40 protein-coding genes, 1 pseudogene and 1 riboswitch are annotated in these 41,661 nt (G+C 73.0%); of the genes and pseudogenes, 17 read left to right on the plus strand and 24 right to left on the minus strand.

Features of this window, described 5'->3' with window-relative positions:
- From AB0637_RS21125 to AB0637_RS21150, 6 genes and pseudogenes are all read left to right on the plus strand, one after another.
- Positions 1-330, plus strand: a pseudogene (locus AB0637_RS21125) (sugar phosphate isomerase/epimerase); the annotation flags it as partial.
- A complete protein-coding gene (locus AB0637_RS21130; protein WP_366174662.1) occupies positions 327-1,445 on the plus strand; it encodes a Gfo/Idh/MocA family oxidoreductase in 1,119 nt (372 codons plus the stop codon). The pseudogene AB0637_RS21125 and the gene AB0637_RS21130, both read left to right, overlap by 4 nt.
- A 208-nt stretch (positions 1,446-1,653) precedes the next feature.
- Positions 1,654-2,394: a DedA family protein gene (locus tag AB0637_RS21135; protein ID WP_366174663.1), complete on the plus strand. Its 741-nt coding sequence runs from the start codon at positions 1,654-1,656 to the stop codon at positions 2,392-2,394.
- Between the two features lie 23 nt (positions 2,395-2,417).
- Positions 2,418-2,843, plus strand: a complete 426-nt coding sequence (locus tag AB0637_RS21140) for a thioesterase family protein (protein ID WP_366174664.1) — start codon at positions 2,418-2,420, stop codon at positions 2,841-2,843.
- A gap of 30 nt (positions 2,844-2,873) precedes the next feature.
- Positions 2,874-3,497, plus strand: coding sequence for a DedA family protein (locus tag AB0637_RS21145; RefSeq protein ID WP_366174665.1), 624 nt, complete (start codon positions 2,874-2,876; stop codon positions 3,495-3,497).
- Positions 3,494-4,153, plus strand: a complete 660-nt coding sequence (locus AB0637_RS21150; RefSeq protein ID WP_366174666.1) for a YigZ family protein — start codon at positions 3,494-3,496, stop codon at positions 4,151-4,153. The genes AB0637_RS21145 and AB0637_RS21150 overlap by 4 nt, the downstream gene beginning before the upstream one ends.
- On the opposite strand, the gene AB0637_RS21155 is transcribed toward AB0637_RS21150, so the two are convergent.
- Genes AB0637_RS21155 through pyrE form a run of 3 tightly spaced genes read right to left on the minus strand, consistent with a single transcriptional unit; the run spans position 4,077 to position 5,919 of the window.
- Positions 4,077-4,961, minus strand: a complete 885-nt coding sequence (locus AB0637_RS21155) for a putative RNA methyltransferase (protein WP_366174667.1) — start codon at positions 4,959-4,961, stop codon at positions 4,077-4,079. The genes AB0637_RS21150 and AB0637_RS21155 overlap by 77 nt on opposite strands.
- 11 nt (positions 4,962-4,972) lie before the next feature.
- Positions 4,973-5,353, minus strand: a complete 381-nt coding sequence (locus tag AB0637_RS21160; protein WP_366174668.1) for a hypothetical protein — start codon at positions 5,351-5,353, stop codon at positions 4,973-4,975.
- Positions 5,353-5,919 (minus strand): orotate phosphoribosyltransferase, encoded by a 567-nt coding sequence (gene pyrE / locus AB0637_RS21165; protein ID WP_366174669.1) that lies wholly within the window; start codon positions 5,917-5,919, stop codon positions 5,353-5,355. Before pyrE ends, AB0637_RS21160 begins: the two co-directional genes overlap by 1 nt.
- 70 nt (positions 5,920-5,989) lie before the next feature.
- Here pyrE and AB0637_RS21170 point away from each other — a divergent pair, with 70 nt between their 5' ends.
- Both AB0637_RS21170 and AB0637_RS21175 read left to right on the plus strand, forming a co-directional pair.
- Positions 5,990-6,790 carry an exodeoxyribonuclease III gene (locus AB0637_RS21170; protein WP_366174670.1) on the plus strand — a complete coding sequence of 267 codons (801 nt, stop codon included), beginning with the start codon at positions 5,990-5,992 and terminating at the stop codon, positions 6,788-6,790.
- Positions 6,791-6,852: 62 nt separating this feature from the next.
- Positions 6,853-7,404 (plus strand): hypothetical protein, encoded by a 552-nt coding sequence (locus AB0637_RS21175; RefSeq protein ID WP_366174671.1) that lies wholly within the window; start codon positions 6,853-6,855, stop codon positions 7,402-7,404.
- Positions 7,405-7,408: 4 nt separating this feature from the next.
- Here AB0637_RS21175 and AB0637_RS21180 read toward each other — a convergent pair whose 3' ends face one another.
- Genes AB0637_RS21180 through AB0637_RS21190 form a run of 3 tightly spaced genes read right to left on the minus strand, consistent with a single transcriptional unit; the run spans position 7,409 to position 8,795 of the window.
- Positions 7,409-8,002: a DUF1684 domain-containing protein gene (locus tag AB0637_RS21180; protein ID WP_366174672.1), complete on the minus strand. Its 594-nt coding sequence runs from the start codon at positions 8,000-8,002 to the stop codon at positions 7,409-7,411.
- Positions 7,999-8,355 carry an STAS domain-containing protein gene (locus AB0637_RS21185; RefSeq protein ID WP_366174673.1) on the minus strand — a complete coding sequence of 119 codons (357 nt, stop codon included), beginning with the start codon at positions 8,353-8,355 and terminating at the stop codon, positions 7,999-8,001. Before AB0637_RS21185 ends, AB0637_RS21180 begins: the two co-directional genes overlap by 4 nt.
- Before the next feature lie 20 nt (positions 8,356-8,375).
- Positions 8,376-8,795 carry a DUF2000 family protein gene (locus AB0637_RS21190; RefSeq protein ID WP_366174674.1) on the minus strand — a complete coding sequence of 140 codons (420 nt, stop codon included), beginning with the start codon at positions 8,793-8,795 and terminating at the stop codon, positions 8,376-8,378.
- A gap of 49 nt (positions 8,796-8,844) precedes the next feature.
- Between AB0637_RS21190 and AB0637_RS21195 the strand changes: the two genes are divergently transcribed.
- Both AB0637_RS21195 and AB0637_RS21200 read left to right on the plus strand, forming a co-directional pair.
- Complete coding sequence (locus tag AB0637_RS21195) at positions 8,845-9,621, plus strand: AraC family transcriptional regulator (RefSeq protein WP_366174675.1); 777 nt, start codon at positions 8,845-8,847, stop codon at positions 9,619-9,621.
- A 76-nt stretch (positions 9,622-9,697) separates the two neighbouring features.
- The gene (locus AB0637_RS21200; protein ID WP_366174676.1) at positions 9,698-11,917 is read left to right on the plus strand and encodes a TerD family protein; all 2,220 of its coding nucleotides are present in this window, start codon (positions 9,698-9,700) and stop codon (positions 11,915-11,917) included.
- A gap of 10 nt (positions 11,918-11,927) precedes the next feature.
- Here AB0637_RS21200 and AB0637_RS21205 read toward each other — a convergent pair whose 3' ends face one another.
- The 8 genes from AB0637_RS21205 to AB0637_RS21240 form a co-directional block, all read right to left on the minus strand.
- The gene (locus AB0637_RS21205; RefSeq protein WP_366174677.1) at positions 11,928-13,337 is read right to left on the minus strand and encodes an insulinase family protein; all 1,410 of its coding nucleotides are present in this window, start codon (positions 13,335-13,337) and stop codon (positions 11,928-11,930) included.
- A gap of 21 nt (positions 13,338-13,358) precedes the next feature.
- A complete protein-coding gene (locus tag AB0637_RS21210; protein ID WP_366174678.1) occupies positions 13,359-14,975 on the minus strand; it encodes a peptide chain release factor 3 in 1,617 nt (538 codons plus the stop codon).
- A 60-nt stretch (positions 14,976-15,035) separates the two neighbouring features.
- Positions 15,036-15,929, minus strand: a complete 894-nt coding sequence (locus AB0637_RS21215) for a phosphogluconate dehydrogenase C-terminal domain-containing protein (RefSeq protein ID WP_366174679.1) — start codon at positions 15,927-15,929, stop codon at positions 15,036-15,038.
- 24 nt (positions 15,930-15,953) lie between these two features.
- Positions 15,954-17,300, minus strand: coding sequence for an MFS transporter (locus AB0637_RS21220; protein ID WP_366174680.1), 1,347 nt, complete (start codon positions 17,298-17,300; stop codon positions 15,954-15,956).
- 129 nt (positions 17,301-17,429) lie between these two features.
- Positions 17,430-18,242 carry a sugar phosphate isomerase/epimerase family protein gene (locus AB0637_RS21225; protein WP_366174681.1) on the minus strand — a complete coding sequence of 271 codons (813 nt, stop codon included), beginning with the start codon at positions 18,240-18,242 and terminating at the stop codon, positions 17,430-17,432.
- Between the two features lie 79 nt (positions 18,243-18,321).
- A complete protein-coding gene (locus AB0637_RS21230; protein WP_366174682.1) occupies positions 18,322-19,077 on the minus strand; it encodes a FadR/GntR family transcriptional regulator in 756 nt (251 codons plus the stop codon).
- A gap of 33 nt (positions 19,078-19,110) precedes the next feature.
- The gene (locus tag AB0637_RS21235) at positions 19,111-19,962 is read right to left on the minus strand and encodes a phosphotransferase (RefSeq protein WP_366174683.1); all 852 of its coding nucleotides are present in this window, start codon (positions 19,960-19,962) and stop codon (positions 19,111-19,113) included.
- Between the two features lie 51 nt (positions 19,963-20,013).
- Positions 20,014-20,655: a helix-turn-helix domain-containing protein gene (locus AB0637_RS21240; protein ID WP_366174684.1), complete on the minus strand. Its 642-nt coding sequence runs from the start codon at positions 20,653-20,655 to the stop codon at positions 20,014-20,016.
- Between the two features lie 174 nt (positions 20,656-20,829).
- On the opposite strand from AB0637_RS21240, the gene AB0637_RS21245 reads away from it, so the two are divergent.
- The gene (locus tag AB0637_RS21245; protein WP_366174685.1) at positions 20,830-22,167 is read left to right on the plus strand and encodes an MFS transporter; all 1,338 of its coding nucleotides are present in this window, start codon (positions 20,830-20,832) and stop codon (positions 22,165-22,167) included.
- 9 nt (positions 22,168-22,176) lie between these two features.
- Here the strand turns inward: AB0637_RS21245 and AB0637_RS21250 are convergent, their stop codons facing one another.
- The 3 genes from AB0637_RS21250 to clpB all read right to left on the minus strand — a co-directional run bounded on the left by AB0637_RS21250 (position 22,177) and on the right by clpB (position 28,315).
- On the minus strand, positions 22,177-24,213 hold the full coding sequence (locus AB0637_RS21250; protein ID WP_366174686.1) for a beta-galactosidase: 2,037 nt from the start codon (positions 24,211-24,213) through the stop codon (positions 22,177-22,179).
- 147 nt (positions 24,214-24,360) lie between these two features.
- Complete coding sequence (locus AB0637_RS21255; protein WP_366174687.1) at positions 24,361-25,266, minus strand: sulfurtransferase; 906 nt, start codon at positions 25,264-25,266, stop codon at positions 24,361-24,363.
- 189 nt (positions 25,267-25,455) lie between these two features.
- A riboswitch (SAM riboswitch) is annotated at positions 25,456-25,551 on the minus strand.
- A 130-nt stretch (positions 25,552-25,681) separates the two neighbouring features.
- Entirely contained in the window at positions 25,682-28,315 is a 2,634-nt protein-coding gene (gene clpB, locus AB0637_RS21260; protein ID WP_366174688.1) for an ATP-dependent chaperone ClpB, read from the minus strand.
- A 110-nt stretch (positions 28,316-28,425) separates the two neighbouring features.
- Between clpB and AB0637_RS21265 the strand changes: the two genes are divergently transcribed.
- Complete coding sequence (locus AB0637_RS21265; RefSeq protein WP_366174689.1) at positions 28,426-29,970, plus strand: FAD-binding oxidoreductase; 1,545 nt, start codon at positions 28,426-28,428, stop codon at positions 29,968-29,970.
- Between the two features lie 3 nt (positions 29,971-29,973).
- Here AB0637_RS21265 and AB0637_RS21270 read toward each other — a convergent pair whose 3' ends face one another.
- Positions 29,974-30,489, minus strand: coding sequence for a cell wall-binding repeat-containing protein (locus tag AB0637_RS21270; RefSeq protein WP_366174690.1), 516 nt, complete (start codon positions 30,487-30,489; stop codon positions 29,974-29,976).
- A 358-nt stretch (positions 30,490-30,847) separates the two neighbouring features.
- Here AB0637_RS21270 and AB0637_RS21275 point away from each other — a divergent pair, with 358 nt between their 5' ends.
- From AB0637_RS21275 to AB0637_RS21290, 4 genes are all read left to right on the plus strand, one after another.
- On the plus strand, positions 30,848-31,696 hold the full coding sequence (locus AB0637_RS21275; protein WP_366174691.1) for an alpha/beta hydrolase: 849 nt from the start codon (positions 30,848-30,850) through the stop codon (positions 31,694-31,696).
- 32 nt (positions 31,697-31,728) lie between these two features.
- Complete coding sequence (locus tag AB0637_RS21280) at positions 31,729-32,667, plus strand: MBL fold metallo-hydrolase (protein ID WP_366174692.1); 939 nt, start codon at positions 31,729-31,731, stop codon at positions 32,665-32,667.
- Between the two features lie 9 nt (positions 32,668-32,676).
- Positions 32,677-32,814: a hypothetical protein gene (locus AB0637_RS21285; RefSeq protein ID WP_366174693.1), complete on the plus strand. Its 138-nt coding sequence runs from the start codon at positions 32,677-32,679 to the stop codon at positions 32,812-32,814.
- 91 nt (positions 32,815-32,905) lie between these two features.
- Entirely contained in the window at positions 32,906-34,549 is a 1,644-nt protein-coding gene (locus tag AB0637_RS21290; protein WP_366174694.1) for a diguanylate cyclase, read from the plus strand.
- Positions 34,550-34,561: 12 nt separating this feature from the next.
- Here AB0637_RS21290 and AB0637_RS21295 read toward each other — a convergent pair whose 3' ends face one another.
- A complete protein-coding gene (locus tag AB0637_RS21295; protein WP_366174695.1) occupies positions 34,562-35,128 on the minus strand; it encodes a hypothetical protein in 567 nt (188 codons plus the stop codon).
- A 139-nt stretch (positions 35,129-35,267) separates the two neighbouring features.
- On the opposite strand from AB0637_RS21295, the gene AB0637_RS21300 reads away from it, so the two are divergent.
- Positions 35,268-35,912 carry a hypothetical protein gene (locus AB0637_RS21300; RefSeq protein WP_366174696.1) on the plus strand — a complete coding sequence of 215 codons (645 nt, stop codon included), beginning with the start codon at positions 35,268-35,270 and terminating at the stop codon, positions 35,910-35,912.
- 9 nt (positions 35,913-35,921) lie between these two features.
- Here the strand turns inward: AB0637_RS21300 and AB0637_RS21305 are convergent, their stop codons facing one another.
- The 5 genes from AB0637_RS21305 to AB0637_RS21325 all read right to left on the minus strand — a co-directional run bounded on the left by AB0637_RS21305 (position 35,922) and on the right by AB0637_RS21325 (position 41,408).
- On the minus strand, positions 35,922-37,010 hold the full coding sequence (locus AB0637_RS21305; RefSeq protein WP_366174699.1) for an ABC transporter ATP-binding protein: 1,089 nt from the start codon (positions 37,008-37,010) through the stop codon (positions 35,922-35,924).
- A 14-nt stretch (positions 37,011-37,024) separates the two neighbouring features.
- On the minus strand, positions 37,025-38,167 hold the full coding sequence (locus AB0637_RS21310; RefSeq protein ID WP_366174697.1) for an ABC transporter ATP-binding protein: 1,143 nt from the start codon (positions 38,165-38,167) through the stop codon (positions 37,025-37,027).
- A complete protein-coding gene (locus AB0637_RS21315; protein ID WP_366174698.1) occupies positions 38,167-39,051 on the minus strand; it encodes a carbohydrate ABC transporter permease in 885 nt (294 codons plus the stop codon). The genes AB0637_RS21310 and AB0637_RS21315 overlap by 1 nt, the downstream gene beginning before the upstream one ends.
- Position 39,052: 1 nt before the next feature.
- Positions 39,053-39,940, minus strand: coding sequence for a sugar ABC transporter permease (locus AB0637_RS21320; RefSeq protein ID WP_366174700.1), 888 nt, complete (start codon positions 39,938-39,940; stop codon positions 39,053-39,055).
- A 91-nt stretch (positions 39,941-40,031) separates the two neighbouring features.
- On the minus strand, positions 40,032-41,408 hold the full coding sequence (locus tag AB0637_RS21325; RefSeq protein ID WP_366174701.1) for an extracellular solute-binding protein: 1,377 nt from the start codon (positions 41,406-41,408) through the stop codon (positions 40,032-40,034).
- Positions 41,409-41,661: the final 253 nt, after the last annotated feature.

Raw genomic sequence — 41,661 nt, forward strand, 5'->3', positions numbered from 1 at the left:
GTGCTGGCCGATCACCTGCACGACTCCGTCGCGTTGGAGGTCGACACGTACTGGGCCGTCGTCGGCGGGGTGGACGTGCCGGACCTGCTGGGGCGATTGGGGTCGCGGGTCAAGGCCGTGCACCTGAAGGACGGTGACGGATCACGCGACGACAGCAAGCAGGTCGCGTTCGGGACCGGGTCCCTCGACACCGGCGCGATCCTGGCCGCGTGCGGGGGTGTGGACCTGGGCGTCATCGAACTGGACGGCACCACCGGGGACATGTTCACCGCCGTGCACGACAGCTACACCAACCTCGTCTCCGCCCTCGGCCACGGGGTCCCGGCGTGAGCGCCCCGCAGCAGCGGTCGGGTCCGGTGGGGATCGGGATCATCGGTGCGGGGGTGATCTCCGGGACGTACCTGGAGAACCTCACCTCCTTCCCCGACGTGACCGTCCACGCCATCGGGGACCTGTTCCCCGCCGCGGCCAAGGCCCGCGCCGAAGAGCACGGGGTGCCCGCCCACGGCGGCATCGACACCGTCCTGGCCCACGAGGACGTCGAGATCGTCATCAACCTGACCATCCCGGCCGCGCACGTGGAGGTGTCCCTGGCCGCGATCGGGGCGGGCAAGCACGTGTGGTCGGAGAAGCCGGTCGCGTTGGACCGCGAAGGTGGGCGGGCGTTGATCGAGGCCGCGCAGGCGGCGGGGGTGCGGTTGGGGTGTGCGCCGGACACGTTCTTGGGGGCGGGGTTGCAGGCGGCGTTGGCGGTGCTGCGGCGTGGGGACATCGGGACCCCGTTGAGCGCGTTGACGTTGATGCAGTCCCCGGGCCCGGAGTCCTGGCACCCGAACCCGGCGTTCTTGTTCCAGGCCGGGGCCGGTCCGTTGTTCGACATCGGCCCGTACTACCTGACGACGTTGGTGCAGGCGTTCGGGCCGATCACGTCGGTGGCCGCGGTGGCGGGCAAGTCCCGGGCGCAGCGGACCATCGGGTCCGGTCCGAAGGCCGGGGAGGTGTTCGAGGTGACGGTGCCGACCCACGTGAGCGCGTTGACGCAGTTCGCGGGGGGCGCTTCGGGCAGCAGCATCTTCTCCTTCGACTCCCCGTTGCCGCGGCACGGGTTCGTGGAGATCACCGGGACGGAGGCGACGTTGGCGTTGCCGGACCCGAACACCTTCGACGGGGACGTGCGCATCCGCCGTGCTGGGGGTGAGGACTGGGAGACGATCGCGTCCACGACGGCGTTGTCCACCCGGGGGACGGGGGTGCTGGAGATGGCCCGGGCGGTGCGGGCGGGGCGTCCGCACCGGGTGCAGGGGGCCTTGGCCCACCACGTGGTCGATGCGATGGTCTCGATCGCGGAGTCGGCGCAGTCGGGGGCGTTCGTGCCGGTCACCAGCACCGTGACCCCGGCCGAGCTGCTGCCGGCGGACTGGGACCCCACCACCCGCACCGTCTGACGCGCCCGCGCGTCGACGTGCGCGCTGCCTCCTCGGGGACGACCACCGACCTCGGGGAGGCAGCGCGCACCAACCCCACCCGGCCCCCTCACCAGCCGTCCCCCCGTCGTCCGCCGAGCGGGTGGACCTGGCCGCCGCACGTCATCCTCTGGGTTGATCTCCAGGCTGGGTCGCCCGGGCACGGTCTCCCGGCACTTACCCTGGGGTCGTGTCCTTCCTCGCCGAGTTCTCGGCTGCCCTGGGGTCCGCCGCGCCGTCCGCCGTCCCGGCCCTGCTGCCGGACTGGGCGAACCCCGAGAGCTTCCTCGACTCCCTCGGCATGGCCGCGCTGTGGGTCTCGGTGGCCATCGTGTTCGTCGAGTGCGGGCTGTTCATGTTCTTCCTGCCCGGCGACTCCCTGTTGTTCACCGTCGGGCTGTTCACCCACTCGGGCATCCTCAAGGACCCGCTGTGGGTGTCGTGCCTCCTGCTGTCCGCGGCGGCGTTCCTCGGCAACGCGGTCGGGTACGAGATCGGCAAGAAGGCCGGGCCCGCGATCTTCCAGCGGGAGAACTCCAAGCTGCTGACGCCCAAGCGGATCAAGCAGACGCACGACTTCTTCGAGCGCTACGGCGCCCGCGCGATCATCCTCGCCCGCTTCGTCCCGGTGGTCCGCACCTTCATCACCCTCGCCGCCGGCGCGGGAGCGATGCCCCGCCGCGTCTTCCTGACGTTCTCCGCCATCGGCGCGGTGGCCTGGGCGTCGGGGATCACCCTCCTCGGCTACGCGCTCGGCAGCGTCAAGCTGATCCGGGACAACCTCGAGCTGGGGCTGCTGCTCCTCGTCGTCCTCTCCCTCATCCCGGTCGGGATCGAGTACCTGCGCGACCGCCACAAGCAGCGCAAGGCCGGCGCGCTGCCCCGTCAGAGCGGTGCCACCGAGAACCAGACCCCCGAGAACCAGCACTGACCACCACCGGGCAGGATGTCCGGGTGCCGCGCCAGCGCCTGCTCCTGTCCCTGCGGTGGGGCGACATGGACGCCTACCGCCACGTCAACAACGTCGAGCTCCTCCGGTTGCTGGAGGAGGCCCGCGTCCGCGCGTTCGGCATGGCCTCCCCCGACGGGTCGGCGCCGATGCTGGCGACGGGGATGGTCGTCGCGAAGCACACCATCGAGTACAAGGCGCCGCTGGACTACCGGATGGAACCGGTCGCCGTGGACCTGTGGGTCGGCCGCGTCGGCGGTGCCAGCTTCGAGGTCGACTACGAGGTCTGCGAGCCGGACCCGCCCGCCACCGGCACCCCGACGACCTACGTCGTCGCCTCGACCGTGTGCGTGGCCTACGACTTCGCCACCGGCCGCCCGCGGCGCCTCGACGACGACGAGAGGGCCCGGCTCGCGACCCTCGCCGTGTGAGGGTCCCCTTCCCAGTGCGAGGATCGGCGGGTGTCCGACTGGCTCGCCCACCTCGCCGACCCCCCGTTGGAGGACCTGGGCGCCCTCGGCCTGTACCTGCTCGTCTTCGGGATCGTGTTCGCCGAGACGGGCACGCTCGTCGGGTTCTGGCTCCCCGGCAGCAGCGTCCTCTTCACGGCGGGCCTGCTCGCCGCGCGGGAGGACTCCCCGCTGTCGCTGCCGGTCCTCGTCGTCGGGGTGACGCTGGCCGCCATCCTCGGTGACACGGTCGGCTACTGGTCCGGGCGCCGGCTCGGACGGCCCTGGCTGCAGCGCCGGGCGGGGAAGGCCGCACACCACCTGCCGAAGGCGGAGGCCTTCTACGCGAAGTACGGCTGGTTCGCCGTCGTCGCCTGCCGGTTCATCCCGTGGCTGCGCGCCTTCACCCCGATCATCGCGGGCACCGCGGCCATGCCGTACGCGAAGTTCGCCTCGGCCAACGTCGTCGGCGCGCTGTGCTGGGGCGCGCTGCTCGTGCTCGCCGGCTACGCCGCCGACTCCCTGCCCTGGGTGCGCACGCTCGCCTACTCCATCGCCGGGGTCGCGATCCTCGCCTCGATCGTCGCCCCGCTCGTCTCCTGGATCCGCCGCCGGCGGGCCCGCTCCCGCTCGTGAGCGACCCGCTGCCCGTCCCGGCCCGCGCGGTCCGCACCGAGCTCGTCGTGGAGCGCTCCCGCTTCGTGGCGACCCTGCGACCGGTCGGCTCCGTCGCCGAGGCCGAGGACGTCGTGGCCCGGGTGCGCCGCGAGTTCCCCGACGCCCGCCACCACTGCACGGCGTGGGTCGTCGGCGAGGACGGGCAGGAGCAGCGCTCCTCCGACGACGGTGAGCCCGCGGGGACGGCCGGAGCACCGATGCTCGCGGCCCTGCGCGGTGCGGGCGTCAGCGACGTCGCCGTCGTCGTGACGCGCTGGTTCGGCGGGACGCTGCTGGGGACCGGCGGCCTCGTGCGCGCCTACGGCGGCTCGGTCAGCGCGGCCCTCGCCGACTCCGGCACCGTCGCACGCCGTCGCGTCGACCTCGTCCGGGTGTCGGCGGGACTCGGCGACGGCGGGCGGGTGGAGGCCGAACTGCGCCGCACGTTCGCCGTGGAGGACGTCGACTGGGGCGGTGACGGCTGGCACGCCGTCGTCGCCGTCCCCACCGGCGGCACCGACGCCCTCGCGTCGCACCTCGCCGCGGCCTCACTCACGGTCACCGTCGAGGGCCTCGGGCCTGCCGTCCGCCCGGCCGGCGGGGTGGGGGATCGTTGTCCAGCGCTGCGACCGTGAGGCGGACACCGACGGTCACGTCGACGCCACCGGACCGACCGGCGAGGACGGCGTCGAGCCGCGCGTCGAGCGCCGCCGGGTCGACGTGGTGGGCGCTGGGGCCCATGAGCACGAGGGCGCGCAGGCTCTCCCGGTCCAGGGTCCGGGTGAAGCGCAGCTCGTCCTCGGCCACGACCTCGAACGCGTCCCCGTCGGTGAGGTCGGCGTGCAGGCGCTCGGCCTTGCGCTCCTCCACCCCGACCATGCCGAGGGGTTCGCGCACCTGCTCGAGGTGGTCCGCGAGCGGGGTCACGACGGTCCAGCGGCCGCCCGGCCGCAGCACCCGGGCGACCTCGGCCACGCCGCGCGGGGCGAACACGGTCGTCACGAGGTCGACGGACCCCGTCGCGAACGGCAGACCGCGCCAGACGTCCGCCCCGACGGCGGCGACGCGGGGGTGGGCGCGGGCGGCGCGGCGCAGCGCCGCGGTCGACGGTTCGACGACGACCCCCGGCCCACCCACGGCCTCCACGACGGCGGCCAGGTAGTACCCGGTGCCCCCGCCGACGTCGACGACGAGCCCCGGGACGGCCCGGTCGGCGAGCGCCGCGGCGACCGGGGCGTAGTGGCCGGCGCCGAGGAACGCGTCCCGGGCGGCGACCATCCCGGTGCTGTCACCGGTCGCGGCGCGGCCGACGACCAGGTTGACGTACCCCTGCCGGGCCAGGTCGAACCGGTGTCCCGCAGCGCATCCGAGGGTGCGGCCGGACAGCTCGAACTCCCCGGCGCAGTGCGGGCAGCGCAGCGCGGGGAGGACGTCAGCCAGCACGTCGGGCTCGTTCAGCGCTGGTGTTCCGCCGAGGCGCCGAGCGGGTGCAGCCCGGACACGGCCCCCACCCAGGACGCGGGGACGGCGTGCAGGCGGGAGTCGTAGGCGCGCACGGCCGCCGTGTGGAAGGCGACGTCCCCCGCGAGGCGGTGCTCGGCGTCCACGAGCGCCTTGACGGTCTGCGGGTCCGGACCCGCCTCGCTCGCCTCCTGCGACGCGACGTGCGCGGACAGGTCCGCCAGCCGGCTGCGGCGCTGTTCGGCGAGGGCGCCGGCCTCGACGGCCAGGTCGCGCATCCGCACGAGGGCGGCGCGGGTGCTGACGGCCCACAGCGCGACGACGAGCACGAGGAGGACGACGACGACCAGGACGACGGTCCCGGTGGCGCCCATCAGGCGAGCCCGATGTCGGCGAGGCCGAAGGCGAACCGGTAGGGGACGCCCTGCGCCTCGACCTTCTCCTTGGCCCCCGTGGCGCGGTCGACGATGACGACCACGCCGACGACCTCGGCGCCGGCCGCCCGCAGGGCCTCGACGGCGGTGAGCACGGAACTCCCCGTGGTGGAGGTGTCCTCGACGGCCAGCACGCGGCGGCCGGCGACGTCGGGACCCTCGATGCGGCGCTGCAGGCCGTGGGTCTTCTCGGCCTTGCGGACGACGAACGCGTCGAGTGCGGCTCCGCCGTGGGCCTGGGCCCAGCCGCGGGCGTTGGCGGCGTGGACCATGGCGAGCGCGACGGGGTCGGCGCCCAGGGTCAGCCCGCCGACGGCGGCGAAGTCCCAGTCCGAGACCAGGTCCAGCAGCACGGGCCCGACGAGGGCGGACGCCTCGCCGTCGAGGCTGATGCGCCGCAGGTCGACGTAGTGGTCGGCCTCCTTGCCGCTGGACAGCGTGACCTTGCCGTGGACGACGGCCTTGGCCGCGACGAGGTCGGCGAGGCGTTCTCGGTCGGTGCTCACGGACCCGAAGCTTAGGTGCTGCCGACGGCACTGCCCGGCACCCCGGGCCGGGGCGGGTAACGTCCGCCGCGTGCGCCTCGCGACCTGGAACGTGAACTCCGTCCGTGCCCGCCTCGACCGCGTGCTCGCGTGGATCGACCGCAGCGACGTGGACGTCGTGGCGCTGCAGGAGACCAAGTGCAAGGACGAGCAGTTCCCCGAGCAGGCGTTCCGCGACCTCGGCTACGAGGTCGCCCACCACGGGCTGTCGCAGTGGAACGGCGTCGCGCTGGTCTCGCGCGTGGGGTTGGAGGACGTCAGCACGCAGTTCTCCCCCGACGTGCCGCACTTCGGCGAACCGGCGGCCGCCGAGGCGCGCGCGATCGGGGCGACGTGCGGCGGGGTGCGGGTCTGGAGCCTGTACGTGCCGAACGGCCGGACGCTGGAGGACCCGCACTACGTCTACAAGCTCGCGTGGCTGCAGGCGCTGCGCTCGGCCGGCGCGGGCTGGCTGGCCGACGACCCGCAGGCGCAGGTGGCGCTCGTCGGGGACTTCAACATCGCCCCCACCGACGACGACGTGTGGGACGTCGACTTCTTCGCGGGGGCCACGCACGTGTCCGAGCCGGAGCGGGCGGCGTTCCGCTCCCTCGTCGAGACGGGCTTCGCGGACGTCGTCCGCCCGTACGCGCCGGGTCCGGGGACGTACACGTACTGGGACTACACGCAGCTGCGCTTCCCCAAGCGCCAGGGCATGCGGATCGACTTCGTCCTCGGCTCCCCCGCCCTGGCCGGGCGGGTGACGGGGGCCACCATCGACCGCGAGGAGCGCAAGGGCAAGGGTGCGTCCGACCACGCACCGGTGATCGTGGAGCTTGCGCCGAACGCGTGAACCCTGCCCGAACGGGCTCTGCGGGCGCGACGGCGGAGGAGTCGCGTCACTAGGTTCGAACGGTGCGAGCACCTGTGAGCTGCGACGACCTCGAGCGGGTCGAACTGAGCGCGGCCAACGACGCCCGGGGCCAACGGGCCGTCGCCGACCTCCTGCAGGCCTGGGCCCGGCGCGCCGTGCCGGGCGACTCGGTCACCCGGGGACGGTTGCTGGTGGCGGCGAGCGAGCACGCCGCCTTCGCGGGGGACGCGAGACGGTCGCTGCGGCTGGCCCGCGAGGCCCTCGGCACCGGTGACCACGTCGCCCCGGACACCCGGTGCTACGTCGTCTCGGCCCTGCTCGTCTGCGGGCACCTGCGCGAGGCCGTCGTCCTGGCCGACGAGATCCTCGACAGCCGGGGCGCGGACGTCGACGTCTACCTGCAGCTGGGTGAGGAGTTCTCCTGGCACCGGCAGGCCGAGGAGGCCGCCCGCATCTACACCCTGGGCATGTTCCGCTGCGCGGGCGACGACGAGGCCACCGAGCAGCTGCTCGGCGCCTGGCGCAGGGGGCGCGCCCCCCGCGTTGTGGACCTGCGCGATCGCGTTCCGGCGCAAGCGGTCCCGTTCGACTGAGCGGTCAGCCGCCCCAGGGGCCGGCGAGCTCACCGACCGCCACGGGGACGTCGACGACGTTGCCGGGCGGGGGCAGCGGGCACGCCCACTCGGGGTCGTACGCGCAGCTGGGCGGGTAGGCGAAGTTCAGGTCGACGACGAGCCCCCGCGCCGTGCTGCCCAGGTCGGCGCCCTTCACGGTGTCGAGCAGGTAGCGCCCGCCGCCGTAGCCGGGGCCGGGGTCCTTCAAGGGCAGGAACAGCCCGCCGCCGTACTGGTCGAGCCACCAGACGTCGAGCGTGCCCACGTCGGGCAGCGCGACGGTCCCCACCCGTTCGAAGACGACCGTGCCGTCGGTGCCGGTGACGGCCTCGCGCCGCAGCGGTTCGGCGTCCTCGACGGGCACCTCGAAGCGCCACGCGGGGTCGTAGGGCGCGACGGGCAGACCGGTGAAGGCGGCGCGGTCGTCCGGCAGCAACGGACCGGCCGGGTGGTGGCTGAAGAGCTCCTCACGACCGGAGCGCCACCGGGCGTGGCCCTCCGCGGGCGGCAGCGCGCGGACGTCGGCGTACAGGTCGCTCACGCGACGGCGCCAGTCCAGGACGTCGAGCCGGGTCACGCGGTGGCGCCGGGGTGGGTCTGCAGGTCGATCATCACGTCCAGTCGAGCACGGTGGACGAGGTGGCGCACGTGCTCGGGGGCTCCCAGCACCGTGATGTGCCGTTCCCCGCTGCGGGAGGCGAGGCGGGCGAGGAAGCCGAGGCCCGTGGAGTCCATGAAGCTGACGTCGTACGCGTCGACGACGACGGGCCGCCGCTGGGCGAGGGCCTCGTCGATGCACCGCTCGAGGTCGGCGGCCAGGAAGGCGTCCACCTCGCCCGCCAGGGTCACGACCACGACCGGCGTGACCCACTCCTCGAGCCGCACGCCCACCGACACGGGAGGTCCGGAGAGGGTGTTGCTCGAGGTCACCTCTCGAATGTAACCGAGCGTCAGGGATGCGCGTGGGCTCCCTTGAGAACCTTGTCGATCCCGTTCTTGGGGCCGTGCACCGCCACGCCCACGACGTCGAGGGCGTCGGCGGTGACCTCCGCGACCGCGGCCCGGTTCGCGGCGTCGTGGCCGGTCGTGAACATCTCCGCGGTGAACAGGGCCGTCGGCAGTCCGCGGCCCACCGCCCGCTGCCGTGCGGCGCGCAGGGTGGCGGCGTCGCCCTCGAAGACGCGGACGGGCTGTGACAGCAGGGGCAGGTAGGTGTTGCCGTCGGCGTCGGCGTACGGCTCGCCCACGAGGTCGGGGTGGGCCGCGGTGATGCCGCTCAGCAGGAACGCGGTGACGTTGAGGCGCCGCCAGGGCGCGAGGTCGTCGCGGACGACGACGGCGGTGCGGGTGTCGGGACGGGGATCGGTCACGGCACGACGCTCCCCCGGTGCGGGCCGCGCGGTCTTGTACGTTCCTGACGTGGGGCCGGACCGGGTGCACAGCCACCGGCCGGACGTCCCCGGCATCGCCGAGGTGCTGACGGCCCGGTTCGTCGAGCACGCCTACCCCCTGCACACCCACGACACGTGGACGCTGCTGCTCGTCGAGGACGGGGCGGTCCACTACGACCTCGACCGCCGCCCGCACGACACGGGCCGGCTCGTGACGCTGCTGCCCCCGCACGTGCCGCACGACGGGCGTGCTGTCACGTCCGCCGGGTTCCGCAAGCGGGTGCTGTACCTGGAACCCGACGCGCTGCCCCCGGCTGCGACGGGACGGCTCGTGGGCGCCCCGGAACTGCCCGACCCCCGCCTCGCCGCGGCGGTGCGGGCCCTGCACACCCGGCTCACGGCGGGCGCCGACCCGCTGGACGTGCAGGCCCGGGCCGCCGTCCTGCTGGAGGCCGTCGGGGCGCTGGTCCTGCGCACCCCGCCATCGGCGCGACGCGACGCCCCGCTCGCCCGCCGGCTGCGGGAACTGCTGGACGACCACGTCGTCGACGGGGTGCTGCTGGCCGACGCGGCCGCCCGGTTCGGCGTGTCCGACGCGCACCTGGTGCGCACCTTCACCCGCGAGGTCGGGATGCCCCCGCACGCCTACCTCACCGGCCGTCGCGTCGACCTCGCCCGGCGGTTGCTGCTGTCCGGCCACCGGCCCGCCGAGGCCGCCGTGCTCGCGGGGTTCCACGACCAGCCGCACCTGACCCGGCACTTCCGGCGGGTGCTGGGGACGACGCCGGGACGGTTCGTGGGCTGAGGCGCCGGTTGAGCTGGTCGGGCCCTTTCCCCAGAAACAACGGCACCGAGCGCCGGAACTGTGCACACTCGATCGTGTGGACATCGAGTCGCTCGCCCGCGGGGCGAACCGCACCCTGCCCTCCGAGGCCAGGCGCCTCCGCGTGGTCCTCAGCTGGCGCGACGACGGTGACGCCGACGTCGACGGTTCCGCCCTGCTGCTGAGCGAGGCCCGGCGGGTCCGTTCGGACGCCGACTTCGTGTTCTACAACCAGCCCACCTCCCCGGACGGATCCGTCAACCACACCGGGCGGTCCCGCTCCGAGACGTCCGTCGAGGAGCGGCTCTCGATCGACCTGGACGAGGTCGCCGCCGACGTGGCGGTCATCGCCGTCGCGGCCAGCCGCGAGGCCGGGACCTTCGGCGACCTGACGGACCTGCGGCTCAGGGTGCTGGACGCCGCCAACACCGTGCTGGCGGTGTGCGACGTCGAGGACGCCTCCACCGAGACCGCCCTGGTGTTCACGGAGATCTACCGGCGAGGCGAGGACTGGAAGATCCGCTGCGTGGGCCAGGGCTGGGACACCGGGCTGAGCGGTCTGGCACAGGACTTCGGCGTCACCGTCGAGGAGGACCCCGACGCCGCCCTCACGGTGGTGCCGGACGACGAAACCCCCCTCGACGGAACCTCCGTCGAGGAGACCCCCGTCGAGGACCTCGTCGAGGTCGTCGACGCGGAGGACGAGTCGTCGGCCGAGGACCCGTCCGTCGAGACGGCCGGCGACACCCCCGCAAGCGGTGCAGCCTCGACCACCGTCGTCACCACGGTCACCGTCAGCGCGAGCACCGACGATCCCACGACCACCGCTGTCCACGCCGACGTCGCCGACGTCGCCGACCCGACGGTGACGCCGTCCGTCCCCGGGGCCTCGGCACGGTCGGGGGTCCGCACCCGCAAGGTCGCTCCCCCGCAGGCGAAACCGCCCGCCCTCCGACTGGCCGGAGCCGACACCTGGCAAGCCGCCCGCCTGTTCTCGGTCTACGGCGTCGGGAGCGCCGGCGAGCAGGAGAAGCGGGCCACCTCGGCCCTCCTCGCCACGATGATGGCCGTCCGCGGGTTCGCCCGGGGCGTCGTGTCCCACTTCGGGGCACCCGGCGGCGCCGTCGAGGCCTACCTCGAGGTCCCGTTCGAGCTGGCCGAGGCCCGCGTCTACCCCGACGGCGTCCTGCGGGTCGCCCGGGCGGGGAAGACCTGGACGGGTCTGGTCGAGGTCAAGACGGGCGACGGGCAACTGCGCCGCGACCAGGTCGAGAACTACCTCGACGTGGCCCGCGCCCAGGGTTTCGACGCCGTCATCACCATCTCCAACGACATCCCGCCGGCGGCCGGGGAACACCCCGTCGACGTCGACAAGCGCAAGCTGCGGAAGGTCTCCCTCCACCACCTGTCGTGGGCCGAGGTGCTGCACGAGGCACAGATGGCCCTCACCCACCGTGGGGTCGCAGATCCACTGCAGGCCTGGATCCTGCACGAACTGATCCGCTACCTGCAGCACCCTCGGTCGGGCGCCTCCGGGTTCGACGACATGGGGGCGGCGTGGGTGACGGTCCGGGAGGCCGTCTCGGCGGGAACCCTGCGGGTGGGAGACCGCAAGGTGCCCGCCGTCGCCGAGGCCTGGATCCGCCTCGTGCGTCAGCTGCGGTTGCAACTGACGGCGGAACTCGGGGTGACCGTGACCCACGTGCTCCCCCGGAAGGTGGCCGCGGACCCCGTCGCACGGGTCGCGGCGACGACGACCCGCCTCGTGACGTCAGGGGAGTTGGAGGCCACCGTGCGGATCCCCGGGGCGGCGGGCCCCGTGTCCGTCGTCGCCGACCTGCGGACCAGTCAGATCCGCTCCTCCGTCCGGGTGCCCGCACCTCAGGAGGGAACCGCCCACCGGCGCGTGAACTGGTTGCTCAAGCAGCTGAAGGACGCGCCGGACGACGTCCTGGTCGACGTCAGCTTCAGCGGCCGCAGCGGTTCCACCTGCGAACGGCTCGGAGACGTGCGGAACGCTCCGGGAACCCTGATCCCGGAGCGCGACGTCGCCGTCGCCGCCTTCACCCTGTCCCGGACGAACCCGATGGGGACCAAGCGGTCCGGCGTCAAGAACGCCTTCATCCCCTCCGTCACCGACGGTCTCGAGACGTTCTACTCGTCGGTGGTGCAACCCCTCCGCGCGTGGGTGCCGCCGGCGCCGAAGTTCTCCGACGAGCCCGAGGACCAGGTGGACGAGCAGGCTCCCGACGACGCACCGGACACGCTGCCGGCCTGACGGCAGGTCGTCACGTCCTGCGCGGGGGACCGTCGATCCGCACCGACGTCGGCACCCGGTCCCGCAGCTCGGCGAGGAACGGCGCGCCGAACTCCCCCGGCCGCAGGTCGATCCGGACCCCCCGCCGCGACACGAGGGACCAGTCGTCCCCGTCCACGAACGCGGCGACGAGGGAACCCCACGTCACCTGCACGTCGCCGACCTGCAGGCCTCGGGCGGACACCGTGGCGCACAGCCCGTCCGCCCGGGTGAACTCCCGGCCGGGCCAGGGTTCGGGCGTGCTCGGACCCTCGAGCGCGAAACCCGGTGGCGTCGGGACGGGGACGGGCGTCCGCAGCACGGCCGTGTCGAGGACCGTGCGCAGCAGCTCGCGGAGGTCGTCCGTGGTCAGGGCGTCGAGGTCGCGTTCGAGGGTCTGCACGGACGCGGGGACGTCCCGACCGTGCAGGAGCCGCCACGCCTCCTCCGTCAGCCCGGTCGACCCGGCGTCCTCCTCGGCCCCCTCCACGACCCGGCCGACGGCGCGCAGCACGGTCTCCCCGTCGAGGTCGGTGCTGAGGCGTCGCAGTTCGTCGAGCAGGGCGGCGACGAGGTCGGCCTCGCGGCCGGGGACGCAGTCGGAGGTGACGGTGAGCATCGTCGTGTCGAGGGTGATGCGCAGGTGGCCGGCGCCGGCCCCGTAGGCGAGGTGCTCGCGGTGCCGCAGCCGGTTGGCGACGGCGCGGTCGAGGACGGCCGCCAGCACCGGCACGGCCCAGCTCGTCGGCAGGAGCGCGGTGAGGCAGACGGTGCGCTCGGTGGGGTCGACGTGGACGCGGGCACGCCCCGGTGCGGGCACGGGCGGTTCGGGGTGGGACGGCCCGTCGGGCAACCGGACGGCGCAGCGCCCCCGGTCGGCGCCGACGAGGACCTGGACGGCGTTGCCGGCCGTGAACCGGTCCCGCACCCAGCTGCGCAGGTGCTCGGGTGTGAGGTGGTCGAGCTGCTGCTCGAAGACGACGACGCCGTACCGCTGCGCGCCGAAGTGCTGCACGGGGGACGGCACCGCGACGGGGTGGTGCTCCTCCTCGACGGCGATGAGGGCGCGTTCGGAGTCGAGGTGCCGCACCGGCAGGTCGAGCAGGGCCTCCTGGACGCGCCCGAGGAACCCCTCCACCTCCGCCTCCGTGCCCGCGGCCCAGAACGTGGTGCGGGTGAGGCCGACGGAGGCGTTGCAGCGCAGGTCGACGACGTGCGCGTGGCGCATGACGAGGTGCTCGACGAGGTGGGTCGTCCCGCGCGTGGGCACCGTCTCGTCGGCCGTCCCGACGCGGAACGTCAGGGCACCGTAGGCCGCCCCGGAGGACGTCGCCTGCAGGCAGGGGACGAGGCGGCCACCGGTGGCCGGGCCCCGACCGGGCTTGCGGTAGTCGATCGCCACCGGTCCAGTCTGCCGCAGGCCTCAGTCGCTGGTGGCGACGAGCTCCTCGAGCCGCACGTCCGGGTTGTCGCGTTCGAAGCTGCGCACCCGCCACTCGTCGGTGAACAGGGCGAACACCCGGCCCTCGCCGTTCTGGACGACCTCGCACCCGCGGTGCGCGCGCAGCAGCGGGGCGTCCTTCGCCTCGATGATCCGGGCCGTCGTGAACGGCAGCTCGGTGAACAGCACGGGCGAACGGAACTCGTGCGTCATGCGGTACTGCACGACGTCGAACTGCAGCGCACCGACGGCGGACAGCACGGGTTCGCCGTCACCGCGGGAGTCGGACGTGAGGACGCGGACGACGCCCTCGGCGTCGAGTTCGCGCAACCCCTGACGGAACTGCTTGCCCGATCCGAGGTCCTTGGGGCGCACGGTCCGGAAGTGCTCGGGGGCGAACACGGGCAGCGGCGGGTAGGCCGTCCGCCCGTTCTCCGACAACGTGTCCCCGACGTTGACGTGCCGGGCGTTGACGAGGCCGATGACGTCCCCGGGCCAGGCGATGTCGACCGTCGAGCGGTCCGAACCGAACACCGTCTGCACGTGCTTGAGCACCATGGGCCGGCCACTGCGGTCGTCGCGGACCGTCATCCCGCGGTGGAACACCCCGGAGTGGATGCGCGCGAACGCGAGGCGGTCGCGGTGGGCGGGGTTCATGCCGGTCTGCGTCTTGAACACCTGCGCCGTGAACCGGCTCGTCACGGGGTGGAGCTCACCGGCGACGTCGTGCTGGTCGCGCGGGGAGGGGGCGATGTCGACGAGGGCGTCGAGGACCTGCCCGACCCCGGTGTTCGCGACGGCGGCCGTGAAGAACACGGGCGTCGTCCGGAACCCGAGGAACTCCTCCTCGTCGTGGTCGGCGCCGGTCGCGGTGAGCAGTTCGTGCTCGTCGACGGCCTGCCGCCACACGTCACCCTCCTCCGCCTCGGCGCCGGCGGCGTCGAAGCGCTGCTCGAGGGCGAGGGTCGCGCCGCCCGGGGCCTTGGTGTACTTCACGTACCCGCCCGTGGTGCGCTCGAGCAGCCCGCGGAAGTCGCCCGCGATGCCGACCGGCCAGGTCACGGGGGTGGGCCGGAGACCGGTGACGGACTCGACCTCGTCGAGCAGCGCGAGCGCCTCCTGGCCGGGGCGGTCCCACTTGTTGACGACGGTGATGACGGGCAGGCCCCGCTGCTTGCAGACGCCGAAGAGCTTGCGGGTCTGCACCTCCATGCCGCGAGCCGCGTCGATGAGCATGATCACGGCGTCGACGGCCGTGAGCGCGCGGTAGGTGTCCTCGGAGAAGTCGGCGTGGCCCGGGGTGTCGACGACGTTGACGACCGTGTCCCGGTGGTCGAGCTGCAGGACGGCGGAGCTGATGGAGATGCCGCGCTGCTTCTCCATGTCCTGCCAGTCGGTGACGACCCCGGCGCGGCCGGCCTTGCCGTGGACGTGCCCGGCCTCGCGCAGCGCCCTGGCGTGCAGGGCGAGCGCCTCGGTGAGGGTCGACTTGCCGGCGTCCGGGTGGCTGATGACGGCGATGGTGCGACGGCGGGCGGACTCGGCGGCCACCTGCTCGGCGGGGACGTCGGTCAGCTGCTCGGTCGGGACGGTGGTCACCCGGCCATTCTCCCCCGTCGTCGCCGTGCTGGGCGACGACGAGGGGAGGACGGTGCTGGGTCAGCGCTGGATGCCGTCGAGCTTGAGCATCCGGGTGATGACGTGGTCGAGCTCGCCGTCGGAGAAGATCTTCTTCCAGTCGTCCTTGACGATCGTCTCGCGGCCGTAGTCCATGGCGACCAGGCAGGCCTCGGAGAACGGGTTCGACCCGCGCAAGGTGTTGGTCAGCGCGATCTGCACGTGCCCGAAGAGCATGGCCTTGGCCGCCTCCTCGGGCACGCCCACGGTGTGGACGGTCTCGTGCAGGGCGTCCTTGAGCAGCGACCCGATCATGCAGGCGACGGTCTCGACGAGCGTGGGCTCGAGGTAGGCCAACTGCTTGACGGTCACCCAGTGCACCGTGTCGACGGGGCCGTACATGATCCGGATGACGTCCTCGGCGACGTCCCGCTTCTCCCGGTCGTCCGCCTCGAACGCGGCGACCACGTTCTGCAGGGCCGCCTCCCCGCCGAAGTTGTCGGCGTACTCCTCCGGCCGGGTGCGCTCGAGGAACACCGACGGGTGGCAGGGGTGCGCGACGGCCTGCAGGACGTCCTCGCGCTGGGCCAGCAGGTTCGCGTACGCGGCCGCCGGGTCCAGGGTGAGCAGGATCGAGCCCGGCTCCATCGCCGGCACGACCGACTGCGAGACCGCCCCGAGGACGGTGTCCGGCACGGCGAGCACGACGACGTCGGCACCGGCGACGGCCTGCTCCGTCGGCACCGCCGTGCGCCCCTCGGCCGCCATCCGCTCCACGCCGGCCGGGGAGGCCTCGGCGTACCGGAGTTCGTGGTGGGACCGGGCCAGGTTGCGCGAGACGCGCATGCCCATCTTCCCGCCGGCGCCGACGACGGCGACGACGACGGGTGCCGTCGCGGGAACGGTGGGGGCGGGGTTCTCGGTCGAGGTGGTCATCTCGTCACTCCTGGAAGGTGGGGGTCAGGCGGCGGTGGTCTGGGCGGTGGCGGGGTCGGGCGAGGAGGCCGCCCGGCTGCGGCGGGACAGTTCGAGCAGGATGGCCGAGGACACGACCAGCAGGCCGCCGGTCAGCCAGAGGCCGAGCTTCTCGTCACCGGTGAGGTCGGTCAACCAGCCCGTGACGTACGGCGCGGAGAAACCCCCGATGTTGCCGAACGTGTTGATGAAGGCGATGCCCGCGGCGGCGGCCGCACCGGTGAGGAACTGCGCCGGCAGCGACCAGAAGTTCGGCAGCGCCATGAAGATCCCGCAGGCGGTCACGGCGATGACGAGGATGGTGAGGAAGGGCGAGTCCATGTACAGGGCGATCGGCACGCTGAGCCCGGCGAGGAGCGTGGGCAGCGCGATGTGCCAGCTCTTGAACCCGTGGCGGTGGATGTGGCGCGACCACAGGTACAGCGCGACGGCCGCGGGGACGTAGGGGACGGCCGTGACCAGACCCTTCTCGAAGACCGAGAACGTGGTGCCGAAGCGCTCCTGGAAACCGCCGATGATCGTGGGCAGGAAGAAGGCGAGGGAGTACAGGCCGTAGATGAGGCCGAAGTACGCCACGGCCAGGGCCCAGACGCGACCCTCGCGCAGGATGCGGCGGGCCGAGACGTGACCGCGCTGCTCGTTCTCGCCGGCCTCGGCGTCGAGTTCGCGGCGCATCCAGGCGCGCTCGTCGGCCGTCAACCAGCGCGCGTCCTCGGGACGGTCGGTGAGGTAGAACCAGCACGCCACCCCCAGGACGATCGCGGGCACCCCGACGCACAGGAACATGAAGCGCCAGCCCTCCAGGCCGAACACCCCGTGCCCGGACTGCATGAGGAAACCGGCCAGCGGGGCGCCGATGACGGTCGTCAGCGGCTGGGCCAGGTAGAAACCGGCCAGGGCCCGACGACGGTACTCGCGGGGGAACCACAGCGTGAGGAAGAGGATCGCGCCGGGGAAGAACCCGGCCTCGGTGACGCCGAGGAGGAAGCGCAGCCAGTACAGCTGGGTGTCGCTCTGGACCCAGGTGAACAGGATCGCGACGATCCCCCAGCTGACCATGATCCGGGCCAGCCACTTGCGGGCGCCGAACCGGTGCAGGGCCAGGTTGCTGGGGATCTCCAGGACGATGTAGCCGACGAAGAAGATCCCGGCGGCGAACCCGTACTGGGCGGCCGTCAGGGCCAGGTCGTCGTTCATCCCGTTCGGACCGGCGAAGCTGATCGCCGTCCGGTCCAGGTAGTTGATGAAGAACATCACCGCGACGAACGGGATGAGCCGCAGGGCGGCCTTGCGCAACGCGGTGCTGCCGTCGGAGGTGGTGCTGCTGCTCATGGGCGTGCTCCCTCGCACGGTCGGAGCCACGTCGTGGTGGCCGGGAGTGCGCCGCGCAGGTGCGCCGGCGGCTCACCACGACTGTGCCACGCGAAGGCAAACCGGTCAACCGGTTCGGAGGAACAGGTTCTAGAGCTGGTAGCCCTGCAGCGTCCGCAGCGACCACCGCGTCCAGTCCGCCTCCACCGCCCGCGTCGCAGCGCCGTCCTCGCGGGGCAGCACCCAGTGCTCGAGGACCTGGTGGACCCGCTGCGGATCCGGCTGCACGACGTCGAGCAGGTCCCGGTAGTCCAGCTGCCCCTCCCCCAGCGGGCAGCTGGCCAGCGTGAAGCCGGCCCACCCGTCGCGCCGGGTGAACGCGAAGTCCTTGACGTGCACGTCGACGACCCGGTGGGCCAGCCGCCGCACGACGTCGCGCGGGTGCTCCAGGGCGGCCACGCAGTTCGCGGGGTCCAGGACGATCCCCAGGTGCGGGTCGTCGACGGCCTCGACGATGCCGAGCAGTTCCGTCGTCGGGATCTGCTCGTAGGTCTCCAGCCCCAGGGTCACCCCCGCGGCTGCGTACTCCGGGACGACCTCGCGCAGCCGGGCGACGCTCTCCGGCGCGGACGGCCGGTCGTCGACCCCGTCGACGACGGCGAAGACCATCGAGCGGACGGTCCGCGCGCCGAGGGCCAGGGCGTGCCGCAGGTGGCGGCGCAGGTGCTCGACACCCGTGCCGCGGGTGCCCGTCTCCAGCACCAGACCCCGGTCGGTGGCTGCCCCGCGCAGGGCCGCCGCGAGGTCGGGCGTCAACGCCTCGAGGTCGGGGTGGTCGCAGACCTGGAAGACCTCGCCCCCGAGGTCGGCCGTGTCGTGCAGCATCTCCAGCAGCGACAGGGGTTCCGGTCCCGACGGGTCCCAGCGGTGGCTGTACGCGTAGGTGGACACTCCGACGGCCACGAGGCCTCCTCGACCCTTCCGGCGCACCCCTACCGGTCAACCGGTTGTGGTGAATGGTCGCACACCGCCCGGTCCGGCGTCAGCGCGACAGGACGCCCCCGGACGTCGGCTCCGTGTGCTCGACCCGGTCGCCCGCCGTGCGCATGTGGGCCCCCATCGCCCGCCCGGCGGCGTCGGCGTCGCGCGCGGCGACCGCGTCGTAGACCGCCCGGTGCTCCCGGCACGCCGTCTCGGCCTGCTCCTGCGAGCGCAGCCCACGGTCCACCCACACCCGCAGGAGGGACCGGACCGTCTGCAGCAGGTCGTCCATGACGTCGTTGCCGGCGGCCGCCGCCACCTGGCGGTGGAAGGCCGCGTCCGCCTCGATGAACGCCTGGAGGTCCCCCGTCGAGGCCTCCATGGCCGCCAGGTGGGTGCGCAGCTGCTCCAGCCCGGTGTCGTCGATGCGCTCGGCGGCCTGCACCGCCGCCTGGACCTCGAGGGCGCCGCGGACCTCCGAGAGCTGCGCCGTGTGCGCGGCCGACAGCATCAGCCCCCAGCTGAGCGTCGTGGGCAGCAGCTCCGACATGCTGTCGCGCACGTAGGTGCCCGACCCCGGACGCACCGAGACCAGCCCCAGGATCTCGAGTGCGGCGAGGGCCTCTCGCACGGCCGAGCGGCCGACACCGAGGGACTCGGCGAGCTGCCGCTCGGGAGGCAGCCGGGACCCGGGGGCGAAGGTGCCGTCGGCGATGAGGGTGGTCATCTGGCGGGCGACCTCGGAGACGGCCGAACCCCGCGGCAGCGCCGTCAGCTCCGGGTCCACGCGGTTGGGGTCGTCGCGGAAGACGGGCACCGGGTCAGCCTCTCACGCTGGTACCGGCGCGGTTCAGCCGCGACGGCGTGCGACCCAGTGCTGCAGCGCCTCCCCCTGCGCGCGCTGGAACGCGCGCAGCGTCGGCAACCCGGGCGGGTCCGGTTCGGCGGCGCGCGTCAGGAAGAAGACGGCGAAACCGGCGAGCACGGTCGTGAGGACGTCCGGGTCGACGTCCCGCGTCGACGGTGAGGTGCGCAGCACCTCCTCCGCCAGGTCCTCACCCCCGAGGCGGTCGACCTCGAAGAGCAGCGCGAGCAGGTCCAGCCACCGCGGACCCACCGCCGCGTGCGGCCAGTCGAGCAGCACGGCCCGGCCGTCGGCGATGAGCAGGTTGTCGGCCCGCAGGTCGAGGTGGACGAGGGTGTCACCGTCGAGGTGCGCCAGGGCCTCGGCCGGCAGTTCCGTGGCCAGCGACTCCCGGGCCGTCGGAAGGTCCGGGACCGGGCAGGGCGTGCCGACGGCCGCGAGCTCCTGCAACGCCGCGACGACGAGGGCCAGCTCGTCGGCCCGCCACGGCAGGGTCGGGTGCCGGCCGGGCACGTCCTCCAGGACGAGCACCTGCCAGTCCCCCACCTCCCGCGCGCCCAGCAGCCGCGGCGCGGGAACCCCGAGGGGCAGGAGCGCCGCGATCCGCGCCTCGCGGGCGTGCATCGCGGGGCTGGCGGTGTTCTGCGCCGGACTCACGGCCTTGACGAAGGCGCGGGTCCCGCCGGCCGTCGCCACGCGGTCGGCGGACCCGGGCGAGAACCCTCCGGGCTGCGAGACGGCGTGCACCACAGCCGATCCGAGCACGTCGGCGACGGCGTCGTGGACGGCCGCGGGCAGGTCGGACCAGCGGACGCGGTTCCCTCCCGAGGCGATCACCCCGCCACGGTCGCAGCGTCGACCCCCGGCCGGCCACCGGGTTTCAGCGGATCAGCGGAACCCGTCCCAGACGGGCGAGGGGAACAGCACCGCCTCGAACGTCGCCCACGCGGACGGCAGGTCCACCGGGGGGCTGCGGAAGGCCCGCAGCTGCAACCCGTCCATCGCGGCGATCGCCATCTGCACGAGGTCGCGCATCCCCTCCCAGCCACCGACCTCGGGCGGTAGGCGCCAGCGCGTCGCGGAGTAGAGGGCCCACACCTGCTCCGGCCGCCGGTCGAAGTAGTCGTGCAGGGGGTGGTCCTCGACGAGGGCTTCGGCACCGAGGACGACGTAGAGCCGCAGCAACTGCGGGTCCTGCGCGTTGTGGGCGACGAGGTAGCGCAGGTACGCCGGGAAGGACACGCCGTCGGGGTGGGTGGCTGCAGGGTCCTGCGTGGCGACGAAGTCCTCGGGGTCGAAGCGCTGGTCGTACCCCTGCTCGACGACGAGCTGCAGCAGTCCCTGCCGCGACCCGACGTAGTGCAGCAACCCGGCCCGGGTCATGGGGACGGCCCGCGCGACCTCGTCGAGGGACAACGCGGCGTACCCGCGCTCGCTGATGATCCGGGTCGTCACCTCGACGATCTGCGCCCGCCGGGCCTCGCGCGTCATGCGGACGCGGCGGACCGGTGGGGCACTGGAAGGGGTCACCGGCCCACGGTACTGAGCCGCGCGACGTTCCCCGGCCCCCGACCCGCACCGTTGACAACCGACGGATGTCGGCTTGCGTTCCTCCTATCTACGGAAGCGTAGATAGTGGTGCGCAGGGCTGCTCCACGACGTCTCGAGGTGGAGTCGTCCCCTCCCAGGACCGAAGAAGGTGCCATGGACACGCACAGCAGCGCCGTCCCTCCCCTGCTCCCGCCCGGAGCCGCCGATCCCGCCACCGCAGTGGCCACCGCCGGCCAGGACGGTGACGACCTCGCACCCGACACCGGCCGCCGGTTCGACCGCGCGACGACGTTCCGGTTCGGTGCCGGGTTCCTCCTCTTCGGACTGCTCTGGATCGTCGGCCTCATGACGATCTCCTCGGTCCTGCTGCCGCAGCGGCTCAAGGACATCGGCGTCTCCTCCCCCGAAACCCTGCTGGGCACGATCAACGCCGTCACCGCCGTCGTCTCGCTCGTCTCGAACCTCGTGTTCGGGAACTTCTCCGACCGCACCCGCGGCCGCCTCGGTCGGCGCACCCCGTGGGTCGTCGGCGGTGGCCTGCTCGGGGGCGCCGCGATGCTGAGCATGGGGCTCGTCGACAGCGCCGGCCTCATCACGCTCCTCTACTGCGTGGCCATGGTCGGGCTGAACATGATGCTGGCCCCGGCCGTCGCCGTCCTGAGCGACCGCGTCCCGGGTCGCCTGCGCGGCACCATGTCCGCGTTCTACGGGACGGGCCTGTCCGTCGGCACCCCGCTCGGCACGCTCGTGGGCGCGGCCCTCATCACCAGCGGCCTCACGGGTTTCGTGCTCGGCGGTGCCCTCATGGCGGTGTCCGCGCTCGTGGCCGTCGTGCTGTGGCCCCGCGAACGTCCGGCGACCGACCTGCCGGCCGTGCCGACGACCCTCAAGGACGTCCTCGTCAGCTTCCGGCCGCCGCGCAGCGCACCGGACTTCTACAAGGCGTTCGTCGGCCGGTTGTTCATGCTCGTCAGCTACCAGATGATCTCGGCGTACCAGCTCTACATCGTCCAGGACCACCTCGGGCAGAGCACCGCGCGCTCGGCCGCGACGCTGGCCACGATGTCGGTCATCACCCTCGTCGTGTCCCTCCTCGGCTCGCTGGTGTCGGGACCGGTCTCGGACCTCATCGGCCGCCGGAAACTGCCCGTCGTGCTCTCCAGCGTCCTGTTCGCCGTCGGCATCGCCATGCCCTGGGTGTGGCCGAGCTCGGCGGGCATGTTCGCCTACGCGGCCATCGCCGGCCTCGGCTACGGGGTCTACACCTCGGTCGACCAGGCCCTCAACGTCGACGTCCTGCCGAACCAGTCCGACGCCGGCAAGGACCTGGGCATCCTCAACCTCTCGACCACCGCCGGGCAGACCGTGGGGCCGCTCATCACGTCCTCGCTCGTCGTTGCGACCGGCGGGTACGGCCTGGTGTTCCCCGTGGCCATCGTCATGGCGCTGCTCGGCGCCTTCGCCATCACCCGGATCCGCGCCGTCCGCTGACGACGACCCTCAGTCCTCCAGGAGGACGAGGTCCCAGGCGCCGACCGTGAGTTCCTGCCCGGCCGTCACGTCCCGGGCGCCCAGGACGTCCCGACCGGCGACCGGGGCGGGCAGCACGACGGGGGAACCCGAGTAGTTCAGCAGGTACGTCACGGCCCGGCCGCGGCCGTTCGTGCCGCGCCGCACGGCCACCGTCGGGGCAGCCAGCGCGAGGTCCTGCGGCCAGTCCCACACCCCGGCGTCGCGCAGCAGGTCCGCCAGGACGGCCCGCACCGTCACGAGGTCGGTCAGCGTCGCCAGGTACGTGGCCGTCCCGTCGCCGAAGGCGTTCCGGGTGAGTGCCGCGTAGCCGGACCACGCCGGGTGGTCGTACCGGGCCAGGACCTCGGTGCCCGCCGCGGGGGTCAGCAGTTCCAGCACGACCTCCGCCGCCCCGTCCGCCCCGCCCGCGAACCCGTCGCGGAAGGCGAGGCGCGCACCGTCGGGCGTCGAGAACTGGTTGTAGGTGACACCGAACACGTCGGTGAGACCGTGCGGCGCGCGGTCGTCCCAGACGGTGAGGTGCTCGTCGGCGACCGCGGTGCGGAACGTCGCGACGAGGTGGCCCCCGTCCTGCACGTACCGGCGCAGCGCGTCGACCGTCGACTGCGGCGCCGTGTAGAGGGCCGGCACGAGGAGGACCTCGTAGGCCCCCAGGTCCGGGGCGTCGAACGGGACGAAGTCGACCTCGACGTTCAGCTCGAACAACGCGTCGTAGACCCGGCGGAGCACGTCGTTGTACCCGGCGGACTCGCCGAACATGAACCCCGTCTCGAGCCGGAACAGCCGCAGGGCCGTCAGCGCCTCGTTGCTGACGAGGACCGCGACGCGGTTCTGCTTGCGCAGCCCCGTGATCGACGCCGCGTGCTCCTCGACCTCACCCCCGAAGACCCCGGCCTCCTCGTACGTCGGGCCGGGTTCCAGGTCGTGGCTCAGCACGCCCTTCCAGTACGTCTCGAAGGAGTTGTGGATCGAGTGCCAGTGCCAGTACATGACACCGCAGGCGCCGCTGGCGAGGTGGCTCCACGCCTGCAGGCGCAGCTGTCCCGGGTACGGCAGCCAGCCCAGCTGGCCCTGCGCCTGGGTCTCGGCGACGAGGTAGTTCGCACCCCCCTTGATCGAGCGCGCCATGTCGCCGCCGAAGGCGATCTCCTTGCCCGTCAGCCGCGACTGCGTGGGGTGGTAGATGTCGACGCCCGCGAGGTCGACGGTCCGGGCGGCACGGAAGTGGTCCACCGAGGGCTGCACGCCGTAGGACCAGCCCGGGGCCCAGTCGAAGTCGAAGTTCTGGGTGACGAACTGGTCGGGGCGGGCGTACTCGCGCACGATCCCCGCCTGCCACCCGAGGTACTCGGTGACGAGCCCGCGCCGGTAGGCGTCGAAGGCCGCCGCCAGCGACCCGTTGATCGTGCCGCGCACGTCGGGGAAGTCCTCCCACGCGTCGACGCGGTTGGACCAGTAGTCCAGGCCGTAGGCCCGGTTGAGCGCGTCGAGGTCGTCGCCGAACTGCTCGCGCAGGTGTCGCACGAACCCGCGCTGGACGGACCGCGAGGCCGCGCCGTAGTACTTCGTCTCGTTGTCGACCTGGAAGCCGATGACGTGCTGCCGACCCGCGGTCCGCTCGGCCAGGGCGCGGATGACGCGCTCGGAGTGCAGGCGGAAGGCCGGGGCCGTGATGTCCATGATCTGCCGCGCGCCGTACCGGGGGGTGTCGGTCGCGTCGGTGACGGCGAGGACCTCGGGGTACGTCGCCACGAGCCACGCCGGCACCGCGTACGTCGGGGTGCCGACGACGACCTGCAGGCCGAAGGCCTCGGCCGCGTCGAGGGCCCGGTCGACGTGGGTGAAGTCGAAGACGCCCGGCCGGGGTTCCAGGGTGCTCCACGTCGACTCCGCGATGCGGATGACGGTGAAGTGCGCGTCGCGCATCAGCGCCATGTCGGTCGCGGTGCGGTCGGTGGGCAGGTACTCGTCGTAGTACGCCGCCCCGAACAGGATCCGGTCCATCGGGCTCACCCCTCGTCGCGTGGTGCCCACCGCCGCGTCTCCGCGGCACCGAGCCGTCCGGGTCCCCGGACGAGGTCATCTTATCTACTCTTCCGTAGATAGGATGACCCCACAGACCGCCGGGCGGTCCCGGTCCAGGGCCGGAGGTCAGCGCGGGCCGGGGTCGGTGCCGACGACGATGGGCGCGCGGACCGCGTTGCCCCACTCGGTCCAGCTGCCGTCGTAGTTCCGGACGTCGGGCAGACCGAGCAGGTGGGTCAGCACGAACCAGGTGTGGCTCGACCGTTCCCCGATGCGGCAGTAGGAGATGGTGGGCTGCTGCGCGTTCAGGCCCGCGCCCTCGAGGTAGATCGCCTCGAGGGCGGCCCGGTCCTTGAAGGTCCCGTCCTCGTTCGCGGCCTTCGCCCAGGGGACGTTGGCGGCGCCGGCGATGTGACCGCCGCGCAGGGTGCCCTCCTGCGGGTAGTCGGGCATGTGGGTGCGCTCCCCGGAGTACTCCTGCGGCGACCGCACGTCGACGAGCCCACCCCGGTGCTCGCGGACGTCCGCCGCGAAGGCACGAACGGTGGTGTCGTCGCGTTCCACGACGGGGTGGTCGGTGCGCTCGGGTTCGGGGGCGTCCGTCGTCGTCCCGCGACCCTCGGCGATCCACTTCGCCCGGCCACCGTCGAGCAGGCGGACGTCCTCGTGACCGAACAACGTGAAGACCCACAGGGCGTAGGCCGCCCACCAGTTGTTCTTGTCACCGTAGAAGACGACCGTGTCGTCCCGGCGAATCCCCTTGCGGGACAGCAGCTCGGCGAACCCCTTTCCGTCCACGTAGTCCCGGGTCACGGGGTCGTTCAGCTCGGTGTGCCAGTCGACGGTCACCGACCCGGGGATGTGGCCGGTGCTCCACAGCAGGACGTCCTCGTCGCTCTCGACGACGACGATCCCCTCCCGGCCGAGGTTCTCGGCGAGCCAGTCGGTGCTGACGAGGCGGGACGGGTCGGCGTAGCCGGCGAACTTCGCGTCGGTCGTGTCGGCGGGGACGGCGGTGGACGTGGTGCTCACGGGGGCCTCCAGGGCAGGGCGGTGCCGCCCACGGCGGGACGGCGGGGTTCGGCTGGGCGTGCGGGAAGGGGTTCGGGGACTCAGCGCGCGCAGCGACAGCGCGACGACGCACACCGACCGAGGTCGACGTGCCGACGCCGGTGCAGCCGGGAGAACTGCTCGGTGGTGCGGTCCTGCGTCATTCCGTGCCCTCCATCGTCCCTGGCGGGAGCACCCGCACCCTGCAGGGCAGGGGGGTTGCTGCGGCGTCGTCGAGCCAGGTCTCTCAGCCGCTCTGGATGGTGTTCGGGATCACCGTGCCCGGAGGACACGCGTCGTGTCAACCGCCGAGAGACGTTCCCCGGGAACGGGACGGGGCTCCCCGGTGACGGTGGTCGTCACCGGGGAGCCCCGTCCCCACCTGCCCGACGGCGTCTCAGATCGAGACGGCGTTCTCCGCCCGCCGCACGACGAGCCCGGACGAGCTCGACGCCGGGTCGTCGAGGTCGAAGCTGCCGCGCGCGACGTCCACCTCGACGGTGTCCCCGTCCCGGACCTCCCCGGACAGGATCGCCCGGGCGAGGCGGTCGCCGATCTCGCGCTGCACGAGGCGGCGCAGCGGCCGGGCCCCGTAGGCGGGGTCGTAGCCGGAGATGGCGAGCCAGTCCTTCGCCGCGTCGCTCACGTCGAGGACCAGTCGGCGGTCGGCGAGGCGGTCGGCCATCTTCTGCACCTGCAGTTCGACGATGCGCGACAGTTCCTGCGTCGACAGCGGGTCGAACACCACCACGTCGTCGAGCCGGTTGAGGAACTCCGGCTTGAAGTTCGCCCGGACGGCCGACATGACGGCGTCGTGCTTGGTCGCCCGCGACAGGTCCGGGTCGACGAGGTACTGCGACCCGAGGTTCGAGGTCAGCACGAGGATGACGTTGCGGAAGTCCACGGTGCGGCCCTGACCGTCGGTGAGGCGACCGTCGTCGAGCACCTGCAGGAGGATGTCGAACACCTCCGGGTGCGCCTTCTCGACCTCGTCGAGCAGCACGACCGAGTACGGCCGCCGTCGGACGGCCTCGGTGAGCTGACCGCCCTCCTCGTACCCGACGTACCCCGGAGGCGCACCGACGAGCCGCGCGACGGCGTGCTTCTCGGAGTACTCGCTCATGTCGATGCGGACCATGGCGCGTTCGTCGTCGAAGAGGAAGTCGGCCAGGGCCTTGGCCAGTTCCGTCTTCCCGACCCCGGTCGGACCGAGGAACAGGAACGACCCGGTCGGCCGGTCGGGGTCGTTCACCCCGGCCCGCGAGCGCCGCACGGCGTCCGAGACGGCTTGCACCGCGGCGCTCTGGCCGATGAGGCGGGCACCGAGGAACTCCTCCATGCGCAGCAGCTTCTCGGTCTCGCCCTCCAGCAGCCGGCCGGCGGGGATCCCCGTCCAGCCCGCGATGACCTCGGCGATGTCGTCGGGTCCGACCTCGTCGGCGACCATGGGCGCGGACGCCGCCACGTCCTGCTCGGCGGCCTGCGCCTGCGCGAGTTCGGCCTCCAGCGCCGGGATCCGGCCGTAGAGGATCTCGCTGGCGGCACCCAGGTCGCCTTCGCGCTGGAGGCGTTCGGCCTGCGAGCGCAGTTCGTCGACCTGGTGCTTGAGGTCGCCGACGCGGTTCAGGCCGGCCTTCTCCTGCTCCCACCGGGCGGTGAGGGCGGTGAGCTGCTCCTGCTTGTCGGCGAGGTTCTGGCGCAGCGTCTCGAGCCGGTCGCGGCTGGCGGCGTCGTCCTCCTTGCCGAGGGCGAGCTCCTCCATCTTCATGCGGTCCACGGCGCGGCGGAGCTCGTCGATCTCGATGGGCGAGGAGTCGATCTCCATGCGCAGCCGGGACGCGGCCTCGTCGACGAGGTCGATCGCCTTGTCCGGCAGCTGACGTCCGGAGATGTAGCGGTCGGACAGGGTCGCGGCGGCCACGAGCGCGGCGTCGGAGATGGCGACCTTGTGGTGCGCCTCGTACCGTTCGCGCAGCCCGCGCAGGATGCCGATGGTGTCGGGCACCGAGGGTTCGCCGACGTAGACCTGCTGGAACCGGCGTTCGAGGGCCGGGTCCTTCTCGATGCGTTCGCGGTACTCGTCGAGCGTGGTCGCCCCGACGAGGCGGAGCTGACCGCGGGCGAGCATGGGCTTGAGCATGTTGCCCGCGTCCATGGCGCCTTCGCCGGCACCCGCGCCGACGACGGTGTGCAGTTCGTCGATGAAGGTGACGACCTGCCCGTCGGACCCCTGGATCTCGGCCAGGACGGCCTTGAGGCGTTCCTCGAACTCCCCGCGGTACTTCGCGCCCGCGACCATGCTGGCGAGGTCGAGGGAGATGAGCCGCTTGCCGCGCAACGACTCCGGCACGTCGCCGGCGACGATGCGCTGGGCCAGTCCTTCGACGACGGCGGTCTTGCCGACGCCGGGTTCCCCGATGAGGACGGGGTTGTTCTTGGTGCGGCGCGACAGGACCTGCACGACGCGGCGGATCTCGGCGTCGCGGCCGATGACCGGGTCGAGGCGGCCCTGACGGGCCTGTTCGGTGAGGTCGACGCCGTACTTCTCCAGCGACTTGTAGGTGCCCTCGGGGTCGGGCGAGGTGACCTTCGCACCGCCGCGGACGGAGGGCAGGGAGTCGAGCAGCGCGTCGCGGGTGGCACCCACGGCGCGCAGCGCCTCCCCGGCCGCCGACGTCGAGGCGGCGGCGCCGAGCATCAGGTGCTCGGTCGAGACGTAGGCGTCGTCCAGCGCTCGCGCCTCGTCGCCGGCGGCCTGCATGAGCTGCAGGGCAGGACGGGACAGCTGCGGCTGGCTGACGTTGCTGCCCGAGGCGCTCGGCAACGAGGCCAGGGCACCCTCGACGCGGCGGACGACGAGGGCCCGGTCGGCGCCGACGGCGGCGAGCAGGTGCCCGGCGACGCCGTTGTCCTGCCCCAGCAGGGCGGCGAGGACGTGCAGGGGTTCGACCTGGGCGTGACCGGCGGAGGTGGCGCGACCGACCGCATCGGCCAGCGCCTCCTGGGCGCGGGTGGTGAGCTTGAGGTCCACGGACTACCTCCAGACGGTGTGGACTGACGACACTGGTGACAACTCTGCCAGACTTGAGCTTGTTCCGCTCAACTCTGATCGGCGCGCCCCCCGGGGAGCACAGTGGGCCCGTGGAACCATCCCCTCGCCCGACCCGCCGCGCCCTGCTCGCCGGCGGGCTCGCCCTCGCCACCACGGGGTGCTCGGCGGGTTCGCCGACGAAGGCGCCCAGCACCCCGCCCGGTTCCTCGTCGTCCGCTGCATCGGCCGGCTCCACCCCGGCCTGGAGCTCGTTGCGCGTCTCCGGAGGCGTCAGCCTGCGGGGCCCCTCCGGTTACGACGACGGCTTCGACGCCTCCACACTCCTCTACAACCCACGCTTCTCCCCTGCGCCGCGAGCGGTCGCCCACTGCCGGTCGGCTGCCGACGTCGCGGCCTGCGTCCGCTTCGCCACCGACGGCGGGACCGGACTGCGACTGAGGGCCGGCGGGCACTCCTACGGCGGCTGGTCCGCCGGAGACGGGCTCGTGGCCGACCTGTCCGGGATGGCGGACGTCACCGTGGACCGGGACGCCCGGACGGCACGGATCGGGGCGGGCGCACGGCTCGTCGACGTCTACGCGACGCTCGGGTCGGCCGGGGTCGCGGTCGGCGCGGGCTCCTGCCCGACCGTCGGGCTCAGCGGCCTCACCCTCGGTGGCGGTGTGGGTGTGCTCGCCCGGTCCTTCGGCCTGACGTGCGACCAGGTCGAGACGGTGGACGTCGTCACCGCCGACGGCCGCGCCCGCACGGTCGGAACGGACAGCTCCGGCGACGACGCCGACCTGTTCTGGGCCCTGCGCGGCGGCGGGGGCGGCATCGCGGCCGTCACGTCGTGGACGCTGACCGTCCGGCCGGCCCCGCAGGTGGCGGTGTTCTACCTCCGCTGGCCGCTGTCGGCGGGCGCCGACGTCCTCGGCGCGTGGCAGCGCTGGCAGGCCGACGCCCCGCGCGAGCTGTGGTCGACGTGCAAGCTGCTGCGCAACCCCGTCGGCGGGGACCGCGTCCAGGTGTCCGGAGCCTGGACGGGGTCCGGGGACCCCGACCTGTCCGGGCTGCTGTCCGGGCTGCCGACCCCCGCCGCCCGGTCGGGACGACGGCTCGCCTACGCCCCCGCCATGGCCTACGAGGCGGGTTGCTCGGGGCTGGACGCCGCCGCGTGCACGGTGCGCGCCCTCGACGCCGAGCACCGGCAGCCGTTCGCGGCCACGAGCTCGATGCTGCCGCACGCGTTGCCGCAGGCCGGGCTGGACGCGGCCCTGGCTGCGGCGGAGGCGATCTCGCTCCCGCGCGGGGCCGTCGAGGCCGGGATGTCCTTCGACGCCCTGGGGGGTGCCGTCGCCGACGTGGCCCCGGACGCGACGGCGTTCCCGTGGCGCACGGCCCTGGCCACCGTCCAGCACACCGCCACCTGGACGGGCACGGCGGACGCGTCCGCGTTCGACGCCGTCGTCGCCGGCACCCGCGAGGCGTTGCGGGCGTGGACCGGCGGGTCGGCGTACGTGAACTACGCCGACCCCGGCCTGCCGGACCGTGCCGAGGCCTGCTGGGGTCCGAACCGGGCTCGCCTGCAGCAGGTCGCGGCCGCCGCCGACCCCGACGGCCTCTTCGCCTTCCCCGGCGGGATCAGGACGTGAGGCTCACTCCCCCTGGCAGCCAGGGCCGTTGACGTCCGCGTACTGCGAGGCGTCGTCGACGACGGCCTGGGACACGCTGGGCGCTCCGCCGGCGACGACGAGCAGGCACGGGTGCAGGCGCTGCAGCTCGGCCCGCGTCGCGTCCGGAAGGCGGTCGCGCTCGGTGAGCAGGACCGGCCCCGCTCCCGTCGTGGCCGGGCCCAGCGCGAGGGCGTCGGGCAGCGACGTCCCGGAGGCCAGGAAGACGACGAGGGTGTTGCCGTTGTCCCACCCGGTCTGGCGCGAGATCTCCGCGGCCGTGGCGTAGCGGTCGCTGCCGGACCAGCGCAGCACCGAGGCCGACGACTGGCCCTGCAGGGAGGAGGCCGCGGTCGTCAGGCCGTGCGTCAGCAGCGGCGAGGCGACGCGGGTCCCGCGGCTGAGGTGGGGCGCGTCGGCCGCGGAGGCCGACCCGGCGCCGACGACGGCCACGGTGGCGAGCCCGACGGCCGCGAGGGTGGCGAGGGTTCTGGTGCGCACGGGATCTCCAAGGGGTGCGGGGCCGGGCGGGTGCGCCGCGGCGGTGGCTGCAGACCGAGGCTCACCGAGCGCGCACCCGTCCCGGGCCGTTCCCGGTGCCACGCAGGGCCGATCGGGCGAGTGCTCCACCCAGCTCCCCCACAGCACTCCGCAGGGTCACACCGGGGGGACGGACGGTGACGACACGGACACCGCTCACCCGCGGCGGTGCCCCCCGAAAGGGGCGAGCCGGAGCACACCGAACGACTTCCCCGCACGGGGTCGCAGGTTTACGTTCATCTCGCCCGAAGGCGTCGAGGCGGTCCCCGCTCGACGGGGTCCCGACGTCCGGAAGTGGTTGACGGCGATGTGCACGCAGATGAGCGAGGCGACGTCCACCACCCTCGTCCCCACCCGGCTCGGCCGGCTGGCCGTCCGCACCGTCGGCGACGGTCCCGTGGCGGTCCTGTGGCACAGCATGTTCGTCGACTCCCGCAGCTTCGAGCGCGTCACCGCCGACCTCGGCCGGGCCCGCCGGCTCGTGCTCGTCGACGGACCCGGCTGGGGGGCCAGCGACCCCCTGGACCAGCGGACGTCGATGGCGCAGTGCGCCCTGGCCGCCGAGGACCTCCTCGACGGTCTCGCCGACCTGGGGGTCGTCGACGCCGGGCCCGTCGACTGGGTCGGCAACGCGTGGGGCGGGCACGTCGGGTACCGCATCGCGGGGACGCGGCCCGAGCGGCTGCGCACCCTCGTGGCCGCGAGCGCCCCGACCACCCCCCTGCCCGAGAACCGCCGGCGCAACCTGTCGGCGCTCAGCCACGTCGTCGCGCGCACGGGTCCGCGGGGTCCGTTGCGCGCCGCCGTCGCGTCGGCGCAGCTGACCGACGCGACGCGTGCCGGGGACCCGGGAGCGGTCGGCGTCCTCAACGCCTGCCTCGACGACGCGCGACCCCGCAGCGTCGCGCAGACGCTGCGCTCCTTCGTCGTCGGCCGGACCGACCTCGGCGGCGAACTGCGCCGCTCCCCCGTCCCCGTCCTCCTGCTCGCCGGCGACGATCGCGGGGACCTCACCCCGGAGCAGGCCCGCGAGAGCGCGGCCGGGTGCGCCGACGCGCGGGTCGTCGTCGTGCGCGGAGCCCGCACACTGCTCCCGCTGGAACGTCCCGCGGAGTTCACGGCGGCCGTGCTGGACTTCTGGGATCGGCACCCGCCCCGTCCCCGCTGAGCGGACCGCGCGACGGCGGCGAGACTGGGCCCGTGAGCCTGGGCAGCGGACCGCGCGAACTCGTCGTCCTCGGCACCGCCGGTGCCGTGCCCACCCGGGAGCGCAACCACAACGGGTACGTCCTGCGCTGGGACGGCACCTCGGTCCTCTTCGACCCCGGTGAGGGGATCCAGCGGCAGATGCTGCACGCGGGCGTCTCCTCCCCGCGCATCGAGCGGATCTGCGTCACCCACCGGCACAACGACCACTGCCTCGGGGTGCCCGGAGTGCTGAACCGGATGGCCCAGGACCGGCCCGGGCGCCCCGTCACGGTCCACGGTCCCGAGGACGCGTTCGAGCACCTGCGCGCCCTCGCGGTCGTCGCGCAGGCGAACGTGCGGGTGACGGTCCAGGGCCACCCGGCGCTCGACGAGGAGGTCCCGATCGCCGACGTGGCCGGGTCGGCCCTCACCGCGCGAGCGCTCGACCACCGCGTCCCGGCCCTGGGGTACCGCCTCACCGAACCCGGGCACGTGACGTTCTCCCGCGACGCCCTGGCCGCCGCCGGCATCAGCGGACCCGACGTCGGGCGGTTGCAGCGCGAGGGCGAGCTGCGCGGGGTGCGGTTGGAGGACGTCAGCACGCACCGTCCCGGTCAGGTGGTCGCGTTCGTCATGGACACCCGCCTGTGCCCGGCCGTCGGCGCCGTCGTGCGCGACGCCGACCTCGCCGTCCTGGAGTGCACGTTCGCCGAACGCGACGCCCACCTCGCGACCGCCCGGGGGCACCTCACGGCCCGGCAGGCCGGGGACGTGGCGGCCCGGGCCGGGGTGCGGACCCTCGTCCTGACGCACGTCTCGGCCCGCTACGACGCCGCCGAGCTCGGGGCCGAGGCGCGAACGGCCGTCGCCGCGGCGGGCGGGACCACGACCGTCCACGTGGCGCAGGACCTCGACGTCGTCGCCGTGCCGCCGCGGGTGGGCCGGGGGTAGCGTCGCGGGGTGAGCCGACCCCCGTTCGACCCCGACGACCCGCCGGTCCCCGAGCTGGAGGTGGACGAGGACGTGCCGCCGCGACCGGAGGAGGACGCCGCGGACGCGGGGAGGGACGAGACCGCGGACGCGCCCCACAGCGGCTGATCGACGGCCCGCGTCAGCTCCGTCCGCACGGCACCGATGGACCCGGGAGGGGCGAGCGCCCCGCCGGTAGGCGCGGGGAGGTGCGGGAGCGGTGATCGACCCGGTCAGCGCTGCCCTGTGCGCGGCCTTCGTCGTCGCCGCCGTCCTCAACCTCGCGACCGCCGTCGCCGCCTGGCGGCACCGGGCCACGACCCCGGCGGCCGGAGCGCTCGCCGGGGCCGCGGCCAGCCTGACGCTCTGGTCGGCCGTCGGAGCCCCGCTGAGCTTCCCGGTGCCGCGGGTCGTGCACGACGGCCTCGTCTACGTCTCGTTCGTGGGGATCCTCGGGGCGGTCGTCGGGCTGTACCTGCTGGCGCGCTTCGCCTGCGACCCGCACTTCCGCCCCCGGCGCCGGCACACCGCGTTCCTCGCGGGGGTGCCCGTCGCGCTGCTCATCGCCGTCGCCACGGACCCGTGGCACCACCTGGTGTTCAGCCGGATCGCCCCGCTGGACCGGCCGCCGTGGTTCCACGACGAGTTCGGTCCCGTCTTCTGGGTGCACACGGCCTGGTGCTACCTCGTGCTCGGCCTGGCGTTCCGCCGGCTGGTGGTGGCGTGGTGGCACGGGTCGTCCCTGCTGCGGCGGCAACTGGGGACCCTGCTGATCTCCGGGCTCGTCCCGTTCGTCGGGAACGTCGTCGTGCTCCTCGGGTCGACCGCCCTGTCCGGCCGCGACCTCACCCCGCTCCTGTTCACCGTCACCGCGCTCCTGGACGCGCGGGCGATCCTGTCGACCGGGCTGCTGCGGGTCGTCCCCATCGCGCGGGAACGCGTGCTGGAGACGGTGCAGGACGCGATCGTCGTCGTCGACGCCGGGGGGTCGGTCGTCGACCTCAACGCCTCCGGTCGCCGGTACCTGCGCACCCGGCGACCGGACCTGCCCGACGACCCCGTCGGCCTCCCGGCCCGGATGTTCCTCACGGCCCGGGCCCTCGGCGACCTGCCCCCGGAGGGGCTCAGCTACACCATCGGGTACGCCGGCGGGCTGCACCTCGACGTCCGCATCAGCCCGCTCCTGGACCGCCGCGGCCGCGTGCTCGGCCGGGTCGTCGTCGGCCGGGACATCACCGAGCTCGTCCAGGCCCGCGAACGGCTCGAGGAGCAGGTCGTCGTCGCCGAGCGGTTGCGCGCCCAGCTCGCCGAGGAGGCCGTGCGCGATCCCCTGACCGGACTGCACAACCGCCGGCACTTCGACCCCGCCGCGGCGGCCCTCGTCGCCGGCGCGCACCGGGCCCCCGTCGGGCTGCTCGTGCTGGACGTCGACCACTTCAAGCGGGTCAACGACACCCACGGCCACGCCGCCGGGGACCGCGTGCTCGTGGAGGTCGCCGCGCTGCTCGCCGCCGCGGCGCGTCCCGGCGACCTGGTGGCCCGCACCGGCGGGGAGGAGTTCGTCCTCGTCCTGCCGGGTGCGGACGGGCGCGTCCTGGCCCGCCGGGCCGAACAGCTGCGCGCCGGGTGCGCCCGGCTGCGGGTCCGGGTCGACAGCGGTGGTGGCGTCCCGGCGACGGTCCGCCCCACCGTGTCCATCGGCACCGCCGTCGCGCCCCACGACGGCACCGACGCCCCCGGTCTGCTCGCCGCGGCCGACCGGGCGCTGTACGCCGCCAAGGCCGCGGGGAGGGACCGGGTCGTCGCGGCGGGCGGAGTCCCATCGCCCGGAGGTAGCCCCTGCCACCACCGGCCGACGAGCTGAGCCCGGCCACGTTCACACCGTGCGGCGCAGTCGCCACCACCGGCGCGCGACCGGTGGGAGGAAGCAGACCAGCCACCCCGCGCTCCCGGCGACCACAGCCGTGAGGCCCCCCTGTCTCGTCGCCGCCGACTCCGGCCAGACGTGGTCGAACCACACCGTGAGCGCTGCGCACACCAGCCACCACGCGGCCGCGACCCCCGGCGCGAGGACGAGGAACCGCGCCAGACGCCAGGACCACCCCGCCGCGTAGTCGACCGCGAGGTCGCGCAGCTCGCCGTCCACCGGCAGCTCCCCGCGCACGACGTGCTCGTGGACGGTCCGCTGGGTCGCCGCGTCCGGTGGCCGGGAGAAGCGCGCCGCGTAGGGGGTCTCCGGGTCGGCGTGGTGGAAGGAGGCGACGACGTTGACGAGCATCGAGGCAGCGGCGAGCGCGAGGGTGCCCGTGTCCCCCGTGACGACGAGGAACGAGCCGCCGACGACCACCAGCACGAGCAGCCAGTGCAGCCCGTCCCGCCAGGTGGGGCGGTGCCAGCGGCGCCGCGGGACCGCCCACCGCCCGGTGTCTCCCGGAGCAGTCACCGCGACATCGTGGCGGACCCGGCGCTGTCCGGCACGCCGTCCGGACGGCCCCGGAACGGCGGTGGCGGCAGCGTTCCCGCGACGACGTCGTCCCGTGGACCGGCCCCGGTGCTCCTCGTGGCCGTGGAACCATCATCGGGTGCACGCCGACGACGATCCCGAGGTCGAGTGGCAGCGGGACGCGATGGCGGTCTCCGCCCTGCGGGCCTGGTTGCTCGCGGAGGAGGCCCATCCCCGCGGCGGGGTGCCGGACGAGGTCCTCCTGCACCTGCAGCACCACGTGGAGGAACTGCTCGGGCCGCACGCCCTCTTCGCAGCGGGGGAACACGTGCAGGCTCGGGTCGAGGCCGGGGAGGACCTGACGGTCCTGGCCCGGGACCGCGACGCCCTCGACGACCTCCTGACCTTCGTCACGGGGAAGCGCCGCCCCGGCTTCGAACTGCAGTGGCAGGCTGACCCCGGCCCGGGCGGCCGTCCGAGGTCACTCCTCGTCATGGCCGAGCACTGCGTGGGCGACCCCCTCTGGGAACGTCCGGTGGGCAACGGTGAGCCGGTGCCGATGACCGGGCTCGGTGTCCCGGAGGACCTCGTGCGGGACCTGCGCCGCTGGAACGAGGAGTTCGAGCACCTGTCCTCGTCCGACTCCACCTGGCCGAGCCCGGACGCCGAGGCCGAATGGGCCGAACGGGGCCTGCGGTTGGCCCAGGCCCTCCAACGGGAACTGCCGGACGTCGACGTGCGGTACTTCCACGCCGACGACGACCGCCCCCTGCGCAGCCTCTGAAACCCCGGCTCAGCGCAGCCGTTCGCCCCCTTCGGGTTCGAACAGGTACACCCGCGCCGGCGGTGCGGTGAGACGGAGGGCCTCACCGCGGCGGTAGGTCACGTCGGCGGGGGTCTGGACGACGACGGAGGAGTCGAGGCCCTCGACGCGCACGGTGGCGAGGCCGAACTCCAGGACGTTCTCGTAGACGAGCACCTCCCCCGGCACCGACGGCTCCCCGGCACCGGCGATGCGCGCGTCCTGCGGGCGCACCCCGACGGTGACGGCAGCGCCCGCGGCCGCCGCGGAACTCGTGGGCAGCACCCCGTCCCGCCCGACGCGCACGGTCCCGGGACGGTCGACGACCCCCTCGACGAGGTTGATCTTCGGTTCCCCGACGAAGTCCGCGACGAAGCGGTTGGCCGGGTCGTCGAAGATCTCGTCGGCCGTCCCGAACTGCTGGATGGTCCCGCCGTCCATGACGGCCAGGCGGTCGGCGAGGCTCAGGGCCTCGAGCTGGTCGTGGGTCACGACGATCGTCGTGTACCCGAACTCGCGCTGCAGCACCTTGAGCTCGCGCCGCACCCGCTGCCGCTGGGCGGCGTCGAGGTGGGACAGCGGTTCGTCGAGCAGCAGCACGGGCGGGTTCCGCACGAGGGCGCGCGCGAGGGCGACACGCTGCTTCTGACCGCTCGACAACCCCGCCGGACGCAGGGGCAGCAGGTCGGTCATCTCGAGCCGTTCGGCGATGGCGCGCACGCGGGCGTCGGCGTCCTTCACCCCGCGGGCCTTCAACCCGTAGGACAGGTTCCCCTCGACGTCCAGCGGCGGGTACAGGGCGTAGCTCTCGAAGCCCACCCCGACGTCGCGCTTGCCCGGCGGCAGGTGCGGGATGGAGCGGTCCCCGATCCGGATGTCCCCCGACGTCACCGACTCCAGCCCGGCGATCATCCGCAGGGTCGTCGTCTTCCCGCACCCCGAGGGTCCGAGGAGGGCGACGAGTTCGCCCGGTTCGATGTTCAGGTCGATGCCCTTGACGGCGTGGAACGCCTCGCGGCCGCGGCTCTCGTACCGCTTGTGCAGGTTCTCCAGCACCAGGGCCTTCGCCGTGGGCTGCATGACGGTCGCGGCGCTCACCGGGACACCCTCTCCTGCGTGGCGGACCCCAGCCGGACGGAGTCCGCGGAGGACTCGGCCGGGGCGAAGACGTGCACGTCCTCCAGGGACAGGTGCAGGTCGACGACGTCGCCCTCCTTCGCCCCCGCGTCGGAGTCGGCGACCACGATGACGTGCTCGCTGCGCCCCTCGGGGCCGACGTCGACGCTGAACTCCATGAGCCGGCCCAGGCGTTCGGCCAGCGACACCCGACCGCGCAGCGACAGCGCCCCCGGCCCGCCGGGGCCGAGCTGCAGGTCGCGGGGCCGGATCCCGATGCGGGCCTGGCCGCCGGGCAGGTCCAGGTGCCGGGGCAGCGGCACCGAAAGGTCACCGCCGGCGCCCTGCAGGACGCCGTCGCCGGCGGAGACGTCGAACAGGTTGATCTCCGGCTGCCCCAGCGCCTTCGCGACGAACGTGTCCACCGGCCGGCGCCAGATCTCCTCCGGCGTCCCGACCTGCACGACCCGGCCGCCCCGCAGGACCGCGATGCGGTTCCCCAGGGCCAGGGCCTCCTGGTAGTCGTGGGTGAGGTAGAGGGAGGTCGTGTTCGACATGTCCCCCAACTGCTTCAGCTCCGCGCGCATCTGCGCCCGCAGCTTGGCGTCGAGGTGGGACAGGGGTTCGTCGAGGAGGTAGACGTCCGCGGGCCGCACGAGGACGCGGCCGAGGGCGACGCGCTGGCGCTGCCCGTTGGACAACTCGCGCGGGAACCGCTTCAGCAGGTGGTTGATCCCCAGCGTCGTGGTGACGGCCTCGATCCGCTGCCGCTGCTGCTCGGCGCTGTACCGGCCCGTGCGGCCCGACCGCAGGGGCGAGGCGAGGTTGTCGAAGACCGTCTTCTGCGGGTAGAGCGCGTAGCTCTCGAACGCCATCGCGACGTTGCGGTGGTACGGCTCGACACCGTCCATCGAGACGCCGGCGATCTCGACGTCACCCTCCTCGACCTCCACGAGACCCGCGACGCTCTTGAGCATCGTCGTCTTCCCCGCACCCGAGGGCCCGAGGACGACGAAGAACTCCCCGTCGCCGATGGACAGGTCGACGTCCTGCAGCGCCTGCACGGCGGACTTGCCCGTGCCGTAGGTCTTCGACAGGTTCGCGATGCGCACCGTGGCCATCAGGCCTTCACCGCCCCGAACGACAGGCCCCGCACCAGGTACCGCTGGATGGTCAGTGCGAGGACGAGTGGCGGCAGCGCTCCGAGGATGGCCGCGGCTGCCGTGAGGTTGTAGTACGCCTGCCCGCCACCACCGAGGTACTTCGTCACCGCGACGGTGACGGTCGTGGCCTGGGAGTCGGTGAGGATGAGCGGGAAGAGGTAGTTGTTCCACGCGAAGATGAACGCGAGCAGGGCCGCCGCCGCGATCCCGGGCCGCACGAGGGGCAGTGCGACGGTGAGGAACGCCCGGGTGCGGGTGTACCCGTCGAGCAGCGCGGCCTGCTCGAGCTCCGGCGCCAGGTCCGTGAAGTACGACCGCAGGATCCACACCACCAGCGGCATCGTCACCAGCTGCAGCACCCAGACCATCCCGAGCTTGGTGTCGAAGATGCCCAGGGTGTTGTAGATGACGAAGAGCGGGACGATGACCATGAGCTCCGGGGCGAACCGGAAGGACAGCATCTGGAACATGAGGTCCTCGGACCCCCGGAACTTCCAGCGTCCCGCCGCGTACGCCGCCGGGATCCCGACGACGAGGGACACGACGACGGCGCCGGCGCAGTTCAGCACGCTCGTGAGCATGGCGTGGCCGAAGTCGACGCTCGTGAGGTCCTCACCGCGCTGGGACAGGACCGTCCCGAAGTTGGCGAGGGTGGGCGAGAACTCGAAGTAGGTCGACGTCTGCTGCGCGTCGTTCTTGAGCGCCAGCAGCACCATCCACACGAGGGGGAAGAGGGAGAACACGAACCAGGCGAGGATCGCGAGGTCGGCGACGACCGATCCCGGCGTGACCCGCTTCTGGCCGGGGGTGAGCTCCCGGGCGAACCGCGACGTGATCGCCATGTCAGGCCCCCGCTCCCGCAGCACGACGCTGCGCCTTGCCGAGCACGCTCACGAGGTAGCGCGCGGTGATGAAGACGATGATCCACAGCAGGAACATGTAGGTGCTGCCGCGGGAGTAGTTGAGGTTGGTGATCGAGTCCTCGAAGGCCCCGATCTGCAGCGTCGTGGTCGCGACGCCGGGGCCGCCGGCGGTGAGGACGTAGACCGCGTCGAAGACCTTGAGGCAGTCCATGAACCGGAAGATGACGGCGACGAGGATGTACGGCCACATCATCGGCAGCATGAGCCGACGGAACATGTAGAACCAGTTCGCGCCGTCCACGTCGGACGCCTCGAACGGTTCCTTGGGCAGGGACCGGATGCCGGCCAGGACGAGGATCGCGACGAACGGCGTGTAGATCCACACGTCGACGAGGATCGTCGAGGCCAGCGCCCGGTCCTTGCTCAGCCAGTCGAACGTCGACCCCAGGCCGAGGACGTGGTTGAGGACGCCGAACTGCGGGTTGAACATGAGCTTCCAGATCACCCCGGCGATGACCGGGGCGATCATGAGCGGGAGGATGAGGAGCCGCTCGAAGGTCTTGCCGATGAGCGTCGACCGGTTCAGCAGCAGCGCGATGGCCACCCCGAGCACGGTCTCCAGGCCCGTCGCCGCGACGGCGTACAGCAACGTCGTCCCGGCGCTGCGCCAGAACAGCGGGTCCCCGAGGACGCTGCGGTAGTTGTCCAGACCGACGAACGTCGGCGCCGGGTTGGTCGCCGCGTAGTTGAGCACCGTGTAGTACACGCCGTAGAAGAACGCGTACAGGATGCCGATGATGAGCAGCACGGCGGGCACCGACAACAGGTACGGACGCAGTCCGCGTCGCCAGGCGGGCACCCGGCGCACCGGCCCCCTCCCCCGCGAGGTCTCCTGCGAGGGTGTCCGGCCTCCGACGGTGGTCGCCACGACTCCTCCTCCTCTGCCCCGACCCCGTGGGTCAGGCGTTGATCTTGGTCGTGTTGGCCTTGGCGAGCTCGTCCAGTCGCGACTTGGCGTCCGCGCCGGAGTAGATGTCCTGCAGCGCCACGGCCCAGTCCTCGGTGGTCTCGAAGAACTTGGTCTGCGGCGTGAACTGGATCTTCGTCGAGTCGATGACCTTCTCGAACGTCTCCAGGTACCCGGGGAAGTCGCCGAGGGTCTGCTTGAACGACCCGTCGAAGACGGAGGCGCGGACCGGGTCGGCGAACGTCGACGCGGTGGCCTTGTTCATGGCCTCCTTGCCCGTCGCCCACTGGATGAACAGCCAGGCGGCCTGCTTCTTCTTCGACGCCGCGTTCATGGCCAGCGACCACGTCCACAGGTTGGTGGCGTAGCTGCCGTCCGGGCCGGCGGGGCCGGGGTACCAGGCGAGGTTCCCGGCCTGGGCGCTGGCGCCGGCCTTCTGCTTGGGGTACGTCGCGCTGTCGGCGTCGTAGACCATCATCGCGTTGCCGTTGCCCAAGTCCCCGGTGCACTGCGGGTAGTCGTACGTGGTCCACGACGTCGGGCCGGCGGACTTGGCGAGGTCGACCCACTTCTTGGTGAAGTCGACGGCCTTGTCGGAGTTCATGGCCGCGGTGTAGGTCTTGCCGTCGGCCGTGTAGTCCTTGGCACCCTCACGGGTGAACTGGGTCATGAAGCCCGGGTGGATCGTCGCCCAGGACTTCGACCCGCGGAACGCGACGCCGTAGCGGTTCTGCGACCGGTCGGTGAGGTCGTTGGCCAACTGGATGAAGTCGTCGAAGGTGTCCGGCAACGCGATGCCGCGGGCGTCGAACTCCTTCTTGTTGTAGGCGACGACGTTGGTCTCGAAGCCCCACGGGATCGCCCACTGACCACCGGTGCCGAGTTCGGAGCCCTTCTCGAAGTCCCAGCGCGTCGAGGTGCGCAGGCCTTCGTAGATGTCCTCGAAGTCGTACTCGTCGCTCGTGGCCGCCGAGTTCTCGATCCAGGGCTTGAGGTCCTCCATCCAGCCGGGAGGGCCGTACTGCCAGATGAAGTAGGCGCCGGTCATGAAGACGTCGTGGGCGCCGGTCTTGCCGGCGAGTTCGGTGTTGAGCTTGGTGAAGTAGTCGGCCTCGGCGACGAGGTCGGCCTGCACCTCGATGCCCGTCAGCTCCGTGAACTCCTTCAGCAGCGGCTGGAAGGCCTGCTGGTAGGGGTGCGGCGTCTGGAGGATCTTGATGCTCTGACCCTTGAGGGCCTTCCAGTCGAAGGACCCGGTGACCTCACCGGCACCGTTCGCGCTCCCGGCGTCGTTGCCGCCACCGCCGGTGCCGACCCCGCAGCCGTAGAGCATGGGCACGGTGGCCGCGCCGCCCATCGCGGCGAGCATCGAGCGCCGGGTGACCTTCTTCTTCGGGACGTGCAGTCCGCTCTCGGACCGGGTGAACTCGTTCATCGCTGACGCTCCATCGCGTGAGGAGGGAAGGGGGTGCCGTCCCCACGACCTCCGGTCGTGGGGTGCAGGGTCGGGACGGTCAGGGGATGAGGGAGACCTTCACGGAGTTCGCCGAATCGGCGACGAGGTCCAGACCCTTCTGGAACTCCGACAACGGCAACTGGTGCGAACAGATCTCGTCCAACGG

The organism is Kineococcus sp. NPDC059986 (assembly GCF_040702905.1).
Lineage (GTDB): Bacteria > Actinomycetota > Actinomycetes > Actinomycetales > Kineococcaceae > Kineococcus.

Excerpts from the sequence above, each read along its gene's own strand:
- AB0637_RS21160 (WP_366174668.1), bottom strand. The coding sequence starts at position 5,353 with ATGGGCGCCACCGGGACCGTCGTCCTGGTCGTCGTCGTCCTCCTCGTG.
- AB0637_RS21215 (WP_366174679.1), bottom strand. The coding sequence starts at position 15,929 with ATGACCACCTCGACCGAGAACCCCGCCCCCACCGTTCCCGCGACGGCA.
- AB0637_RS21220 (WP_366174680.1), bottom strand. The coding sequence starts at position 17,300 with ATGAGCAGCAGCACCACCTCCGACGGCAGCACCGCGTTGCGCAAGGCC.
- AB0637_RS21245 (WP_366174685.1), top strand. The coding sequence starts at position 20,830 with ATGGACACGCACAGCAGCGCCGTCCCTCCCCTGCTCCCGCCCGGAGCC.
- AB0637_RS21250 (WP_366174686.1), bottom strand. The coding sequence starts at position 24,213 with ATGGACCGGATCCTGTTCGGGGCGGCGTACTACGACGAGTACCTGCCC.
- AB0637_RS21275 (WP_366174691.1), top strand. The coding sequence starts at position 30,848 with ATGAGCGAGGCGACGTCCACCACCCTCGTCCCCACCCGGCTCGGCCGG.
- AB0637_RS21305 (WP_366174699.1), bottom strand. The coding sequence starts at position 37,010 with ATGCAGCCCACGGCGAAGGCCCTGGTGCTGGAGAACCTGCACAAGCGG.
- AB0637_RS21310 (WP_366174697.1), bottom strand. The coding sequence starts at position 38,167 with ATGGCCACGGTGCGCATCGCGAACCTGTCGAAGACCTACGGCACGGGC.
- AB0637_RS21315 (WP_366174698.1), bottom strand. The coding sequence starts at position 39,051 with ATGGCGATCACGTCGCGGTTCGCCCGGGAGCTCACCCCCGGCCAGAAG.
- AB0637_RS21325 (WP_366174701.1), bottom strand. The coding sequence starts at position 41,408 with ATGCTCGCCGCGATGGGCGGCGCGGCCACCGTGCCCATGCTCTACGGC.